Source organism: Luteolibacter arcticus (genome assembly GCF_025950235.1).
Taxonomy (GTDB): Bacteria; Verrucomicrobiota; Verrucomicrobiia; order Verrucomicrobiales; family Akkermansiaceae; genus Haloferula; species Haloferula arctica.
Map to the genome: position 1 here is coordinate 630,345 of NZ_JAPDDT010000002.1, position 55,467 is coordinate 685,811.

55 protein-coding genes (2 of these 55 running past the window's edge) are annotated in these 55,467 nt (G+C 62.9%); 26 read left to right on the forward strand and 29 right to left on the reverse strand.

The genetic code is table 11. The features are described 5' to 3' along the window. The 3 genes in view from OKA05_RS07340 to OKA05_RS07350 are tightly spaced (at most 50 nt apart) and all read right to left on the reverse strand, a layout consistent with a single transcriptional unit that may run on beyond the window. Positions 1 to 970, reverse strand: partial view of a tetratricopeptide repeat protein gene (locus OKA05_RS07340; RefSeq protein ID WP_264486471.1) — the 5' portion only. The gene continues 1,916 nt to the left of window position 1, outside the view; the window shows 970 of its 2,886 coding nt (coding positions 1-970); the start codon lies at positions 968 to 970; the stop codon falls past the left edge of the window. Positions 971 to 1,020: 50 nt separating this feature from the next. Next, entirely contained in the window at positions 1,021 to 1,659 is a 639-nt protein-coding gene (gene nth / locus OKA05_RS07345; RefSeq protein ID WP_264486472.1) for an endonuclease III, read from the reverse strand. 6 nt (positions 1,660 to 1,665) lie between these two features. Beyond that, positions 1,666 to 2,340 (reverse strand): 3D domain-containing protein, encoded by a 675-nt coding sequence (locus OKA05_RS07350; RefSeq protein WP_264486473.1) that lies wholly within the window; start codon positions 2,338 to 2,340, stop codon positions 1,666 to 1,668. 445 nt (positions 2,341 to 2,785) lie between these two features. Here OKA05_RS07350 and OKA05_RS07355 point away from each other — a divergent pair, with 445 nt between their 5' ends. Genes OKA05_RS07355 through OKA05_RS07380 form a run of 6 tightly spaced genes read left to right on the forward strand, consistent with a single transcriptional unit; the run spans position 2,786 to position 9,942 of the window. After that, entirely contained in the window at positions 2,786 to 5,548 is a 2,763-nt protein-coding gene (locus OKA05_RS07355; protein ID WP_264486474.1) for a tetratricopeptide repeat protein, read from the forward strand. 19 nt (positions 5,549 to 5,567) lie between these two features. Further along, positions 5,568 to 6,461 (forward strand): nitrogenase component 1 family protein, encoded by an 894-nt coding sequence (locus OKA05_RS07360; protein WP_264486475.1) that lies wholly within the window; start codon positions 5,568 to 5,570, stop codon positions 6,459 to 6,461. 22 nt (positions 6,462 to 6,483) lie between these two features. Continuing rightward, the gene (locus OKA05_RS07365) at positions 6,484 to 7,329 is read left to right on the forward strand and encodes a MotA/TolQ/ExbB proton channel family protein (RefSeq protein ID WP_264486476.1); all 846 of its coding nucleotides are present in this window, start codon (positions 6,484 to 6,486) and stop codon (positions 7,327 to 7,329) included. A gap of 31 nt (positions 7,330 to 7,360) precedes the next feature. Next, positions 7,361 to 7,798: an ExbD/TolR family protein gene (locus OKA05_RS07370; RefSeq protein ID WP_264486477.1), complete on the forward strand. Its 438-nt coding sequence runs from the start codon at positions 7,361 to 7,363 to the stop codon at positions 7,796 to 7,798. 10 nt (positions 7,799 to 7,808) lie between these two features. Next, a complete protein-coding gene (locus OKA05_RS07375) occupies positions 7,809 to 8,261 on the forward strand; it encodes an ExbD/TolR family protein (protein ID WP_264486478.1) in 453 nt (150 codons plus the stop codon). A gap of 19 nt (positions 8,262 to 8,280) precedes the next feature. After that, on the forward strand, positions 8,281 to 9,942 hold the full coding sequence (locus OKA05_RS07380; RefSeq protein WP_264486479.1) for a prenyltransferase/squalene oxidase repeat-containing protein: 1,662 nt from the start codon (positions 8,281 to 8,283) through the stop codon (positions 9,940 to 9,942). Between the two features lie 249 nt (positions 9,943 to 10,191). On the opposite strand, the gene OKA05_RS07385 is transcribed toward OKA05_RS07380, so the two are convergent. The 8 genes from OKA05_RS07385 to rdgB form a co-directional block, all read right to left on the reverse strand. Continuing rightward, a complete protein-coding gene (locus OKA05_RS07385) occupies positions 10,192 to 11,370 on the reverse strand; it encodes a hypothetical protein (protein WP_264486480.1) in 1,179 nt (392 codons plus the stop codon). A gap of 323 nt (positions 11,371 to 11,693) precedes the next feature. Beyond that, positions 11,694 to 12,212, reverse strand: a complete 519-nt coding sequence (locus OKA05_RS07390) for an RNA recognition motif domain-containing protein (protein WP_264486481.1) — start codon at positions 12,210 to 12,212, stop codon at positions 11,694 to 11,696. A 166-nt stretch (positions 12,213 to 12,378) separates the two neighbouring features. After that, complete coding sequence (locus tag OKA05_RS07395; protein ID WP_264486482.1) at positions 12,379 to 12,897, reverse strand: NlpC/P60 family protein; 519 nt, start codon at positions 12,895 to 12,897, stop codon at positions 12,379 to 12,381. A 29-nt stretch (positions 12,898 to 12,926) separates the two neighbouring features. Then, on the reverse strand, positions 12,927 to 13,499 hold the full coding sequence (locus OKA05_RS07400) for a hypothetical protein (protein WP_264486483.1): 573 nt from the start codon (positions 13,497 to 13,499) through the stop codon (positions 12,927 to 12,929). Continuing rightward, positions 13,496 to 13,912 carry a hypothetical protein gene (locus OKA05_RS07405; protein WP_264486484.1) on the reverse strand — a complete coding sequence of 139 codons (417 nt, stop codon included), beginning with the start codon at positions 13,910 to 13,912 and terminating at the stop codon, positions 13,496 to 13,498. The genes OKA05_RS07400 and OKA05_RS07405 overlap by 4 nt, the downstream gene beginning before the upstream one ends. Next, a complete protein-coding gene (locus OKA05_RS07410) occupies positions 13,909 to 15,642 on the reverse strand; it encodes a DUF3592 domain-containing protein (protein WP_264486485.1) in 1,734 nt (577 codons plus the stop codon). Before OKA05_RS07410 ends, OKA05_RS07405 begins: the two co-directional genes overlap by 4 nt. Before the next feature lie 74 nt (positions 15,643 to 15,716). Further along, entirely contained in the window at positions 15,717 to 16,706 is a 990-nt protein-coding gene (locus OKA05_RS07415; protein ID WP_264486486.1) for a DUF3592 domain-containing protein, read from the reverse strand. 27 nt (positions 16,707 to 16,733) lie between these two features. Beyond that, positions 16,734 to 17,330: an RdgB/HAM1 family non-canonical purine NTP pyrophosphatase gene (rdgB, locus tag OKA05_RS07420; RefSeq protein ID WP_264486487.1), complete on the reverse strand. Its 597-nt coding sequence runs from the start codon at positions 17,328 to 17,330 to the stop codon at positions 16,734 to 16,736. Between the two features lie 78 nt (positions 17,331 to 17,408). Here rdgB and OKA05_RS07425 point away from each other — a divergent pair, with 78 nt between their 5' ends. From OKA05_RS07425 to OKA05_RS07455, 7 genes are all read left to right on the forward strand, one after another. Then, the gene (locus tag OKA05_RS07425) at positions 17,409 to 17,864 is read left to right on the forward strand and encodes a thioredoxin family protein (RefSeq protein WP_264486488.1); all 456 of its coding nucleotides are present in this window, start codon (positions 17,409 to 17,411) and stop codon (positions 17,862 to 17,864) included. A 110-nt stretch (positions 17,865 to 17,974) separates the two neighbouring features. Continuing rightward, positions 17,975 to 18,427, forward strand: coding sequence for a thioredoxin family protein (locus OKA05_RS07430; protein WP_264486489.1), 453 nt, complete (start codon positions 17,975 to 17,977; stop codon positions 18,425 to 18,427). A 158-nt stretch (positions 18,428 to 18,585) separates the two neighbouring features. Beyond that, positions 18,586 to 19,074, forward strand: coding sequence for a PA2169 family four-helix-bundle protein (locus OKA05_RS07435; protein WP_264486490.1), 489 nt, complete (start codon positions 18,586 to 18,588; stop codon positions 19,072 to 19,074). 120 nt (positions 19,075 to 19,194) lie between these two features. Next, on the forward strand, positions 19,195 to 21,030 hold the full coding sequence (locus tag OKA05_RS07440) for an ankyrin repeat domain-containing protein (protein ID WP_264486491.1): 1,836 nt from the start codon (positions 19,195 to 19,197) through the stop codon (positions 21,028 to 21,030). A gap of 109 nt (positions 21,031 to 21,139) precedes the next feature. Next, positions 21,140 to 23,680, forward strand: coding sequence for a leucine--tRNA ligase (leuS, locus tag OKA05_RS07445; RefSeq protein ID WP_264486492.1), 2,541 nt, complete (start codon positions 21,140 to 21,142; stop codon positions 23,678 to 23,680). A 59-nt stretch (positions 23,681 to 23,739) separates the two neighbouring features. Next, entirely contained in the window at positions 23,740 to 27,144 is a 3,405-nt protein-coding gene (locus tag OKA05_RS07450; RefSeq protein WP_264486493.1) for a DEAD/DEAH box helicase, read from the forward strand. After that, positions 27,141 to 27,566 carry a hypothetical protein gene (locus OKA05_RS07455; protein ID WP_264486494.1) on the forward strand — a complete coding sequence of 142 codons (426 nt, stop codon included), beginning with the start codon at positions 27,141 to 27,143 and terminating at the stop codon, positions 27,564 to 27,566. The genes OKA05_RS07450 and OKA05_RS07455 overlap by 4 nt, the downstream gene beginning before the upstream one ends. A gap of 10 nt (positions 27,567 to 27,576) precedes the next feature. Here the strand turns inward: OKA05_RS07455 and OKA05_RS07460 are convergent, their stop codons facing one another. Both OKA05_RS07460 and OKA05_RS07465 read right to left on the reverse strand, forming a co-directional pair. Then, positions 27,577 to 27,963: a hypothetical protein gene (locus OKA05_RS07460; RefSeq protein ID WP_264486495.1), complete on the reverse strand. Its 387-nt coding sequence runs from the start codon at positions 27,961 to 27,963 to the stop codon at positions 27,577 to 27,579. A gap of 90 nt (positions 27,964 to 28,053) precedes the next feature. After that, positions 28,054 to 28,434 (reverse strand): hypothetical protein, encoded by a 381-nt coding sequence (locus OKA05_RS07465; RefSeq protein WP_264486496.1) that lies wholly within the window; start codon positions 28,432 to 28,434, stop codon positions 28,054 to 28,056. Between the two features lie 141 nt (positions 28,435 to 28,575). On the opposite strand from OKA05_RS07465, the gene OKA05_RS07470 reads away from it, so the two are divergent. Genes OKA05_RS07470 through OKA05_RS07490 form a run of 5 tightly spaced genes read left to right on the forward strand, consistent with a single transcriptional unit; the run spans position 28,576 to position 34,820 of the window. Then, positions 28,576 to 30,102, forward strand: coding sequence for a family 43 glycosylhydrolase (locus OKA05_RS07470; protein WP_264486497.1), 1,527 nt, complete (start codon positions 28,576 to 28,578; stop codon positions 30,100 to 30,102). 57 nt (positions 30,103 to 30,159) lie between these two features. Next, positions 30,160 to 31,557 carry a 3' terminal RNA ribose 2'-O-methyltransferase Hen1 gene (locus tag OKA05_RS07475; protein ID WP_264486498.1) on the forward strand — a complete coding sequence of 466 codons (1,398 nt, stop codon included), beginning with the start codon at positions 30,160 to 30,162 and terminating at the stop codon, positions 31,555 to 31,557. Between the two features lie 31 nt (positions 31,558 to 31,588). Next, positions 31,589 to 31,843: a hypothetical protein gene (locus OKA05_RS07480; protein ID WP_264486499.1), complete on the forward strand. Its 255-nt coding sequence runs from the start codon at positions 31,589 to 31,591 to the stop codon at positions 31,841 to 31,843. After that, positions 31,843 to 32,271, forward strand: coding sequence for a TA system VapC family ribonuclease toxin (locus OKA05_RS07485; protein WP_264486500.1), 429 nt, complete (start codon positions 31,843 to 31,845; stop codon positions 32,269 to 32,271). Before OKA05_RS07480 ends, OKA05_RS07485 begins: the two co-directional genes overlap by 1 nt. After that, positions 32,268 to 34,820, forward strand: a complete 2,553-nt coding sequence (locus tag OKA05_RS07490) for a polynucleotide kinase-phosphatase (RefSeq protein WP_264486501.1) — start codon at positions 32,268 to 32,270, stop codon at positions 34,818 to 34,820. The genes OKA05_RS07485 and OKA05_RS07490 overlap by 4 nt, the downstream gene beginning before the upstream one ends. A gap of 3 nt (positions 34,821 to 34,823) precedes the next feature. Here OKA05_RS07490 and OKA05_RS07495 read toward each other — a convergent pair whose 3' ends face one another. Then, the gene (locus OKA05_RS07495) at positions 34,824 to 35,921 is read right to left on the reverse strand and encodes a pyridoxal-phosphate-dependent aminotransferase family protein (RefSeq protein ID WP_264486502.1); all 1,098 of its coding nucleotides are present in this window, start codon (positions 35,919 to 35,921) and stop codon (positions 34,824 to 34,826) included. Positions 35,922 to 36,072: 151 nt separating this feature from the next. On the opposite strand from OKA05_RS07495, the gene OKA05_RS07500 reads away from it, so the two are divergent. After that, a complete protein-coding gene (locus OKA05_RS07500; protein WP_264486503.1) occupies positions 36,073 to 37,173 on the forward strand; it encodes a metal-dependent hydrolase in 1,101 nt (366 codons plus the stop codon). 73 nt (positions 37,174 to 37,246) lie between these two features. After that, positions 37,247 to 38,764 carry a bifunctional metallophosphatase/5'-nucleotidase gene (locus tag OKA05_RS07505; protein ID WP_264486504.1) on the forward strand — a complete coding sequence of 506 codons (1,518 nt, stop codon included), beginning with the start codon at positions 37,247 to 37,249 and terminating at the stop codon, positions 38,762 to 38,764. Between the two features lie 3 nt (positions 38,765 to 38,767). Here OKA05_RS07505 and OKA05_RS07510 read toward each other — a convergent pair whose 3' ends face one another. The 4 genes from OKA05_RS07510 to OKA05_RS07525 all read right to left on the reverse strand — a co-directional run bounded on the left by OKA05_RS07510 (position 38,768) and on the right by OKA05_RS07525 (position 42,460). Beyond that, positions 38,768 to 40,147: a sensor histidine kinase gene (locus OKA05_RS07510; RefSeq protein ID WP_264486505.1), complete on the reverse strand. Its 1,380-nt coding sequence runs from the start codon at positions 40,145 to 40,147 to the stop codon at positions 38,768 to 38,770. Beyond that, positions 40,144 to 40,812, reverse strand: coding sequence for a response regulator transcription factor (locus tag OKA05_RS07515; protein ID WP_264486506.1), 669 nt, complete (start codon positions 40,810 to 40,812; stop codon positions 40,144 to 40,146). The genes OKA05_RS07510 and OKA05_RS07515 overlap by 4 nt, the downstream gene beginning before the upstream one ends. 128 nt (positions 40,813 to 40,940) lie before the next feature. Continuing rightward, on the reverse strand, positions 40,941 to 41,399 hold the full coding sequence (locus OKA05_RS07520) for a hypothetical protein (protein ID WP_264486507.1): 459 nt from the start codon (positions 41,397 to 41,399) through the stop codon (positions 40,941 to 40,943). A gap of 41 nt (positions 41,400 to 41,440) precedes the next feature. Next, entirely contained in the window at positions 41,441 to 42,460 is a 1,020-nt protein-coding gene (locus tag OKA05_RS07525) for a DUF3616 domain-containing protein (RefSeq protein WP_264486508.1), read from the reverse strand. 145 nt (positions 42,461 to 42,605) lie between these two features. On the opposite strand from OKA05_RS07525, the gene OKA05_RS07530 reads away from it, so the two are divergent. Further along, entirely contained in the window at positions 42,606 to 42,794 is a 189-nt protein-coding gene (locus tag OKA05_RS07530) for a hypothetical protein (RefSeq protein ID WP_264486509.1), read from the forward strand. Between the two features lie 59 nt (positions 42,795 to 42,853). On the opposite strand, the gene OKA05_RS07535 is transcribed toward OKA05_RS07530, so the two are convergent. The 3 genes from OKA05_RS07535 to OKA05_RS07545 all read right to left on the reverse strand — a co-directional run bounded on the left by OKA05_RS07535 (position 42,854) and on the right by OKA05_RS07545 (position 45,483). Then, entirely contained in the window at positions 42,854 to 43,570 is a 717-nt protein-coding gene (locus OKA05_RS07535; RefSeq protein ID WP_264486510.1) for a hypothetical protein, read from the reverse strand. Positions 43,571 to 43,649: 79 nt separating this feature from the next. Then, the gene (locus OKA05_RS07540) at positions 43,650 to 44,579 is read right to left on the reverse strand and encodes a LysR family transcriptional regulator (RefSeq protein WP_264486511.1); all 930 of its coding nucleotides are present in this window, start codon (positions 44,577 to 44,579) and stop codon (positions 43,650 to 43,652) included. Then, entirely contained in the window at positions 44,569 to 45,483 is a 915-nt protein-coding gene (locus OKA05_RS07545) for a LysR family transcriptional regulator (protein WP_264486512.1), read from the reverse strand. Before OKA05_RS07545 ends, OKA05_RS07540 begins: the two co-directional genes overlap by 11 nt. A 151-nt stretch (positions 45,484 to 45,634) precedes the next feature. Here OKA05_RS07545 and OKA05_RS07550 point away from each other — a divergent pair, with 151 nt between their 5' ends. Beyond that, positions 45,635 to 47,323: a phosphate ABC transporter substrate-binding/OmpA family protein gene (locus OKA05_RS07550; protein ID WP_264486513.1), complete on the forward strand. Its 1,689-nt coding sequence runs from the start codon at positions 45,635 to 45,637 to the stop codon at positions 47,321 to 47,323. Positions 47,324 to 47,528: 205 nt separating this feature from the next. After that, positions 47,529 to 48,356: a hypothetical protein gene (locus OKA05_RS07555; RefSeq protein ID WP_264486514.1), complete on the forward strand. Its 828-nt coding sequence runs from the start codon at positions 47,529 to 47,531 to the stop codon at positions 48,354 to 48,356. A gap of 91 nt (positions 48,357 to 48,447) precedes the next feature. Here the strand turns inward: OKA05_RS07555 and OKA05_RS07560 are convergent, their stop codons facing one another. Beyond that, positions 48,448 to 48,753 carry a hypothetical protein gene (locus OKA05_RS07560; RefSeq protein WP_264486515.1) on the reverse strand — a complete coding sequence of 102 codons (306 nt, stop codon included), beginning with the start codon at positions 48,751 to 48,753 and terminating at the stop codon, positions 48,448 to 48,450. A 123-nt stretch (positions 48,754 to 48,876) separates the two neighbouring features. Then, positions 48,877 to 49,635 carry an HNH endonuclease gene (locus OKA05_RS07565; RefSeq protein WP_264486668.1) on the reverse strand — a complete coding sequence of 253 codons (759 nt, stop codon included), beginning with the start codon at positions 49,633 to 49,635 and terminating at the stop codon, positions 48,877 to 48,879. A 168-nt stretch (positions 49,636 to 49,803) separates the two neighbouring features. On the opposite strand from OKA05_RS07565, the gene OKA05_RS07570 reads away from it, so the two are divergent. Next, positions 49,804 to 50,706, forward strand: a complete 903-nt coding sequence (locus OKA05_RS07570) for an HNH endonuclease (RefSeq protein WP_264486516.1) — start codon at positions 49,804 to 49,806, stop codon at positions 50,704 to 50,706. A gap of 52 nt (positions 50,707 to 50,758) precedes the next feature. Continuing rightward, entirely contained in the window at positions 50,759 to 51,058 is a 300-nt protein-coding gene (locus OKA05_RS07575; RefSeq protein WP_264486517.1) for a hypothetical protein, read from the forward strand. 45 nt (positions 51,059 to 51,103) lie between these two features. Here OKA05_RS07575 and OKA05_RS07580 read toward each other — a convergent pair whose 3' ends face one another. Next, positions 51,104 to 51,532, reverse strand: a complete 429-nt coding sequence (locus OKA05_RS07580; protein ID WP_264486518.1) for a hypothetical protein — start codon at positions 51,530 to 51,532, stop codon at positions 51,104 to 51,106. Between the two features lie 215 nt (positions 51,533 to 51,747). Here OKA05_RS07580 and lepB point away from each other — a divergent pair, with 215 nt between their 5' ends. Beyond that, complete coding sequence (lepB, locus tag OKA05_RS07585) at positions 51,748 to 52,464, forward strand: signal peptidase I (RefSeq protein ID WP_264486519.1); 717 nt, start codon at positions 51,748 to 51,750, stop codon at positions 52,462 to 52,464. Positions 52,465 to 52,591: 127 nt separating this feature from the next. Here lepB and OKA05_RS07590 read toward each other — a convergent pair whose 3' ends face one another. From OKA05_RS07590 to OKA05_RS07610, 5 genes are all read right to left on the reverse strand, one after another. Continuing rightward, positions 52,592 to 53,065: a TspO/MBR family protein gene (locus tag OKA05_RS07590; protein WP_264486520.1), complete on the reverse strand. Its 474-nt coding sequence runs from the start codon at positions 53,063 to 53,065 to the stop codon at positions 52,592 to 52,594. Positions 53,066 to 53,148: 83 nt separating this feature from the next. Further along, positions 53,149 to 53,664, reverse strand: coding sequence for a hypothetical protein (locus OKA05_RS07595; RefSeq protein WP_264486521.1), 516 nt, complete (start codon positions 53,662 to 53,664; stop codon positions 53,149 to 53,151). Positions 53,665 to 53,811: 147 nt separating this feature from the next. Further along, complete coding sequence (locus OKA05_RS07600) at positions 53,812 to 54,363, reverse strand: hypothetical protein (RefSeq protein ID WP_264486522.1); 552 nt, start codon at positions 54,361 to 54,363, stop codon at positions 53,812 to 53,814. 211 nt (positions 54,364 to 54,574) lie between these two features. Continuing rightward, positions 54,575 to 55,180, reverse strand: a complete 606-nt coding sequence (locus OKA05_RS07605; protein WP_264486523.1) for a DUF4291 domain-containing protein — start codon at positions 55,178 to 55,180, stop codon at positions 54,575 to 54,577. A gap of 20 nt (positions 55,181 to 55,200) precedes the next feature. Further along, positions 55,201 to 55,467, reverse strand: partial view of an MDR family MFS transporter gene (locus OKA05_RS07610; protein WP_264486524.1) — the final stretch only. 945 nt of this gene lie beyond the right edge of the window; 267 of the gene's 1,212 nt are visible here — the last part of the coding sequence; its start codon lies off the right edge, out of view — the gene reads right to left on this strand; its stop codon occupies positions 55,201 to 55,203.

The following is a 55,467-nucleotide window of genomic DNA, read 5'->3' on the forward strand; positions in this document are numbered from 1 at the left end:
TCTCAAGCGCATCGATCGAGGCCTGGAGCTTGGCCTTGCTGACGGTGCGGGTAAGCTCCTTGACCTCGCCGCGGTTGCCCAGCCGGGCGAGCCGCGATTTCAGATCGGCGGTCATCACGTCGCCGGGCGGGACGAGCTGGCAAAGCACCAGCGCGGCGCCATCCATCCCGGCCGCCAGGGCGTCGGTGGCAAATTTCAGGAACAGGCCGGCATACGGCTCCATCTCGAAGGGCTCCAGGACGATCCCGGAGCGGTTCCTTTCGAGGAACGAGAGCAGCGCCTTTTCCTCGCGCTTGGCGATGGCCGCTTCGACGAAGGCTTGGAAGGCGGCGATGATCCCGCTGTCCGGCGCGCGGAAGCGCGGCTTGTTCTGGATGGCGGTTTCGAGCGGCTCGATGCCTTCCGGGATCTGCCCGAGGCGGAAGTGGCAAATGGCGAGATTGAGGTAATAGGAGCCGGGGTCGAATTCGTCGTCGCGAGCCTTGTCGCGCTCCTCCATGAACTTGGCGAACAGCCGGATCGCTTCCTCATACTTGCCGGCGCCTTGGGCGGCCTCGCCCCAGCGGAGCAGGGCGCGCTTGTGGTAGAGGTTGCCAGCGTTAACGTTTCCGTTGGTGCTGGGGTTCGGGTATTTCCGATAGCAGGTTTCGAAGGACTGCGCGGCGTCATCCCAGCGTTTGAGCCGCAATTCGCAGATGCCCTTGCGATACCAAGTGACGCCGAAGGAGCGGCCGTAGAGATCGAGCGCCTTGGCGTCGTGCTTTTCCACGCATTCGGCCAGCAGCTTGAGGGCTTCCTCCCAGCGGCCCGCCTCCATTTCCGCCAGCGCCTTCGTGGTCAGGTCGGTGACCTCGGCAGCCGCGGCCACCGGCGCTGGGGCGGGGGGCTCCTGGGCGGGCAATAGCGGGGCAGTCGCCAGCAGCAGGGCGACGGCATTCCGGGAGACTGGCAGGATGGAAATGATCGCCACGCTTATGACTGTGAAGTCTGGAAACGGGCTCCATTCCCGCAAGGACGATTTCAGCCCGGTTTCATCCGGGGCGGGAAGAGTTCCTGGCACATCAGGCAGCTCCGGCCGTCACAACCGCGGGCGGAGCAGTGCTCCCGGCCGCAGAAGATGATGCGGAGGTGGAGTGAGTTCCAGCGGTCGCGGGCGAAGAGCTTCTTCAGGTCGCGCTCGACCTGCTCGACATTGCGGCCCTCGCTGAGCTTCCAGCGCTTCGCCAGCCGGTGAATGTGGGTGTCGACCGGAAAGGCCGGCACGCCGAAGGCCTGCGCCATCACCACCGAGGCGGTCTTGTGGCCGACGCCGGGCAGCGCTTCGAGCGCCTCGAAGTCCGCCGGCACCTTGCCCCCATGCTTTTCGACGAGGATCCCCGACAGCTCGTGGATCGCCTGGGACTTGCGCGGGGACAGCCCGCAGGGGCGGATGATCTCCTTGATCTTCTCGACCGGCACCCGCGCCATTTTCTCCGGCGTGTCCGCCAAGGCAAACAGCGCCGGGGTGACCGTGTTGACCCGGGCGTCGGTGCATTGCGCCGACAGCAGCACCGCGATGAGCAGCGTGAACGGGTCCCGGTGATCGAGTGGGATCGGGGTTTCCGGATACAGCTCTTCCAGCCGCCGGTCCACGTGGGCGGCCCGTTCGGCGCGAGTCATGCCCGGTTAGCGCGACGCCGTGGATGCGGTGCGACCAGCGGACATCATCCGGTTGATCTGCGTGTACATCTGCGCGCAGTGCGGGTAGTGGGTGCGCTTGGCGAGGATCTCGGCGCTGCGGGAGTAGGAACCCCACTGGACCACGGTCAGCTCGACATTGCGGCGACCCCAGGCAGCCATGTGCTGCTTGGAAGGCGTGTAAATGTCCACCGTGTTGGTGCCGGTGAGGGCCGAGCCGTAGTCATCGACCACGAAGAGCTGCGACATGCCCTTGATGCGGAAAACGGTGCCGACCGGATAGACGGCCCAGTCCGCGGCGGCGCTGCGGACGCGCTCGGTGTAGCGGAGGGGGGTCCCGGTCGCATTCTGCGAGCCGTATTGAAGGTGGTCGTCCTCCGAGCAGGTGTAGGCCGTGGTGCGGACCAGACGGTTGCGCTCGGAGGGCTTGTAGAAGGCCATGCCATGCTTGTCCTTCGGCTTGCCGGATGCCTGCTGGGAGAGCGTGGCGGAGGGCTGGGCGGTGGTGTAAACATCAGCCCGTCCGACGTAGCCGCCATAGCCGCCCGAAGAAGCGGACGAGTAGGAGCGGGACTTGGAGAGCACCGTGAGGTTGGAATCCGAGGCGCAACTGGAAAACAGCAGGGCGACCAATGCGGCGGCGGAAGCAAGGCGGAAAGACATGCGTTTTGGTTTGGCGAGATTGATATTTAAGGAATCGCGCTATTCGAGACCCCACGTTCTACGGATCGAAGTTAGAGGCGGCAACCCCATTTTTTCGCTGTTAGTCGTGGCGGGGGAGCGGTTGGCGTGCCAGATTGATGGGTTCGGGCCGTTGGATTAGGGCCGAAGGTCATTGAACCGGAATGGTCCGAGGTTGTCGCGGTGAATTTTACCCGCAAATGTCCGGGAGGGGGGCGGGTGACGGGATTGTCCCGACATTGTGATGGCACTGGAGATGCTGATTAGGGCGAAAGTACCGGCAACTCCCCGCCCGTAAGGGATCACGAATCGACCCTTGGTGATACCCGGGGGATTTCGCGTTGACGCACGGAGATCGCGATGCCAATCGCTAGATGTGCGTGCGCAGTCTCTTTTCCCCGGAAATCGAGTTTCCAAATCGCTTCTAGTGGCCCTGTTTCCGCTACTGTCGCTGACGGTTTCGGCTCAGGTGGACTTGAACAAGGCGTTCAACGAGGGGATGAACGCCTACAAGGCGAAGAATTGGAACGTGGCGATCGAGCACCTTTCCTCGATCGTCAAGGCCAAGCCAAACGATGCCGGGGCCAACATTCTCTACACCCTCGGCTTCGCTTACTATTTCAACCTGAACTACGACAAGTCGGCGGAGACCTTCGCGGCCTACCTGAAGAAGTATCCCGACACCGAGAATACGGCGGAAGTCCACCTGATCCTCGGCCGCTCGCTGCTCCAGCTCGAGGGGAAGGCCGACGAGGCGCTCGCCCACCTTGCCAAGGCCGCCGAGAAGCCGGAATTCGCCGAAGAGGCCCGTTTCATGGCCGCCGACGCCTATATCAAGAAGGGCGACATCGACAAGGCGGCCCAGACGCTGAAAAACGCGATGGCCGGCAAGTCCTCCGGCCTGAGCCTGCTGCGCGCCGCCATCCAGCTGGTGGATCTCTACATCGAGAGCGGCAAATTGCCGGACGCCATCAAGATGTTGCAGGACCTCGAGCGCAACCCGGGCTATCCCGACGTGATCGTGGTGGTGAACAACCGCTTCGTGAAAATCGGCGACCTCCAATTGGAGGCCAAGGCCTATTCCGACGCGCTTGAAGCCTACTCGAACGCCCGCCCGCGCAACCAGGTGATCTCCATCCAGGTGGACCGTCTGGACGAGATGCGGAAGCGCAAGGAGGCTCTCGACAAGCAGATTGCCGCCGCCACCAAGGACAAGAAGCCGCTGGCCCGCAACACCGAGGAGCGCGCTGCCACGCTTACCGGGATGATCGAGAACACCGAAAAGGTGCTCGGCGAACTCCGCACGATGGACACCTACGACGCGACCATCCAGTACCGGATCGGCCGCTGTTACTTCAATATGGAGCGGTTCTGGCCCTCGTCCGTCGCGTTCGAAGTGGTGGCCGACGAGAATCCGAAGTCGGAGGATGCTTCCACCGCCCTCTTCGGCGCGATGATTTCCCAATGGCGCCTCGGTCGTCTGGATGCCTCCGGAGTGCTGGCCAAGCGCTACCTGGACAATCACCCGCAGGGCAGGCAGTTCGAAACCGTGGCCGAACTCAATGCCACGCTGCTGATGCAGTCCGGCAAGTTCGACGAGGCCATCAGCTTCCTTTCTTCCTTCATCGAGAAAAACCCGAATGCGCCGATCCGTCAGAAAATGATGACGCTGCTCGCGAATTCGCGCTTCCAGGCGGGCCAGTACGACCAGGCGGCGACGGACTACGACACGCTCATCAAGGAATTCGGCGGTGCGCCGGAGTTTGAGGAATACGTTTATCGCCGGACGCTCTGCGACTTCCTGCGGAACAAGTATAAGGAGACTGTCGCGGGTTTCGATTCCTATGAGAAGAACTTCCCGAGCGGCGACTTCCTTGCGGACATCCGCTACCGCCGCGGGATCATCCAGCTCGCGCTGAAGGACTATGACACCCTCATCCCGTCGATGAAGGCGTTGCTTGAGGATACAGCTGCCCAAGGATTCCTCGGCCAGATCCACACGCTGCTGGGAGACGCCTATCAGAACCGCGGCCAGGATAACGACCTCGAGGCTTCCGGCACCCACTTCAAGAAGGCCGTGGAACTGGCCGCCGGGGACCGGAGCGTCCTCGAGTATGCGCTCGAGCAGGCCACCAACATCCTGCGCGGCGCCCGCCGCTGGGACGATTTGGAAGCCCTCTGGAAGAAATTCCTCAAGGACAACCCCGACCACCCGATGGCCCTGCGCGGGGTCTCGGAGCTCTCGAAGCTGCTGACCCGGGCCAACAAGAAGGAGGAAGCCCGCAAGATGCTGGCGGAATACATCCTCAAGGATATCCAGAATCCGCGCTCCGAGTACGTCGAGATGCTGATCAGCCAGTTGGCCGGCATGCACGTCCCGCCGCGGAGCATCAAAAAGGACGCCCCGAAGCCTGACGTCGAGGCGATCGAGGCCGCGCTGGTCGCGGACCTGGAGACCGCCGATGAGAACAAGACCCCGGCCTACGTCGCCCGCGTGCTGTTCGCCAAGTCCGAGCTGGCTCGCATGATGCGCGATCCAGTCCGCTCCGAGCGCAGCCTCGGCGCGATCGCCAACACCGCCAATTCCGTCGATCTCGGCCCGATCCTGCTCTCGATGGTCGGCCAATATCTCTTCGACAAGGGCGAATACGACAAGGCTGTGCCGCTCTATGAGCGCCTGCGCGACGCCTTCCCAGAGTCGTCCTTTTCGGACGCTGCGCCGATCGGGCTCGGCAAGATCGCATTGGCCCGGAAGGAATACGACGAGGCGGTGAAGCAATTCGATGTCGCCATCGCCCGCGCCGCCTCCGACGACACCCTCAAGCAGGCGACCTTTGGCAAGGGCCAGGCGCTGCGCATGCAGAAGAAGCGCGAAGAGGCGAAGAAGCTCTTCGAGGAAGTGGTCGCCGCCAAGAACTGGCGCGGGCTGGAGAAAGCCGGCGCGCTTTACGAACTCGGCGAGATCGAGGCCGAAGGCACGGACAAGGGAGCCGCACACGCCTATTTCCAGCGCGTTTATCTCTCTCATGGTGCCTTTCCCCAGTTTGCCATCAAGTCCTACCTCCGCGCCGCCGACATGCTGCGCATGGTGGGCAAGCAGGATGAGGCGAAGGCCACTCTCCGCGAGCTGATCCGCAAGTATCCCGACTCTCCGGAAGCCAAGAAGGCGCGCACCATCGTCACGGACTAATCAAAAAAACACCCGCCCCATGCCGTTTTCAAAGCCCCGGCTTGCCCTCGCCGTTTCCCTGCTCGCCCTGCTTCCCGCTGCCGTTCACGCGCAAGCTGAAGAAGAATTCGTGCTCCGCACCGGTCGTCGGATTCCCGCCGACTCCGTCAAGCCGACCGCCACTGGATTCACCTCCACCGTGGTGACCGGAGCTTCGGCCCAGAAGTTCGACTTCAAGGCCTCCGAGATCGAGCGTGTCTCCTTGCGCGAGCCCGCGGAGCTGGCCGAGGCCCGCACCCAGATCGCCACCGACAAGTTTCTGGCGGCGATCGCGGCGCTGACGCGCATCGAGGAGGAGCTTCTGCCCTACCGCGAGGTCCCCGGTGCCTGGTGGCACCGCGCCCGGATGCTGCGGATGGATGCCATGGCTTCCAAAGGCGACAACAAGGCGGCCGCCGCGCTGGCCGACGCCAAGGAACTCGAAGGCCTTCCGGAGTCCACCGTCGCCATGCTGACCGACTTCAAGGCCATCGTGGCCCCCGGCGATAGCCCCGATGGCAAGATCAGCGCCCTCCGGGCTCTGGCGGGCCGCAGCACCGATCCTTGGGTCTCGGCCCGGGCGTGGCTCGAAGTCGGCAACACCAATTCCAGTCACGGCAAGATGGACGAGGCGATCAAGGCATGGCTCCGCGTCGCCGTTTTCAATCCCGCCGAGCGGGACCTGGCGGTTCGCGGCACGATTTATGCCGCCCGCGGCATGCAGCAGATCGGAAGGCCGCAAGATGGCGTGAAACTCCTCAAAGAATACCTCGACGACCACGTTGCCTCTCCCTACGCCCCAGCCATTCAGACCGAAACGTCCAAACTCGAACCGAAAAAGAAAGACGCTGCCACCCCAGCCCCGGAAAAAGCTTCCGAAGAAAACTCCAACTGAGCATCCGACCCGAAAAGATCCAATGAATATCCGTTCCCTCTTCAATCGCCTGTCCCGAGTTTTCCGGGTCGCCCTCCTCGCCGGGTTTGTCACGCTCCTCGCCGGATCCATGGTCGAGACCTCCATGGCCCAGGATGCTCCTGCCGGCGAAGCTGCCGCTCCTCCCAAGGCTGAGAAGCAGTCCATGATGGACACTCTCAAGCAAGGTGGCTGGGTCATGTGGCCGATCGGTGCCGCCTCGATTTTGACCATCTACCTCTTCATCGACGTGATGCTCCGCACGTCCAACAACCGCATGGCCCCGCCAGAGGAAGTTGAAAAGGCGCAGCAGCTCTTCATGGCCGGTGACTACGTGAATGCCTACCAGGTGATGAAGGCCACCCCGTGTCCCTTCAACAATTGCGTGAAGTACGGCCTCTCCTTCGTCGGCAAGGGCAAGGAGCAGACCGAAGAGGCCCTCCTGGTCGAGATCGGCCGCGAGAACGCCCGCATGCAGAACAAGATCAACTACCTGTCCGTTATCGGTGTTTGTACGCCCATGATCGGTCTGGTCGGAACGGTCGTCGGCATGATGGACGCGTTCTCCTCGCTCGGCAGCTCCGGTGCCGGTGACACCGCGGCACTTTCCAACGCCATCGGTCACGTGCTTGTGGCGACCGCTTCCGGTCTGATCGTCGCCATCCCGGCGTTCATGTTCTTCTACATCCTCCGCAACCGCCTGCTCGCCAAGATGCACGTGCTCGAGGACATCGTCCTGAGCCTGTTCCGGAACATGCCGTACGAGCATTTCCACGGCCTGGAAATCGGCGAAGAAGTGACCTATGCTGCCCTGCCGAACTGGCTCAGCGAAGGTCAACCAGCCGCCTAATCCCCTCGTCCACCTTCACTCATAAAACCCCATGGCTAGCGCTGGCGGAGGAGACGGAAGCGATCCGGAATTCCAGATCGCCCCGATGATCGACGTGCTCCTCGTGATGCTCATTTTCTTCATGAGCATCACCACGGATCAGGTCATGAAGATCGACAAGTCGATCTCGCTGCCGGTCGCCCCGGAGGCGAAGAAACGCGAGAACGACATGAAAAACCAGGCGGTGGTCAACATCGACTGGGACACTGCCCTCGGGCGGGCGCGGGTCAGCTATGGTGACATCGTGTGCGATCCGTTGGAACAGCTGAAAGATTACGTGGAGCCGGCCAAAGCGGCCAACTCCAAGCTGAAAATGATCATCCGGGGCGACGCGGCCACGCCCGCCCTGGAGGTCCAGAAGGTGATCGAGCAGCTTGCCGCCTCAGGCATCGATGACATTTCGCTCTCGGGCATGAACCGCACGAACTAACCCCCGAATCATGGCTCACAAAAAGAACAAGCGGAGGCCGGTGGAAGCGATCCACATCGGCTTCCAGATTGCGCCGATGATCGACGTGGTCTTCGTGATCATGCTCTTCTTCATGGTCATGGCCGGGCAGCAGGTGGTGGAGAACGAACTCAACCTGAAGCTGCCGGGCACGATCAATCCGGATACCCCGCTGGAAACCGTTGAAGAAACCCAGATTCGCGTTTTGGAAAGCGGGGAAGTGCTACTCAACGAGGATCCGGTGGGCGAACCCGACGACGCCGCCCTGAGAAATCTCGCCGCGACCATGGTCCGCCTTGCAGAATCCTCTAAGGTTGCAGGCAGCAAAGTCGTTGTTACCATCATGGCGGACGAGTTTGCCCCGTATCAGCGGATCATCGACGTGCTCAACGCGCTCGCCGTGGCCCGCATCGAGAACGTGACGTTCGAAGTCCCGCCCCAATAACCCCTCACCTCGAGCCGTCATGTACGACGAATATCAACCGGCACCAGAAGTCCACGACGAGAGCAAGGTCAAGAAGCTCATCCGCCGGATGGGCCTCGGAGCTTTCTCCATCTCGGTGCTCGTGCACCTCGTTTTCATCGCACTCGCGATCTTCTACTTCGTGAAGTGGGTCGAGCCCCCGGTGCCAGAAGTCGACTTCCTCCCCGGTGGCGGTGGCGGCGGCGGCAAGGGCGGCGAGGTCTCCCACAAGATCCAGCAGCAGAAGCGGATGATGACCAGTCCGGCTGCTTCCCGCCGGATCGCCTCCACTTCGACCAATGCGGCTTTCACGCTGCCAGATGCCTCGAATGAACTCATGGACCCCGGCTTGCCGATGGACATGGGCATGGCGGAAGCCGGCGAAGGCGGCGGCACCGGCGGCGGCCGCGGCACGGGCTCCGGCACCGGCATCGGTTCCGGCAGTGGTCCGGGCAAGGGCATGGGCGCCGGCGGCCTCGGCATTGGCGCGCTGATCCCGACCATCATGAAAGGCCGCTGCACCGACAGCGAGCGTCTCGCCATGCTGCGTGACGCAGGGGGTACCCCGGCTGTGGAAGAGGGCGTGAAAAAGTCGCTCGCCTGGCTCAAGGGCAAGCAGAACTCCGATGGCTCCTGGGGCAATGCCCACAAGGTGGCCATGACGGGTCTCTCCCTGCTCTGCTACCTCGGCCACTGCGAAAACACTCAGTCCAAGGAATACGGCGATAACGTCAACCGGGGCATCACTTACCTGATCGACTTGTCGATGCAGAACGAGGGCAAGATGGCTTCCCAGTTCAACGGCAACTCGTGGGTTTATGAGCACGCGATTGCCACCTACGCGCTGTCGGAAGCACTGACCTTCTCCCGCGGCCTGCAGTACCCGATCCCGAATCTGGAAGAATCCGTGAAAAAGGGGGCAACCCTGATCGTGGTGGGCCAGACCGAGGCTGGCAGTTGGGACTACCACTACAAGAGCGAGTCCGACCGCAATGACCTCTCGGTCGCCGGTTGGCAGATGCAGGCGCTCAAGGCGGCCAAGGCCTCCGGCATCAAGATCGAGGACCTCGACAAGGCGATGCGCAAGGCGATCGATTGGCTCGCCGATGACGCCCACGTCGCGGACGGGAAATTCGCCTACACCGGCAAGAATCCTAATCCCGGCATGACCGCCGTCGGCGTCCTCTGCCTCCAGCAGTGGGACAAGTCCAGCACCTCCGCGGCTCGCGCCGGGGTCAGTCTGATCAAGGATGGTCTCGAACTCCGGGACAAGCCGAATGCCCGCGTGAAGGTGCCCGAGTTCGCACCGCTCTACACGATGAAGTATGACGGCCCGAACTGCGACCTCTACGCATGGTACTACGCCGTGCAGGTCATGCGGAACGCCGGCGGCAAGGAGTGGGATGCGATGAACAAGGCCATCCTCGAGGACATCGTGCCGGCCCAGAATTCGGACGGTTCGTTCCGGAACGAGAACTCCAAGGTCGCCCGCAATGACGCGCTCGTGCACGTCCGTGGCACCGAGGCTGCGGGAACCTCGCGGGACATCTACCTGCAGTGCCTGAACACGCTGATTCTGGAGGTTTACTACCGCTTCCTGCCTGCCACCTCCGCTGGCAAGGGCCGCGCTTCCGGTCTGGATGCGCTGGACGACCTGCGCTGATCGAACCTCACCGACTCATCGATCTTTCCGAGAGGGGACCACCTGGTCCCCTCTTTTTTTGCGCGTGGGTCTCGTTGGATTGACGGCGTCGTAGCGGGGAAGGGCTGCGCCCTCCCGGCGGGGCGGAGCCACAAGACGGATCGCTACTCCGCTTCATTTGGCGGCCCGCTCCCCGCCGGAACGACGAAGTCGTCCCGCTACAAAGGCGGAAGACCAGTCCCACCCTGCGGTCTTCGCAGACGGTCGAAATCACGCGCTAGCTAGCTCGGCGAAGAGGATCTGCCCGCCGCTCGTTTGAAGCGTGCTGATGACCACCACGTCCTGAGTGGTGCCGATCTTCGGCGCGGCGTGGTTGACGACGATCATCGTGCCGTCCGGCAGGTAGCCGACGCCCTGGTGGTCGTCCTTGCCGCCACGCACCAGGGCGAGGCGGACTTTTTCGCCGACTGTTACGGAAGGCCGCAGGGCATCGAGAAGCTCGTCCAGATTGAGCACTTCCAGGCCGCGGAGCTTGGCGACCTTGCCGAGATTCTCATCGCTGGTCAGAAGGCGGGCACCGAGAAGCTGGGAAATCTGGATCAGGCGGCCGAGGATCGTTTCATCCCCGGTGACCGCGGCGTCCTCGATGGTGATCATGATATCCCTCGCGACGCGCATGTTTTCCAAGTTGGCAAGGCCGCGCTCGGCGCGCTGGCGCTTGGTGGGCGTGGGGGAGTTCGCCAGCACCTGAATCTCATCGAGGATGAAGCGCGGGACCACCAGCCGGCCACTGAGAAAGCCGGAGCGAACCACCCCGGGGATCCGGCCGTCCATGATCGCTTCGGCATCCAGCACCACCGGCTGGCCGGTGCTGCTGTCCTGGCGGAAGCGGACATAGGGAATGATGAAGGCAAAGTCATCCCGGCTACTCCGGAGGGCGACCACCGACCCCAGGAAGCCTAGGGTGGCGTAGAGAAGCAGATTCAGGCTCAGGGCCAGAGTGGCGGCGATATCGGCACCATTCTCGGATGTGCTCAGGCGGTCCCGGAAGGTGATATTGACCAAATCGAAGACCTGAAGGCGGGTCAGCAGCCAGGCGCAAAACACCCCGACGAGGAGGCCGAAAGTGGCCGTGGAAAACGCGCGAAGGCTGAATCGTTTGATGAGGAGTTCGAGCCAGACGAAGATCCCGCCCAGAAAGAGGCCACCGCAAAGGCCCTGGAACGTCGAAACCTCGATGGTGGTCCCTTTGGTGATCGAGGCGACGGCATACCCGGCACCGGCGCAAACGAGCAAATAGAGGACGCGCGCTATGTTGACGGAAGCGGGGGCCATGAGGTGCTTGAAGCATCCAGCATTCCGCTGGTAGCGGCAAGTCAAAGGCAGTGGGCAGTACGGAGCGGCCTTGGGAGCGACCTGATAGGCGAGATCGCCGGCTCCTCCTTTCACTGTTCGAACATTCTCCGAAATTTCGTAGCCGCTGATTCGCAAGCCAATGGCTCCGCCTTTTCGGGCGACTCGGAAGATGGAAGTGAACCGCGAAATAACGCGAAAAAGCGCGAAATCTGAAGGCAAAGGGAGATCTTTTCTCTAACAAATTTCGCGTCTTTTTCGCGTTGTTTCGCGGTTCAATTTCTTCGTCGGAACCGGGCTTGGACGGCTACGTTTCAGAGCAAAGTGCTCTGGCCCGGCACGTTCGCGAGAAAAAGCCCCGCTTCCCGTGAGGAAAGCGAGGCTTTGGAAAGTTTAGTTAGAGGCTCAGGCGAGAAGGGTTACCAGTCGTCGCCGCCACCACCGCCACCACCGCCGTAGCCGCCCTTGCCGCCACCACCGTAGCCGCCTTTGCCACCGCCACCGCCGTAGCCGCCCTTGCCGCCGCCACCACCGTAGCCGCCTTTGCCGCCGCCACCGCCGTAGCCGCTTTTCCCGCCGCCACCGCTTTTCCCGCCGCCGCCACCGTAGCCGCCCTTGCCGCCACCACCACCGCCGGGGCGGCGATCACCGCCGAAGCCGCCGCCGCCACCGCCGCCGAAGCCACCGGGCTTCTTCTCGCGGGGTTCGGCCGGGTTGACGCGCAGCGGACGTCCGCCGAATTCCTGGCCGTTCACGGCCTCCGCCGCTTCCGTTGCCTTGGAGGTATCTGCCAGGGTCACGAAGCAGAAGCCGCGCGGGCGGCCGGTTTCGCGGTCCATGACGATTTTCACTTTCTCCACCGGACCAAAGGCGGCGAAGATTCCGGCCACTTCTTCCTCAGTGGCGGTGAAGGGCAAGTTGCCCACGTAGATGTCCATTGTCTGTAGTCGCAACGCCAATTGATCCAAGACCACTTCATCAGCCAATGGCGCCACGACCGGGAGAAGCGTGTCCGGAATTCTGGCCGGACCCTGATCCCGCTACACGCTCGCCGATGCTACGGCAAGCCCATAAATCGCGGGACGGGAAGCCCCTGCGGGCGCTTCAAAGACCGCTCGGGTGACGCATCACATGGCCCTTGCCGGGACGAGTGCGGGTGTGCCAGCGCGGGCCGGAACGGTCGGCTCCCCAGCCGGTATCGAGGCGCAGGCCGGCGATGGTCATGAAGACGTGGCCGCTGCGCACGTAGACGGTGATCCAGTCGCCATCGCCCTTCTTGCCATAGCTGTAGAAGCCATTGCTCGGCATGGAGCCCTTCATCAGGCCGGCTTCGCGCAGGACGTAGGAGACGGTGCCGGAGCAGTCGTAGCCGCTGTCATTGTGACGGGCATGGCCGCCGCCCCACTTGTAGGGCTTGTGCTGCAAGCGGTTGCCGGCGGCGATCGCGCGCTTCACGGCCAGAGGGGCGCGCTTCGGCGCATAGGCGACCCCGTTCACCAGCTTCGCGGTCTGGCCGTTCTTGAACTGATACGACACCGGCCGCTTTGCCTTCACCTGGCTCGAGCACGAGCTGAGCCCGATGGCCAGAAGCGGGAGTGCGAGTAGGGAAAAAAGTCGTTTCACGCCGCGGACATTACGGATTTGCAGATCTTTTACAAAACCTTTCTGCCCGCAAGGTCGTCGTAGCATTCGAGCCACAGGTCGCGGAGGTTGCCGCTGCAGCGACGAAAGCGCTGCTCGAGATCTGCGCGGAAGCGGTCCGCGTGAGACGTCGCCACCCGCTCCAACAGGATCGCCGCGGTGGCCGGAGTGGCAGTCAACCGGATGAGTTCCGGCCACGAGCCAGCCCGGTAGCGGGTGACCACGATTCCCGCTGCCGCGTTCGCGGCGTGGCGGAGTTCCCGGCGGTCGCGGCCGTGGAGGTAGTCCTCGCCATCGATGAACCAGAGCCGTCCCCCTCCTTCCGCCAGCTCGCGGCGATCCGCCTCGTTCAGGCGGCGGCGTTGCTCATTGAAGTGCAGCACGACGGGTGAATCGCAGCGCTTCGCCCATGCGCGCAGCAGGGCGCTTTTGCCGGCTCCGCGGTGACCGGTCACGGCGGCCCGGCAGCCGAGGGCCCGCCATTTTTCCTCCAGCGCTTCCCAACTCGTTCCTGCCAGCGCGGGATCGAAGCCGAGCAAGCGCTCCAACCGGCCCGGGGCGAAGGGGTTTTCGCCGGCCTTCATCGCTTGGCCCGGCCGAAGCGCCGGACCCACTTCTCTGCCTTGCTGACGGTCCGGGCGCTCTCGATTTCGTGCAGCGTGATTTCGCTTCGCTGCGGGGCGACCACGAACTCCTCGACGCCCAGCGACCCGGTTTTCTTCGCGACCACTTCCAGTGCCCACACGATCTGCACCAACGTGCCATTCACGCTCCACGGCTCGGCGGGCAGGCGGAAGGAAAAGGCGCGCTCGCCGCGCAGGGTGTCGCCCAGCGGCAGCACTTCGATGGTGCGTGCTTCTTCCGTGCCGCGGCCCCGGGTGAACCAGCACAGCCGCAGTTCCAGCTCGCGTGGCTCTTTTTCCAAGGCCCACGCTACGCGCCCCGTCACGGTCTCGTGCGGTCGCAGGTCGCGGCGTTCGATCGTGATGGTGGTCATGGCAATTCGGTGGCGTCGAAGGGCAGCACGAGGATTTCCCGCTCGTCGCGGGCGTCAGGCAGCCACGGGACCTTGGCATGGAGGCAGGCCCGCCAGACGATGCGGTTGTGGGTGCCATTGAAGGTCGGCACTGCGTCGTCCGGGATTTTCAGCGAGACGCTGCCGGCCTCCATCGCCTGCGGGATCGTGGTCTCGAAAAGGACCTCTTCATGGAAGACTGAGCGCGCCGTGGAGTTGCTGGAGCCCTGCGAGTAGGTCGCTTCCTCGCGGCCAACCAGCAGCAACGCGAAGTCCTTCGGCTGGCCGCGGCCGCCGGCGCGCCGCCATTGGAGGCGGACGGAGCGGCCCGGCTTGAGGTCGCCGGCTGCGAGCTGGATTTCAAACCGCGGCGCAAACAGTGACGCGAAGGCATAGACCACCCCCACCGCCAGCCCGATCCCGATGAGGAAGAACGGGATCATGAACAGGGTGAACACCCCGCCGATCGCCTTGCCAAAGCCATCGCCGCTGCCGACATCGCCCCACAGCGAGCGCTGGAAGAAGAACAGGAAGCCATTCCAGAACAGCGCGAAGACCGTGAGGCCGATGAACCCGCCAATCCGCGAGCTGCCAGCGCGCGTCCACTTTCCAGGCTCCAATGATTTCGCCGCGATCCGGTGCGCACGGACCGCTGCGCCCTTCCCGCTGCTGCGGGGAAGGGAGACGCTGGCACCTTCGCGGCGTTTCTTGAAGATCGTCCACAGCCCTCCGGCACCGACTGCGATGAACGGCAGGGGGAACAGCGCGAACAAGCCCCACCAGCCGGCGCTCCGCTTCACCACCGCGCGCCATGGCTCATCCGGATCGACGAATACGGTGAGCTTCGATTCCGGTGGGTGGGCGCGCGTCACCTCGTGCTTGCCCTTCGAGCCGGAGGAGGAGCCGCCTAACAGGTCGTAGCGGTTCGAGCGGTATTCACGGCCATCCACTTGGTAGCGGTAGAAGAGATCGACCGCGTAGGTGGTGCCGTCGCTGTCGCTTTTGCTGCGGACGCGGCTCCAGATGACCTCGGCTTCGGTTTCCTGCCAACCGCGCATGGCGACCCATTCCGCGGCCTTCGGGATGATCAGGCCGAATAACAGGCCCAGCCCGGCACAGCCGAAGAACAGGAAGGCCATCACCGCCGCGAAGAAGTTCTCGGTGCCTCCCTTCTTTGACACCGTCTTCGCCGACTTGCCCGTCCCACCGAAGATGAGGCCGATGCCGATCAACACGAAGAAGCCGCCGAAGGCCGCGAAGATGAGTCCGCCCCAGATCTGCCCGCTGCCAGATGGCATCAGCGCGGAGGTTTCCGGTTCGCCGGGCTTCACCCGGCACTCGGTTTGGACGTTGGTCAGATTCGCCAGCGATCCCTCGGGGCCTTGCGCCAACTGCTCGCGGACCTTCGCCAGCTCCTCGTATTTGTCGCTGCCCTTGTCTTCCTTCCACAGGCGGGTGCCGGTGTATTCGCGACCATCGACCTTGTAGCGGTAAGCGAGGTCCGCGCGAAACGCCGGATCCTTCTTCTGGTCCGCGACGATCTCGAAGCGATCAATCACGCAGGGCACGGACTCCCATTTCCACGCCTCCAGCGCACCCCACGTCATCCACAGGCCGAAGCAGAGGAAGATCGAGCTGAAGGCGGTCCAGCAGATCCCGAAAAACCGGCCCGCACATCCGATGCTCGATTCGCTGCTGTGACCGGCTTCCACGCGCTTTTTCTAGCAGATCGGCGAAAGCCGCGCGGCAGGAAAATCAGCGGCGGGTTTCCACTTGGGAGGCCGGATCAACGACGGCCCCGGGTCCGCTCCGGCCACGAGAATCTGGCGACTCCGAACCCGCCGAGTGCCAGGAACGGCAGGGGGAAGAGCAGGAAGAAGCCGCTCGAGCCAAGGTTCCGGTCCACGACTGCACGCCACGGCTTGTCGGGATCGATGAACACCGTGATCGCCGTGCCGGGAGGATGACTACGGACCCGTTCTCCGGAACGCTTGCTGCCGGAATAGGCTCCCAGCACCGTCGTGCGGTTGGAGAGATACTCCCTGCCGTCGATTTCGTAGCGGTAGAGAATGCTTGCCCGCACGCCGGGATCCCTGCCGCGTTTACGGTTCTGGCTCTGTTGGAGCTGACTGTTGACGACCGTTGCGGGGACTTCGATCCAGCACCTCATTCGCCATCGCTCCATCAGACCCCATCCCGTGAACACCGACGCGGCAACGCCGCTCACGGCAAAGAACAGGAAGAGCGCCAAGAGGATGGGATCGCGTTTTAGCCGCGCTTTCCGGCTCACCCGCTGGCGGCGGTAGAAGAAGAGGAATGCGCCTATCCAGAGCAGAACCGCTGCGGTGAGTCCGAAGCCGAAGGCGACTGCCTCGCGGTTCGCGATCAAGACGGCCCGCGTGGGATCCTCCGGATCGACCAGGCACTCGGTCTCGAAGTTCCGAAGATCGGACGGAGGGCGGGGAGACTTCTCGGTCAATGCCGCGACACAATTAGAGATGTCCTCATAGTCGTCGGTCGCGGGTTGGCCGGGCCACGCTTGGCGGCCGGATTGGACCGCGCCGCCCGCGTGGTAGTCGTAGGCTGTCTTTACCCGGAAAGACTTGCGGTGGTTGAAGTTGGTTTCGACTTCAAATTCGCGGATCACGCAGGGGACCTTGGTCCATCCCACGGCGGAGTCGTGCCACAGGTTGGCGAGCGCGACGGCGGTTTTGATTGCCGCAATGATGCCTCCGCCCACCAGCAGGATGCAAAAGAGGTGGCCGGCTTTTTTCATTGAGCGGGAAATGCTGACCGGTCGCGATCAGCGGCGGGCGTCGAGCCACGCGATGACCTTCGCCAAGGCGCGTCCACGGTGGCTGAGGGCATTTTTCACCTCCGCGCCGAGTTCGGCGAAGGTCTGGTCGTAGCCCTCCGGCGCGAACAGCGGGTCGTAGCCAAAGCCGCCTGCTCCGTAGGGTTCATCGAGGATGCGTCCCTCCACCGTGCCGCTGAAATCCGCCAGCACCTCCCCGTTTTCCGCGAGCACCATGGTGCAGCGGAATCGTGCGGAGCGTCCGGTCATGCCGGCCATTTCAGTCATCAGGCGGGCGTTGTTTTTCGGGTGATTTCCCTCCTCGCCGCCATAGCTGCTGGACCACACGCCCGGTGCACCGCCGAGCGAATCGACCTCCAGCCCCGAATCATCCGAAAGTACCAGTCCCGTCACCTGGCGGCTGATCGCGACTGCTTTAAGCGTGGCGTTTTCGAGGAAGGTGGTGCCGGTTTCCTCGACCGTGGGCAGGCCCAAGAAGTCATTGACATCCAGCACCCGGTAGCGGGCGCCGAGGATTTCCCGGATCTCCTGGGTCTTGTGCGCGTTGCGGGTGGCGATGACCAGGATCGGCGGCTCGGAGGGCATGTCCGTGGGTAGCCGGATGACCCGCACGGGCCAAGAATTTTGAAATAATCGTCCCCCGTGCTACGCCTATAGGACGTAATGAAATCCATCACCCACCTCGCGCTCTTCGCGGTCGGACCGGCGCTCATCAGCTCCGCTTTTGCCAATGCACCGGAAGGCTGGAGCACCGACCTCGAGAAGGCCTTCGCCCAAGCCAAGAAGGAGAAGAAGGCCGTGCTGGTCGAGTTCACTGGCTCCGACTGGTGCCCGCCGTGCATAGCGGTGCGCAAGGCGGTGCTGACCAAGAAGGAATTCATCGAGAAGGCGTCGAAGGACTTCGTGCTGGTCGAACTGGATTTCCCCAAGGGCGACAAGGCGGTGGCCGAAAAGAACGAGCCGGCGCGCGAGAAATACGGCGTCGAGGGCTTCCCGACCGTCATTTTGTTCAATGCCGAGGGGAAGCAATTCTCCACCTTCAATCCCGCGCAGTTCATGAAGGTCGATGCCTTCCTCGGCCACCTGAAGGGTGAGCTGGAGAAGAAGGAACTCGACTGATCCCTTTTCATAGGAGAGCTGTTCATGGCAGCCCGACCCCGCCCGGCTTCGACGCCGCGGCGGGGTTTTTTCGTGGAATAGCGGAGCGGATGGCCGCGTCTTAGTCCCCGATGAAAACGCTGCTCCGCTCGCTCGCCGTCCTCGCCGCCACCGCTTCGTTTGCCTTCGGCAGCGAGGGCTGGATGACCAACTGGGAAGAGGCCAAGGCCAAGGCGAAGGCCGAGAACAAGCCGATCTTGATCAACCTCACCGGCTCGGACTGGTGCGGCTGGTGCATCAAGATCGAGAAGGAGGTCTTTTCGTCGAAAGACTTCAAGGAATATGCCGCCGCGAACGTGATCCTGATGGAGGCGGACTTCCCGCGGAAGAAGGAGCTGCCAGCGGACCTCAAGAAGCAGAATGAGGAGCTGAAGAAGCAATACTTGGCCGGCGGCTACCCGACCGTTTGGCTGCTGGATGCAGAGGGCAAGAAGCTCTCCGAGGATCTCGGCGAGTTGAAGGGCGGCACCAAGGGCTACATCGCAAAGCTCACCGAACTGATCGCAAAGTCGAAGGCCAAGTGAGAAGGAGCGCCCGCGAAATGGCAGAGCGCAATCGAAGGGTTGCACGGTGCGCCATGGGTCAAAGCGAGTCTTGTCGCGATTTTTCCACCGGTCATTGATTATCAGTGAGATGGCATTGAATTCGGGTCCGGCACGTCACCTGCGAAAAGGGTGTCACGATGAAAACCACCACCCGACCCAACCCCGAGGCCTCCCCCCTGCAAGAGATTCTCACCCGCTTGAACGATTCCATCGATGGATTCCGTTTGGCCGCCGACTTCTCGACCGATTCCGCCTTCATCCGGCTCTGCGAACGTTCCGCCGAAGCTCGCGAAGCGATGGTGGAAGAACTCGCCGCAGTGATTGCCGCATGCGGTGGCAAGCCGTCGTTGGAAGGCAGCCGGGAAGCCACGGTCCACCGCGCGTGGATCCGCTTCGTCTGCCAAGTCCACCCGCAGTTCCGCAAGCGCCTCCGCGCCGAATGCGAACGCGGTGAAAAGGAATTCCAGCGCACGCTCGATACCCGAAATGGTTTGGCGGTGCGCAATGAACGCACCGGCACGATGCTTGCCGACCTGCGCGCCCATGTGGCCACGACGTTCTCGGCCCTGCGCCACGTTGAAAGCACGTCCCGCGGCAATACGCGGCCGCACTATGCTGCTGCCTGAACCCTTCGCGCTTGGTCAAACCGACCAATTGCGAAAGCCCCGCCCGGCTATGACCGCGGCGGGGTTTTTCGTTTTGGCCTTCCTGCGAGTTCTCCGCCCGTCCAAACAAAGAGTGCTGGCATGAACGATCTGCACTTGGCCGCGCGGCGCGGCGACATCAGGGAGATGGAGCGCTTGCTCAACCAAGGCACACCGGTCGATCTCCCGGACGAGGTGAGCGGCCACACGCCTCTTATGGAGGCCTGCCTGAGCTCTTTGGCAGATGTGGAAGTGCTCGATTTTCTGATCGACCACGGGGCCGATGTGAACGCCCTCGTCCAGCCGCCGCCTGTCGCTCAGCCGGCATTTGAATCGATCGAGGAAATCGGCGGCATCGGGGAGATCGAGGGCCTCGATCCCGAAATGAGTGCTATGCTGGAGCAAAGCCGCGAGCTGATTCGCCAAAGCCAGGCGATCCTTGAAAACCAAGGCGAAGAGCGAGGTTCCGTGCTTTCGGTGGCGGTGAAATGTGCCAGCGTGGAGAAGCTTCAGCGACTCATTGAGCGTGGTGCCGACCCGGCTTTCACCTCGGCCCATGGTTATACGCCGGTGATCCTCGCCGCTTGCGCTAGCCGGATGAATGTCATCGAACTCCTGATGGCCGCCGGAGCGACGGCCGACGGTGCCTCGAAGCACGGCGAATCGGCGGTGCGGTTGTTTTCCCGGACCGGCGATTTCCCAGAGGTGCGGAGATTGCTGGAACTCGGTGCCGATCCCGAACCGCTTGGTTGGACGCCGCTTCTCCGCGCCGTCGCGCTCGGGACGCTCAATGAAGTTGCCGCGCTCCTGGATCAGGGAGCGGACTTGGAGGCAAAGGATTGGTGGGAGCGCACGGCCTTCCTGCTGGCTGTCGATGCAGGCGACATTGCCAAAGCCGGCCTGCTGCTCTCCCGCGGCGCGAACCGTGACGCGACCGGTCGCTGTGGCAAGACGGCGCTGCACTACCCCATCGATGACAATATCGAAATGCTGCGATGGTTGCTCGCGCAGGGCTTCGATCCGAAGGCGGAAGACGGCTTCGGACACACTCCGATCATGGAAGCGGTGGATGAAAGTGCGCTCGCCTGCTTCGAGTCGCTCTTGGAAGCAGGAGCGAATTGGAAGACCGGCAAATACAGCGATCCGCTTATCGCGGCTGCCACCCATCCGGCGATCATCCAGCGTCTGATTGATCTCGGCGAGAATCCCGGAAGGATCGGCGAGGAAGCGCTGCGGAACTGGATTGGCTTGGGCACTCGCGACGAACTTCCGGTAAGCGAGGCTGAATACCAGGAGGGCCGCTCGCGGCGTTTTGGGAATGCCAATCCCGAGCGGATGGACTTGCCATTCTGGAACGCCATGGTTCGCAATGGCTGGACTGGCTATCAGGCTGCGAAGCAGTTCGGCGATAACTCTTACGACCGAGATGATCCCGTCTGGTGTCACCACCGTTTCGGTATGTCCCTGACACCTTTGCCGGACGGTCGTTTCATCCAGATCGCCGGCGAGCACGAGGACCACTACGACCCCGACTTCTGCATCTACAACGACGTCATTGTCCACGATGGGAAAGGCGGCTTTGAGATTCTCGGCTACCCGGAGGAAATCTTCTCGCCCACCGATTTTCACTCCGCGACACTGGTCGGCGAGTGGATCTACCTTATCGGCAATCTCGGGTATCCTCACACCCGCGAGGCTTTCGGGCGTGAAACGCCGGTCTTTCGCTTCCACATCGCCACCGGGAAGATAGAGCGCATCGCCACGAGTGGCACTTCACCCGGTTGGATTCACTCGCACGAGGCGAAGCTGGATAATGGCTGCATCCGCGTCTTCCAAGGGAAAGTCCTGGCCCTTGACGAAGACGGCGAATCAAAGTTTTCCGGCCTGCTGGGGTCCTACTCGATGGATCTGGCCACGGGAGTCTGGACCAAGCGCTGAGGCCGGGCGCAGGTGAGTTCCCATTCCCGCGGCTTTTCTTGGCACTTCCCGCCGCGCCGGGGTTTTCCTTTTCAAGGTAAGCCGCTTCCGCCAATTTCCGCGCCCCGCCATGTCCGACCGCCGCAAACCGTTCCCCTTCGACCAGTTCGAGCCTGCCTGGCAGGCCCGCTGGGACGCGGAGAAAACCTTCCGCACGCCGAATCCGGGCGATGCGGATTTCGACGCCTCGAAGCCGAAGTTCTACGTGCTAGACATGTTCCCGTATCCCTCCGGCAGCGGCCTTCATGTGGGGCATCCCGAGGGCTACACGGCCACCGACATCATCGGCCGCGCGCGGCGCCGGCAGGGTTTCAACGTCCTTCACCCGATGGGTTGGGACTCGTTCGGCCTGCCTGCCGAGCAGTATGCGATCAAAACCGGCCAGCATCCGGCGATCACCACCGTCGCGAACATCGCGACCTTCAAGCGCCAGTTGAAGTCGCTCGGCTTCGGCTACGACTGGGACCGCGAGATCGCCACCACCGACCCGGAATACGTCCGCTGGACCCAGTGGATCTTCCTGCAACTGTACTCATCGTACTTCGATGAGGAAGCCGGCAAGGCCAAGCCCGTGTCCGAGCTCGAAGCGAAAGGCTGGACCCGCGAGCAGATCGATAACGTCCGGCTGGCCTTCGTCCACGAAGCCCCGGTGAACTGGTCGCCCGACCTCGGCACCGTGCTGGCCAACGAGGAAGTCGAGGAGTGGCGCGGCAAGGGCCACATCGTCGAACGCCGCCCGCTGCGCCAGTGGATGCTGCGCATCACGAAGTATGCCCAGCGTTTGATCGATGAGCTGGACCCGCTCGACTGGCCCGAGGGCATCAAGCTGTTGCAGAAAAACTGGATCGGCCGCAGCGAAGGCGCGGAGGTCGATTTCCAGCTCGATGGACACACAGTCACCGTCTTCACGACTCGTCCCGACACCTTGTTCGGCGCCACCTACATGGTGCTCGCGCCGGAGCATCCCTATGTCACGGAGATCACCACTGCGGAGCAGAAGGAAGCCGTCGAAGCCTATGTGAAAGCCTGCGCATCCAAGTCCGACTTGGAGCGCGGCGACATGAACAAGGACAAGTCCGGCGTCTTCACTGGTGCCTACGCGACCAATCCCGTGAACGGCGAGCAAAACCCGGTGTGGATCGCTGACTACGTGATGATGGGCTACGGCACCGGCGCGATCATGGCCGTGCCAGCGCATGACGAGCGGGACTTCGAGTTCGCGAAGAAGTTCGAGCTGCCGATCATTCAAGTCGTACAGCCCAACGGCGATGCCGACTGGCAGGGATACACGGATCCCGGCACTTCCGTGAACTCCGGCTTCATCGATGGCCTGCCAACAGCTGAAGCGAAGGCCAAGATCATCGCTTGGTTAGAAGAGCGCGGCAAAGGCAAGCGTCGCGTGCAATTCAAGCTGCGCGACTGGCTGTTCTCCCGGCAGCGCTACTGGGGCGAGCCTTTCCCGCTGACGTGGAAGGACGGCAACCATTACGCCGTGCCGGATGCTGAGCTGCCCTTGCTCGCGCCACCGCTGGACGACTACAAGCCCTCAGGCACGCCCGAGCCGCTGCTGAGCAAGGCCCGCGACTGGGTCGAGCTGCCCGACGGCTCCATCCGCGAAACGAACACCATGCCGCAGTGGGCCGGCTCATGCTGGTACTACCTGCGCTACTGCGATCCTCGTAGAAGCGACCGCTTCATTTCCAAGGAAGCAGAGAGCTATTGGAGCGGAGGTGATAAGCCGGGCATGGTCGATCTTTATGTCGGAGGTACGGAGCACGCCGTACTTCACCTGCTGTACGCGCGTTTCTGGCACAAGGTCCTGCACGATCTCGGCCACGTCTCGACCAACGAGCCGTTTCAGAGGCTGGTGAACCAAGGACTGATCTTGGGAGAGGACGGTCGCAAGATGTCGAAGTCTTTCGGCAACGTCGTGAATCCGGACGACGTCGTGAAGGAATATGGTGCCGATGCGCTGCGCCTCTACGAGATGTTCATGGGCCCGCTGGAACAGGTGAAGCCATGGCAGATGAAAGGCGTCGAAGGCGTTTCGCGCTTTCTCGCTCGCGTCTGGCGCGTTGCCTTTGAGGAAAACCAGGCCGGCGAGTGGGTCACGTCTTCGAAGATTCAAGACGTGCCGTGCACCGACAAGGCGCTGCTCAAGGTGGTTCACGAAACCATCAGGAAGGTCACCGATGACATCACCAAGCTGTCCTTCAACACCGCGATCTCGCAGATGATGGTCTGCACCAATGCCTTCACGGCAGCCGAAGTGGTGCCACTGAATGAGTTCCGCCTGTTGCTGCACGTGCTGAACCCTTTCGCACCGCACCTGACCGAGGAAATCCATTCGCGCCTCGGTGGCAGCGGCATGCTCGCCGATGCCGCTTGGCCGGAGCACGATGAAGCCGCGCTGGTCACCGATGAGATCGAGTTGGTCGTCCAAGTAAACGGCAAGCTGCGCGACCGCATCACCGTGCCGAAGGATGCACCGCAAGCCGATGTCGAAGCCGCCGCCCTGGCGTCGCCGAAGGTCAAGGAGCAGACCGATGGCAAGACCGTCCGCAAGGTGATAGTGGTTCCCGGCCGCCTCGTGAACATCGTTGCAAGTTAGGTACATCCCGTCCTTCGTCGCCTGAGAGGGAGCAACCCCTCGTGGCGAATTGAAAGCCCATGAAAGAAGCCCTCGCCGGCATAGCTACCCGCGCCAATCTGCTCGAGTGGCTGCTGGCGGAGGGCTGGGCGACGGAATTCGACCGGGCCACGTTGTCCCGCGCGGCAGCCTATGCCGAGGATCGTACAGTCAAGGGCGTCGAGTGGATCGAGCTGGTCAGCAGCGGTGAGCTGATCGTTACCGCCTCCGTCCAGGGCACGCGCCGCAAGCCTTACGAGACCTCCGTCGTTTTCCGCGAGTCAAAAGGGCGCTGGTCGTTGGAGACCGATTGCACCTGCCCGGTGGGGACTGGCTGCAAGCATGCCGCCGCGCTGCTCCGGCTGCTGCGCAAGCGTTCGATCCCGGTGACTGCCGAGGAACCCGACCTGCTCCGCGTCGATCCCGTGACTCCGGTCGGCCCGGTCGATCCAGCGGTGTCGTCCTGGCTGCGCGAGATCGAAACCGCCGCCCGCTCCGCCGGCGCGATCGAGGAGGGAAAGGTGAAGGAGTCCAGCGAGTCGCGTTTCCTGGCCTACTGCATCGAGGAGCCGCTCGGAGCACATCGCCGGACGCTGCATTTCACGCTGCGCGTTGGCATGCGGCTGAAGGACGGCACCATCCGCATCCAGGCTGGAGCGGCGAACGCCGACCCCACGAAGCCGGCGAAGTACATGTCCCGCGAGGACGTCATGCTCGCCACGCTTTTCCACCAGCGCAAGCGCCGGCACGCGTCCTGGGGGGCGATGTCCCTGGAGGGGCCGGATTGGGATGAGCTGTTAGAAGGCGCTCTTGCCACCGGCCGCCTGTTCTTCGGCCGGGAGAGCCAGGACTATCGCGGCAGTTCCGGCTACCGCCCGGTGACGGTCGGCGAGTCACGGCCGGTCGAGGCGGTTTGGGAGATCATGCCGGACGGCAGCGCGAGGCCGGTGCTGAAAGGCGCGGATGCCGATACGATGCTGCTGCCGACCATTCCGCCACGTTACTTCGATGCGAAGCAGGCGGTCATTGGCCCGGTGGAGAGCGGATTGCCCGCCGCGGTGCTGTCCGCGTGGACTCGCGGACCGGTGGTGAAGCCCGAACAGGTCAGTGGAGTCATTGAGCGTTTTTCCCGCCTGCCCGGTCCGGCGTTGCCTGCTCCGGTCACGATTGAAAGCGAGACCCGCCCGGCGGTTGCGCCCCGGCCGTTCTTGCGCGTGACGAAGCGGAACCTCGGCCGCGAGTGGGACCCGCTCGAAGTGGTTCTCGGCGAGCTGACCTTCCAGTATGGCGATAGCCCGCGGCTATTCCCGCTTACCTCCCACGCGCCGCATCGCCACGCCGAAGTGAAGGATGGCAAGCGGATCGTCTGGCCTCGCGATTTCAAGAAAGAGCGGCTTGCGGAAACACGGCTCACCCGCGCCGGGCTGATCCCGCTGACAAGGCTGATCGCGGAGCGTTACCTGGATGCCTCCAGCCGCCACTCGGTCGTTCCGGCCCGGCCGGGACCGATACCAGAGATGGTCTGGGCAGAACTACTAGAGGGACCGGAGATCGCGAGTCTGCGCGAGGAAGGCTGGACCATCGAGGTGGAACGCGAGGCCGGTCTAACCGCTCACGACGTCTCGAAATTCGTTCCCGCCATCGAGGTCGATACCGACCACGGCATCGACTGGTTCCGCTTCGACATTTCCTACGAGATCGATGGCAAGCGCTTTAGCCTGATCCCGATCATCGCGCAGGCCATCGCGAAAGATTTTCCACCGGCGGAATCACCCGAGCTGCCGGAGTTCGTCTTCCTGCCCTGCGAGAATGCCGAGGACGGCTTCATTCGCTTCCCGGCGAAGCAGCTCATGGAGATCGTCGACCGAGTCCGCCATCTTTTCGGCGGCGGGCGGGGCGATGGAGCACTGCGAATTGACCGGCTTTCTGCCGCGGGAGTGGCCGATTCGCTAGCCATCGATGCTTCGGAAACCACGCGAGCTTTGGCGAAGCTCGGTCGCGGCCTGCGCGACATCCGCGAGCTGCCTGCGGTGGAACTCCCGGCCACGGTGAAGGCGGACCTTCGCCCGTATCAGCTCGAAGGTTTCCGATGGCTCCAGTTCCTCGCCACGCACGGGCTGCACGGGATTTTGGCCGACGACATGGGGCTCGGCAAGACCTTGCAGACCCTCGCCCACCTCGCCGCGGAGAGTGCCAAGCAACCGGGCAAGCCATCGTTGGTCGTGGCTCCTACCTCCGTAGTACCAAATTGGGCGGCAGAGGCGGAGAAGTTCGTCCCCACGCTGAAAGTTCTAACCCTTCACGGCCCGGCGCGTGCGGCCGGTTTCAGCCAGATTCCGGACGCGGATGTCGTCATCACTTCCTATCCGCTGCTGGCCCGCGATATCGACACGCTCGTGAAGCAAGACTGGCACGTCGTGGTGCTCGATGAAGCGCAGCACATCAAGAACCCGAAGGCGATCACCGCACAGAGCGCTTGCAAGCTCAAGGCTGCCCATCGCCTGTGCCTGTCCGGCACGCCGATGGAAAACCATCTCGGCGAGCTGTGGAGCCTGATGCGTTTCCTGATGCCCGGCCTTCTCGGTGATGAGAAGTCCTTCAATACCCGCCTGCGCAAGCCGATCGAACGCGACCACTCCAGCGATGCCCAGATCGCGCTCAACCGTCGAGTCTCCCCGCTGCTGCTGCGCCGCACCAAGGACCAGGTCGCCACCGAACTGCCGGAGAAGACGGTGCTCATCCACCACGTCGATCTCACGAAGAAGCAGACCGATCTCTACGAGTCCGTCCGCGCCGCGATGGACAAGCGGGTGCGCGACGCGATCGCCGACAAGGGCTTGGCGAAGTCGCACATCATCGTGCTGGATGCCCTGCTCAAGCTCCGGCAGATCTGCTGCCATCCGAAACTGCTGAAGCACGATGCGGAATCGGCGAAGCTCGATTACCTGACGAACGAGTTGTTGCCAACTTTGTTAGAGGAAGGCCGGCGCATCTTGCTGTTCTCGCAGTTCACCTCGATGCTCGCCTTGATCGAGGCGCATTTGGAGAAGGAGAAGATTCCGTTCCTGAAGCTCACCGGCGAAACGAAGGATCGTGCGAAGTTGGTGAAGACCTTCCAGTCCGGTGAGGTGGCGGTATTCCTCATCTCCCTGAAAGCGGGCGGCACCGGCCTCAATCTCACCGCGGCCGACACCGTGATCCACTACGATCCGTGGTGGAATCCCGCGGGAGAGAACCAGGCGACCGACCGCGCGCACCGGATTGGGCAGACCAAGCCGGTGTTTGTCCATAAGCTGGTCTGCCGTGGTTCCATCGAAGATCGCATCCTCGAGCTCCAGAAGCACAAGTCGGCCTTGGTCGCGGCGCTGCTTTCCGAGGACACGACCAAGCTGAAGATCGACGCCGAGACGCTGTCGAATCTGCTCTCTCCATTGGAGTCGCCATGACACGAGACGAAATCATCGAGAAGATTCGCAAGGTCGAGGCCCTGTTCATGGGGACCGACTCGCCCGGCGAGATGCAGGCAGCGCTCGGCGCGCTCGATCGCCTCAATGCGCAACTCGCCGCCGCACCGCAGCCGGTCGAGGAGTGGCAGTTCAGCATGCACGATCCATGGAAGCGGCAGCTTTTCATCGCGCTCATCCGCCGCCACGGGCTCCACCCCTACCGCCATCCGCGCCAGCGATCTTCCACGGTGATGGTGCGAACCACCCGCGCCATGGTCGATCAAATCCTATGGCCGCAGTACTTGGAGTTATCCAAAATCCTGCACGACTATCTGGACGAGGTGACGCGGGACATCATCGGGCGCTCGGTGCACGCCGACGTTTCCGAAGCGCCGGAGCAGGCGAATCTACCGCTGTCGTGACGCGACGGGTTCAAATCAACCCGCGTGCCTCCGGGATGAACTCGGCGAGGTAATCGAGGTAGCCGCGCGGATGGCCGGCCATTTCGCGGCGGGTGTCCAGCGACTGCTGCGCGGCCTTGAAGCAGATCCCGACGTGCGACGCCGGTACGTCGGTGGCCTGTATTTGGCGGGAGAGGGCAACCAGCTCCGCCGCTAGGGCGGCGATCCATTCCTCGTCCCGACCCTTCGGCTTCTTCGCCGGGGGCTTCCCGCCGATAGCCAGCTCCGCCTTGCGGAGCGCCGACTTCACAAAGGAGTCCTTCGGCGCAAAGCCCTCGCCAGCAACGGTTTCCCGATCCCGGTCGTGAATGAGGCCCTCGATTTCCATCAGAATGCCGGCAAAGTAGGGGTCCCTCATCAAATCTCCAGCGCTCATGCGGGACAGCCTGCTGCTTCCGATACGGGGATCAAGCCGTTCTACGCGAGGAGTTGCTGGATACTGCATCCATCAGCCCCCGAACATCGCTTGGTGCCATTCCTCGTCTGGCGTGGCATCGTGGACGATTCCGTCGGCGGTCATGACTTGCACGGTTCCGGCGAGGTCTTCCAGCAGCACCATCACCTCGGTCACGGTGCCAAAGACAAACTCGGCGCGCCGCTCCGGCACGGGCAGGCGGATGAACCAATGGAAGGCGAGCCATGAGCCGGAACGGCCGAGCAGATAGTCTGCGGCATTCATGGTCAGGTCTCCCGGCACGTAGCCGGTCTGCATGATGACGTAGGGCCCGTGCGTGTCGCGCGGGTCGACTTCGGCGGCCATCGCCAGTTTGGCCAGACTGATCAATCGGGCAGCCGAGGGATCATTCCGAAGCGGGTGGGAAAAGGACATGGGGTGTATGGAAACTTCCCCATATCCTGAGGCGAGCAAATGAAAAGCCGATTCTGAAGAGGGTCTTCCCGGTCTCGCCGTGCGGAGCTGCATACGCCACCTCGTCTTGCGCCCGGTTCAAATATGAAACAGGTTTGCTCCATGCTTGTCCGTTTTGCCGTTTCGCTTGTCGCCATCTCCGGCCTCCTCAGGGCCGCGCCGGCACTGCCCTTCAAGGCTGACTTCTCCAGCTTTCCCGCCACCCCCTGGCAGACCCATGGCGGCGAATGGACTGCTGCCAATGGCGAGCTTCACGTCAAGGGAGGCGCCGGGCCGAAAGTGGCGATCGACGGGCTGGTGGCGGGCGACTTTCAACTCGATGTCGAACTTCGCCCGGAAGTCGATGGTGCCCAAGCGGGCGTGGTGTTCCGTGCGTCCGATGTTGCCGAAGGGGTCGATGCCTTCCGTGGTTACTACGCGGGAATCCGGGCCGGTCAGAATCTGGTGATGTGGGGCGCCACCGATCCGAAGTGGCGCTCGATCGCGGCGCGTCCGTTCGAAGTGAAAGCGAAGCAATGGTATCACCTGCGTCTGAGGGTTGCAGGGAACAACACGAAGATCTTTGTCGATGCCGAGCCGATTACCGATGTGACTTGGCCGGTCTTCGATGGCATCGATGCTGCGTTTACGAAGGGAAGCATCGCCTTGCGCGCCCTCGATGGAGACGCGTCGTTCCGCAATCTCAAGATTGCGGCCTATCGTCCTGCTCCGATCACTAACGGCTACACCAATCCGGTCCAGGCCGGTTGTGCCGATCCGGTGGTGCTGCGCCACGGCGGCAAGTACTACGCTTATACGACTTACACCCCGGACTTCCCACGCATGCCCCGTGGCATCCGGCTTTACACCTCTGAAAACCTGGTCAATTGGAAAGACGAGGGCTTCGCGCTGAAGAATGAAGACAGCTGGGGAGATTCGCGCTTCTGGGCACCGGACATCGTCGAGAAGGACGGCACGTTCTTCCTCTACTACGCCGCGGACGAGCGGATGTGCGTGGCCACTGCGAAGTCGCCGACGGGTCCCTTCCGCCAGGAGAAGCAGCAGCCGATCGATCCGGTCAGCATCAAGATCGATGGCCACGTCTTCACCGACGACGATGGGCTGCGCTACTTCTACTACGTCTCCTTCGGCGACGGGAACGAGATCTGGGGCGGCAAGCTCAACAACGACATGACGAGCGTCGATCCGACCACGCTGAAGCTCATGGTGAAACCCGACCAAGCGTGGGAAAGGCACCAGTGGCCGGTCACCGAAGGCCCGGAGATCCTGAAGCATAAGGGCACCTACTACCTCACCTACTCCGGCAGCCATTTCGAGAACCCAGAGTATGCTGTAGGCTACGCGACCTCCGACAACCCGCTCGGCCCGTGGAAGAAGTTTGGCTCCAACCCGGTGATGAAATCGACTGCCTACGCCCACGGCACGGCGCACCACTGCTTCGTCAAGTCACCGGACGGGAAGGAAACCTTCATCGTCTATCACCGGCACAACACGCTGGAGAAAACCGAACCGCGCGCGCTTTCGATCGATCGCGTGCGCTTTGTCTCTGATCCAGCCGGTGGCCCGGACATCCTGCAGATCCACGGCCCGACCTCGTCGCCGCAGCCGCTGCCTTCGGGCGCGCGTTGATGAGTTGAAACGGGGAACTTGCCATCAGGGCCTGCTCGCCGGATAGATCGTGGACACGTGCAGCTCCACCTGACCAATCGAACTCCCGCCGCCACCGAGCTCGGCCACTTGCTGCACAAGCATCCGGCGCGCTGCCACGGGGTCGAGCTGGCGTTCGGGCAGGCCACGGTCTTTTATCCGGAGGCCTCGGCGGAGGCTTGCACCGCCGTGCTCGCGGTGGAGGTGGACCCAGTCGGCTTGGTTCGTTCGGAGGGCGCGCGTCAGGGTGGCTGGGCGCTAGGACAGTATGTGAACGACCGGCCTTACGCTGCGTCGTCGTTCCTTTCCGTGGCGATCTCGCGGGTCTTCGGCACGGCGCTCAATGGCCGCTGCACCAAGCGGCCGGAGCTGGTGGAAAAGCCGCTCGATCTCGAAGCCCGGCTGCCGGTCGTGCAAGCGCCGGAAGGAATGTTAGAGAAGCTGTTCGCGCCGCTCGGCTATGCGGTGGAAAGCCGGCGCTTGCCGCTGGAGCTCGCATTTCCGGAATGGGGCGAGAGTCGTTATCACGAGCTGACTTTGAGAGCCACGATGCCGTTGCACGTGTTGCTGAAGCACCTCTTCGTGCTCATTCCAGCGCTGGATCGCGACAAGCACTACTGGGTCGGCCGTGAGGAGATCGACAAGCTGCTCGAGAAGGGCGAGGGATGGCTCGCCGGCCATCCCGAGCGCGAGTGGATCGTCCGCCGCTACCTGAAATACCAGAATCGCCTGACGCGCGAGGCGCTCGAACGGCTCGCGCCGGAGCCCGAGGAGGAGGACGACGAGAACGAGGAAGCGGCGGACACCGGCACCGAGCCGGCCGTCGAGCGGAAGATCTCGCTACACGACATTCGCCTCGACCGTGTCGCAGAGGCGATCACCGCGCTCGATCCGAAATCGGTCATCGACTTGGGATGTGGCGAAGGCCGGCTGTTAGGCCGGCTGCTGAAAGGCACCGGGATTCCGAAAGTCCTTGGCATGGACGTTTCCAGCCGCGCGCTGGAGATTGCCCTTGAGCGCCTCGATCGCATGCCGCCATCGCGACGGGAAGGCCGGCTGGAACTTTTCCTCGGCTCGCTGATCTATCGGGATTCGCGGCTGCGCGGTCACGATGTGGCGGCTTTGGTGGAAGTGATCGAACACCTCGACCCAGATCGGTTGGAATCGCTTGAGGAAGTCGTGTTCGCGGATGCCGCGCCGCGCACCGTTTTCGTCACGACTCCGAATCGCGAGTACAACGTGCTCTTTGAAGGCATGAAGCCGGGAGCGTTGCGCCACGGCGACCACCGCTTCGAGTGGACGCGTGCGGAGTTCCGCGAATGGGCGGAACGTGTCGCTGCAGAGCATGGCTACGCGGTGAGCTTCGAGCCGTTGGGCGAGGAACATGTGGAACATGGGCCTCCGAGCCAGATGGCGGTGTTCGTTCAGGGAAATTGACTTTGGCCCATAAAACCATATGGTCACCCATATGAAGACCACCCTGGAACTTCCCGACGAACTGCTGACCGAGGCGAAAGCCACCGCAGCAAGGCGCCGGATTACGCTCAAGGAACTCTTTACACGAGCCCTTGAGAAGGAGCTGCGACCGGTAGCGGCTCCGAAACAAGAAGACCACTTCACCATCGATCAGGATGGCTGGCCGGTGTTGAAGCGTCGGCCAGATTCCGGGGTGGTCGTCACTGAAGATTTCATACGTCAGCTCCGCGAACAGGAAGGAGTTTGATGATCGCCTTGCTGGACATCAGCGTGCTGATCGCGCGGGCGGACCCGGGGCACCAGTTTCATGCACGCGCAGGCGCATGGCTGCGGAGACAAAAACAGCTTGAAATTGCCTCCTGCCCGCTCACCGAAAATGGCTTCCTCCGCATCTACGGGCATCCATCGTATCCGGGCGGTCCGGGGTCGCCTGAGGGGGCGGCGAAGGATCTGGCCATTCTCAGGAACCGGAGCGACCACCGGTTTCTTCCCGACTCCGTTTCCCTGCTGGATCGTTCCATTTCATTGTCCGGCAGCGGTGTCTCACAACTGACCGACCTTTACCTGCTGGCCCTCGCGGTCCACCACTCGGCTCAGTTCGTGACCTTGGATCACCGGATTCCGGCGCAGCTCGTGCAAGGCGGCAAGTCCTCGCTGATCGTGATTCCTCGATGACACTCCGCATTCCCGAGCTTTCCCTTGTCCTCCTCGTCGGTCCATCCGGGTCGGGGAAGTCCACGTTTGCGCGGAAGCATTTCAAGCCGACCGAGGTGGTGTCGTCGGACGTCTGCCGCGGGATGGTTTCGGATGACGACAATGACCAGTCCGTCACTCCGCAGGCTTTCGAGCTGCTCTATTTCATCCTGCGCCAGCGGCTGGCGCTTGGAAGGCTCACGGTGGTGGATGCCACCAATCTTAATCCTGAGGACCGGGCTCGGCTGGTGGCCATTGCCCGCGAATATCACGCGCTGCCGGCGGCCATTGTCTTCCGCATCGACGAGAAAATCTGCCACGAGCGGAATGCGCAGCGGCCGGATCGCGATTTCGGTCCGCAGGTGATCAAGCGCCAGTTCGGCCAACTCCGGCGCGGCTTGCGCGGGCTGAAGACCGAAGGATTCCGAAACGTGGTCAACTTCCGCAGTCCGGAGGAAGTCGATGCCGTGGAAGCGATCGTGCGCGAACCGCTGTGGAACAACCGCAAGCACGATCACGGTCCCTTCGACATCGTGGGTGACGTGCATGGCTGCTACGATGAGCTTCGTACTTTGCTCGAGCAGCTCGGCTATACCGTGGAGCATCATGTCGCCCGTCATCCGGAAGGACGGCGGCTGGTGTTCGTGGGCGACCTGGTGGACCGCGGGCCGGACTCGCCGAATGTCCTGCGGCTGGTGATGGCCTCGGTGAATGCCGGCACGGCGATCTGTGTGCCGGGGAACCACGACATGAAGTTCCTGCGCTGGCTGAATGGAAAGAAGGTTCAGCCGACTCACGGCTTGGCCGAGACCATTGCCCAGCTCGAAGCCGATCCCATCGATCGCCGCGACCTGATCGCGTTCCTCGACAGCCTGGTGAGCCACTTCGTCTTCGACGATGGCAAGCTGGTGGTCGCCCATGCGGGCTTGAAGGAAAGCATGCAGGGCCGCGGCTCCGGCAAGGTGCGCGAGTTCTGCCTCTATGGCGACACGACCGGCGAGCGCGATGAATACGGCCTGCCCGAGCGGCTTGACTGGGCGCGCGACTATCGGGGCAAGGCGCTGGTTGTTTATGGCCACACGCCTTTTGCCGAGCCGCGCTGGCTGAACCACACCGTGAATATCGATACCGGTTGCTGTTTTGGTGGTGCGCTCACGGCATTGCGTTACCCCGCGATGGAAACGGTCTCGGTGCCTGCCCTCAGGACTTACGCGGAATCGGTGCGACCGCTGTTTTCCGATACGGCCGATGCCCAACTCGCGCACGACCAGGTGCTCGATCTGGATGACTTGCGCGGCAAGCGCCAGCTCCATACCACCCTGCGACCGAACGTGACGGTGCGGGAAGAGAACGTGCTCGCCGCGCTGGAAGTGATGAGCCGCTTCGCCGTGGATCCGCGCTGGCTGATCTATCTGCCGCCGACGATGTCGCCGTGCGGCACCAGTGATCGCGAAGGTTGGCTGGAGCGTCCGGAGGAAGCCTTTCACTACTACATCCAGCAAGGTGTCACCTCCGTGGTCTGTGAGGAAAAGCACATGGGCTCCCGCGCCGTGGCGGTGGTCTGCCGTGATCCCTCGGTCGCCATCTCACGCTTCGGCCTGCGGCAGGAGAAACGCGGCGTGATCTACACCCGGACCGGACGACCGTTCTTCAACGACGCGGCTCTGGAGCGAGCGTTGCTCGATCGATTGGCGGGTGCGCTGGAGAACGCCGGCTTGTGGGATGAATTGACGACCGACTGGCTGTGCCTCGACTGCGAGCTGATGCCGTGGTCGGTGAAGGCGCGCGAACTCATCCAATCGCAGTATGCTGCTGTCGCCGCTGCGGGAGAGGCCCACGCCGCCATGCTTTCGTCCGTGCTGGAGAAGGCGATCGCTGGCGATCACCTCGAAGCGGAAGCGAAGTCGATGCTCACCCCGATGTTCGAGCGGAGCCAAGCCCGTGCAGGGATGCTCGATCGCTATCGTCGCGCTTACCGGCACTATTGCTGGGACGTCGTGAGCTTGGAAGATCTCAAGCTGGCGCCGTTCCATTTCCTCGCTGCCGAAAGTGGCGCATTCCACCACCGCGATCACCTGTGGCACATGGCCATGGCGGAGCGACTCCAAGCCGCCGATCCGGCGCTCTTTCCGTCCACCCGCTGGCGCGAACTGGATCTGGCGGACGACGCGGCGGTTGCAGAGGCCATCCTATGGTGGGAGACGCTCACAGAAAGCGGCGGCGAGGGGATGGTGGTAAAGCCGCGCGACTTCGTGACTAGGGGTTCGCGCGGGCTCGTGCAGCCGGCGGTGAAATGCCGCGGCCGTGAGTATCTGAGAATCATCTACGGTCCGGAATATGATGCCCCGGAACACTTGAGCCGTCTCAGGCAGCGGGGTCTCGGGCACAAGCGGTCAATGGCTGAACGCGAGTTCGTGCTAGGCCTCGAAGCCCTAGATCGTTTCACGGCGCGCCGTCCACTGCGCGAGGTGCACGAGTGTGTCCTTGCGGTGCTGGCAATGGAGAGCGAGCCGGTGGATCCGCGGCTCTGATCGTCATTCCAGGCAATCCACCAGCGCTGCGAGCACAAGATCGACATTCGCCTGGGTCGCGGAGTGGCCCATCAGGCCGATCCGCCAGGCTTTCCCGGCGAAAGGCCCGAGACCTGCGCCGATTTCGATCGAGTACTCGTCCAGCAGCTTGGCGCGCACTGCCGCATCGTCCGCGCCTTCGGGAATGTGGATGCAGTTCAGCGTGTGCAGCGAGCGCGCCGGCACATACTGGATGCCCATGGACTCCAGCCCGGCGCGCAACCGCCGGTGAAGGCGTGCGTGCCGCGCCTGGCGGGCTTCCAGCCCTTCCTCCAGCACGATCGTCAGCGCCTCGTGGAGGGCGTAGATCATGTTCACCGGAGCGGTGTGATGGTAGGCGCGCTTGCCACTACCCTTGTAGTAGTCCTTGAGCATGGAGACGTCGAAGTACCAGCTCTGCACCTTGGTCTTGCGGGCTTCGGTCACCTCGACCGCGCGCGGCGAGAAAGACACCGGCGATAGTCCCGGCGGACAAGACAGGCATTTCTGCGTGCCGGAGTAAACCGCATCGATACCCAAATCATCGACCTTGAGCGGATGACCGGCGAGCGAAGTGACGGCGTCGACGATGAGCAGCATGCCGGCCTCGTGAAGGAGTTCCGCGAGTCCTTCCAGCGGCTGGTGGGCGCCGGTGGAGGTCTCGGCGTGAACAATGCCGAGCGCCTTCGCCTTCGGATGCCGTTCGATGGCATCGGCCAGTATTTCGAGCGAAAAGGTTTCACCCCACGGCGCATCGAGCCGGTGCACGGTGACGCCGGCGCGCTCCATCACATCGACCATGCGGCTGCCGAAGACTCCATTGACGCACACGATCGCCTCGTCGCCCGGCTCCATCAGGTTCGTGACCACGCATTCCATGCCGGCCATGCCGGTGGCGGAGACGGGGAAGGTGAGCGCGTTCTCGGTTTCGAAGACCTTGCGCAGCTTTACGCAAACCGAGTCCATGATCTCGATGTAGCGTGGGTCGAGGTGGCCCAGGGTCGGCGAGGCCATGGCGCGGAGGATGCGGGACGGCACGGTGCTCGGGCCGGGGCCCATCAGGATGCGTTCGGGGATGTGCATGGGAGAGAGGGGTTGAGGGAAAGCTGTCCGGCAGAGGTGCTCGCCTGCCATCCCCTCCGATCTAGCAGATACCCGCCCGCCGTGCGCGGAAAATTTCGGTCGCGAAAGTTCCCGCTTGGCAAGTGGCCCGCCGTCCCGATTGCTCCCGCCCGTGGATTCGCTCACCCAGGCAGCACTCGGCGCGGTGGTTGGCGAGCTGGTGCTTGGCCGCCAGCTCGGCCGGCGTGCGATTGCGTGGGGCGCGCTGTTCGGCACGCTGCCGGATCTGGATGTCGTGTTCGACTGGATCCTCCCCACCGCATGGGGTTTGGTCATGCATCGCGGCATATCGCATTCGCTGATCCTCATCGGGCTGCTGACCTGGCTGCTTGCCAAGCCGTTGGCGAAGCGCTGGAAAAAGGACAAGGTCACGTCGAAGCGCGCCGCGTGGTTCGTCTTCCTGACGTGGGGAACGCATGTGCTGATCGACGTGTTCACGGTCTACGGCACCGGCGTGCTCGATCCGCTTCCGGTGCCACGGCTTTCGACCGACAATATTTCCATCATCGATCCGCTGTTCACCATCCCGCTGGTGGTGGCGGTCATCATCGGCCTGTTCGTGAAGCCGAAGGAGTGGAAGAAGGGCAAGGGCATCCGTTCGGCCGCGTGGTGCCTGGGGATCAGCTCGTTCTACGTCATCCTTAGTATTTGGGCGAAGTTCTCGGTGAGCCAGGCGGTCGAGGCCGATCTGGCGAAGCGCGGCGTCACCTATCAGCGGAAGATGGAAGCTCCCACGATCTTCAACATCCTCCTCTGGCGCGCGCTGGTCGATCGACCGGGTGAGATTTGGATCGGCTACCGCTCGATCTTCGATGCCAGTGGCGAGCCGATCCGCTGGACGGTGGTGCCGAAGGGCGAGGACATCGCCGCGAGGCACGCCGACGCCCGCGAGGTGAAAATCGTGAAATGGTTTTCCAAAGGGTGGTGGATCGCCCGTGAATCAGCCGACGGCGTTTGGCTGGCCGACCTGCGCTTCGCGGAGATGCGGACTTGGGACGAGCGCGGTGTAGCGTTTCGCTTTCCCTTCACCTGGACGTATCAGCCGGACGGCACCAAAGACCGCTTGCGCACTCATCAGCGGGAGGCTCGCGATCCCGGCGAAATGCTGCGCCGCATGGGCCGCCGGATCAGCGGGGAGAATGCCGCGTGGGAGGGCAATCCGCGGTTGATCGGCCAGTATCTGGCATTGCAGGAGTACTTGAGTAGCCACTGAAGCCGAGCGCGGAGTGAACTCCTCGTCACCAGTCCGCGTTTGAATCGCGGCCCGTTTTGTGAACCCTCAGGGCATGCAGGATCACGTGTTCACCGCGCTCAGCCGCCGCCGCTTTTTGGCGACCGGCGGGGCTTTACTCGGTTCGAGCCTGCTGGGAGCCGCTGAGACGTCGCGGCGCGGCAAGACCATCTCGATCTTCCACACTACCGATCTCCACGGACGTATCCTGCCCACGGAGAATTACGATGGCCTCGGCGACCTCGGCGGCTTCGCCCGTTGCGCGACCCAGATCCGCCGCTGGCGGAAAGAGCTTCCGGACTCGCTGCTCGTCGATATCGGCGACCTCTATCAGGGCACGCCGGTCAGCTTGCAGAACGATGGTAAGCTCATGATCGGGCTCTTCGATGCCCTTGGCTATGACGCGTGGGTTTTGGGCAACCACGACCTCGACTGGGGCCGCGGTATCGTGGAAGGCGCGCTCGATCTTTCCAAAGCGCCGGTCCTCACCGCCAATCTCACGGTCGATGGCAAGGTTCCCGCTGAAGCCGGCGGCGCATGGAAGAAGGTCCGCCCGTGGATGGTTCGCGAAGTCGGCGGCTTTCGCATCGGGCTCATCGGGCTGATCACGCCTGGCCTGCCGAACTGGCTCACGCCGGGCACGCTGGGCGGGGTTGCGGCAGTGGACCCTATCGAGTCGTTGAAGAAATGCCTCACGGAGATCCAGGCGGAGAAACCGGATGCCATCGTCGTGCTCGGGCACATGGGCTGGCGCCTTCAGGACGACTTCGCCAATCCGGTGCGTGAGATCTTGGCCGAAACGCAAGGCGTGGACGTCTACCTCGCCGGCCACAGCCATCAGGACCAGCCATCGTGGATGAATGGCCGCGTGCTGTGCAGCCAGGCGAGCTACTACGGCATTCACTGCGGACGCATCGATCTCACCTTCGACATGGAAAGCCGACGCTTGTTAGAGAAGCGGGCATTCACCGTGCTGATGGACTCGCGCTTCGAACTCGACCCCGAGGTGATGGAACTTTCCAAGGCCGAATTCGCAAAGGCCGAGGCTGAAATGAAGCGCAAGGTGTGCACCGTGGCGACGCCCGTTGAAGGCGGTGCCCGGGGGAGCAGGACTTCACAACTTTTCTGCGAGGCCTTCGCCGATGCGCTGAGGAAGGCCGGCGCGCCGGTCGATGGTGTCTTCCATGGCGTCTTCGTGAAGGACGGCATTCCCGCCGGTGAGTTGACCGTGGAGGATTGCTGGAAGCTATTGCCTTACGAGAACGGCCTTCTTGTCGCCGATCTGACCGCCGCGGATCTTTGGGACATCCTATCGGAGGACGACAAGCAGCGGACGCTTTGGCCTTTCGAGACTGCGGCCGATGGCACCGGCTTGCTTTTCCAAGGGAAGCCACTCGAGCCCGACAAACGCTACCGGATTGCCTTCAATACCTACGACGGGCAGTCTGGCGGCGGGCGGCTTCTCAAGCTTCGCGAAATCCTCAATCGTCCGGAGAGCAAGCGCACCGAGACCAAGGTCGCGACCCGTGCGGCGCTGATCGATTTTCTTTCGGAGCGGAAGGTGCTGGAGTAGGCGTCAATGCCACGTCAATGCCACGCGGAAGTAGCCATTGGGCGAGAGCGTCGCGCGGCATTCACCGCCGAGGAGTGCAACGCAGGCCTTCACGATTGAGAGTCCGAGTCCCGAGTGCCCGTAGCCGCTGCGCGCGTCATCCTTCCTCCAGAAGCGCTCGAAGAGCCGCTCCAGATCCTCCTCGTTGAGGCCGGGCGCGGGATTGGAGACGGCGAGGCGGTTGGGGGATGCCTCGATCATGACTTCAGAACCCTCCGGAGCGTGTGCCACGGCATTGCCTAACAGATTCTGGAGAATCGCTCCCCAAAGCACCGGATCACTGCTGAAGGGTCCTTCGGAAACGCGGGAGTCCAGGCGCAGTCCTCGTTGTGCAGCCCTTGGTTCGACACGCGAAATCGCGGTCGCGACAGTGGCGGCGAGGTCGATGGGCTCGCGCTGGACCGGTTGGCGACCGGCATCGGCGCGGGCGAGCAGCGAGAGCTTGTCTAACAGAGCCTCGAGTTCGTTGGCGACGACTACCATCTCGGCACAGCGCTCTGAGGTCGCCTCCTCCGGCCACATGGCACCGAGCTCGGCCATGCTCTTCAGCTCCGCCAAGGGTGTGCGCAGCTCGTGGGCGGCGTGACTGCTGAAGCGTCGCTCACGATCGAAGGAGGCTTCCAGACGGCCAATCCAGTCGTTGAGCCTTTCGGCCACGGGGACGAGTTCGGCGGGGAGCTTTTGCACGTCCATGCGCTGATGTAGTTTTTCCGGGTGAATGTGGCCGACGTCGGCGGCAAGCTTGTCGAGTGGCTTCAGGCCGCGGCCCAGACCGAGGCGGATGACCGGCACCATCAGGAGCAACGCCGCAGCACCCGCGACCCCGAGCACGGTGGCGAGCAGGGCAAGCGGCAGGTTCATGCTCCCCGTCGGGCTGGCAACGATGAGATAGAGGTCCCGGTGGCGCGCCTTCTTGTCGTCCTTCGGATAAAAGCGCTGCACATAGAAGTGCGCGGGGCGGCCGTTGGCGAACTTGCCTTTTCGGATGCGGGGCTCGTCATCCTCAGGCTTCCTGATGCCCGAGAAATCACCGGTGTCCTGCTGGTCCGAAAGGATCGAGGGCGAGCTCATGAAGAGCTTCCCATTCATCCGGCGGATCTCGAAGTAGTCGTTGCCGTCCTTTCCAAAGCCGGCGAAGTCCTGCACGGTCAGGTCGATCTCGAACTCGCCGCCATCGATCTCCGAGGCGGTGATCAGGGCACGCGCCTTCGCCGTCAGCGTCTCGTCAAACTGTGAACGTAGTAGTTCCCTCATCGCCACGAAGACACCGATCCCAGTGGCGATAAAGAGCGTGCCGATCGCCAGGCACAAGAGGATCGTGAGACGCCAGCGGATCGAGATCATGCTTCGAGCACGTAGCCGAGGCCGCGGCGGGTGTGGATGAGGGGGGGGGTGCCCGGCGGGCAGACCTTCCGGCGCAGCGAGCAAATGGCGGAGTCGACGGCATTGCTCAGTGGCCCGTCGAGCTCGGAGTAAAGGTGGGACTCGATCTGCTCGCGGTTGAGCACCTGACCCGGGCGGCGCGCGAGGATCTCGAGCAGGGAAAACTCGCGGGCGGTAAGGGGGATCATCTCACCGTCGCGGCTAACCGCCTTCGCCGCGGTGTCGATTTCGAGCGGACCGATCTTCAGCTTGGGGTCTGGCTGGGAATAGCGGCGGCGGGCGAGTGCTTCGAGGCGCGCGACCAGTTCCGCCAAGGCGAAGGGCTTCGTGAGATAGTCGTCGGCACCCTCGCTCAGGCCGCGGACTTTCTCCTCCACGCCATCGAGCGCGGTGAGCAGCAGCACCGGTGTGTCGATGCCATCGCGCCGCCAGCCGCGCAGGACTACCAGGCCGTCCTTGCCGGGCATCATGCGGTCGAGCACCACCGCGTCGTATTTCGCAGCGCGGCCCATCATGTCTCCCTCCTCGCCATCCACGGCGAGGTCCACGGCGTGGCCCATACGGGACAGCGCCTTGCCCAGCGTGTCGCGCAGTCGGGCGGCATCTTCGATGACGAGCAGTCTCATGGGCGGGTAAAGCATGATGCCGGAAGTGGAACTCGTCCACCTCCGGCATCTCTACCGGGAACCTCGCCGCCGATCCTGCCCCTCCCCGAGCGGGATGGCGGCGTGAGGTTCACCGGGAAAGGGGTTCTTCAGTCGTCGTGGTCCTCGATTTCGCTGATGACGCCGCCTTCGGCATTCAGCACCACGTCCATGTCGGGGATTCCCTTGCGGTCGATCTCGACATGCCAGGTGACCTTGCCGCCGGCGGTCTCCTTCTCCACGTCATCGATGGTGCCACCGTGTCCGCGGACGGCATCGCGGATGAAGGTGGGCATGGAGCGCAGCGGCACGTCCTCGCGGGTCTTGAGCAGGGTGCCATTGCCGGAGACGTAGACCTTGAGGTCCAGATCACGGGGCAACTCGACTTCCGCGATGTAGATTTCGCTGCCCTCGATCGAGATGAGATCGACCTCTTCGATCACGCCGCCGCGGGCATTCGATTCGATGGTGCCCTGCACGGCGGCGGGGCACTGGTGAAGGTGAAGGTCACGGCCATGCGCGGTGGCGGCCAAGGCCAGGGACGCGAGGGTCAGGATGGTGGTTTTCATGATTCGATGGGGTTGTGATGTTCTGTTAGGATAAGGAAAACTCAGCGGTGGATGCGGACACCCAGTGGCTCGCCACCCGGCAGGCCGTCGAAGATGACGAGCAGGTCCACGTGGCCGGCGGCGTCATCGAGCACGAGCAGTGCTTCGCCCTTGCCGCCGTTTTCCGGCAAGCGCCCGAGGTTTGTGGCCTTGGTATCGCGGCCATCCCAGTAGAGGAGCTCGAAGCGGGTGTCCGGTCCCGGTGCGGCGGTGATGGGGATCTTCTTGGAGGCTTCGGCACTGGCATTGCCGGTGAGCAGGATGAAGCCATCTTGCACGGCGGCGATTTCTCGAATGCCGCGGCCCTTCGCGATGGTGATCTCGTGGACACGCATCGGGCCCGGCTTGCCGCCGCCGAAGAGTTGGTCGGGAGCGAGTTCGAGCACCAGTCCGCGGCCATCTTGATTCGGCGCGCGGAGCCCGAACCACAGCTTGCCACCCGACCATGTGAGGCCCTCGATGTTCAGGCCATTCTGCTGGAGCGGCTGCTTGAGGTGGGGCTTCACCTGCGGCGTCTTTTCAAGCCACGGCAGCAGGCTCGTGCGGCGGATGCCATCCTTTTTCACTTGGCCGGTGGCCGGATCGACGGGCACCTGATAGATCGAGTGGCGGTCGGCTTGAAAGTCTCCCTTCTTCTTTCCGAGGCCGTGCGATCCCACCACGTAGTAGGCGTGATCGGCGGACGAGTAGGCGACGCCTTCGATGTCGACTTCCTGCTTCTTGCCTGCCGATTTCACGGGCAAGGCGATCGGGCGCTTCGATTCGATCCGGTGCTTCGAGGCCTCGATCACTCCAGGCTGGACGTGAAACATCTCGTCACTTCCGACCAGCACCTGCGTCTTGTTCGCGGCGGCGATGCCGCTCAGATCGAGCGAGTTTTCAAAGCCGGCGAGCTGCCACTCGTCGGTGAGGATCTCGAGCCGCTGGGTGCCGGCGTCCTGTTGGGCGCAGGCAGCGGGCAATAGCGCGGCGAGGGCCAAGGCCGCCAAGGCGCGGGGATGTCTGGGTCGGTTCGCTTTCACGCTGACAGTCCTAGCCCCCGAACATGATCCGAAGATGACGGTGCGGAAAAAATCTGCCGACCCGATGCCCCCATTCCGAATTCGTGCGCCGGGAGGATCGCGGCCGGGGTGCCCCCGCCTAGTCTTCCATCAACCCCTTGGAGTCATGTTGATGCGGAACTTTTGCACGGCCGGCATTTCCTTTGCGATCCTCGCGATCTTCACGGAAGGCGCGTTGATCCAACGCAGCCTTGAGAAGGCGCTCGCATCTTTCCAGGCCGGCGCGCCGTCGTGGCTGGCCTTGGGTGCCGTGGCGGGCCTCGCGCTCGCGATACGGTTGCCGCGCCGAAATTGATCTCTCCCCGGAGATGCCGCAAGGCAGGGGAGCCCTCAGCCATCATGGGGCGGGGCTCCCTAACCGGCGCTGCCGCTGCCGCTCATTCCATCCGGAAAGAAGCCTCCGCGGTGGCCGCGCAGGCCGCCGCAGAGCAGGCGTGAAATCGCCATGCGCAGCAGGTCGAAGCTCCACAGCCGCTGGCCGCACGCAGTGGGGCACGCGGCGGGGCCGGAGGTCAGCGCGCGCAGCTCGGCGGCACGCTCGGCGACTTCTGTGCCGGAAGCCGCGAGCGCGCCGTCCAACCAGCCCTCGAAGCGAGCATCGTCCGCGAGCATCGGCAGCAGTGCCGGCCGCCAGGCGGAAGCATCGCCTTCGCAAAGGAAGGCCTGGATTACCGCGAGGCTCAGGGAATTCAGGACCAGCGCACCGGTCAGCAAGTCGCCCCCGCTGGCGAAGGGATCGAAGCCACTCACCTCCGCCTGCGCCGCCAGTGCGGCAAAGCCCTGGGCGAGATCCATGCGGGGTGCCGGGGCCAGCGGGATCCCCGTGCTGGCGGCCAGCTTGCGCAGGGCCGCGATGTCCTTTTCCACCGCATCCGCGCGCCGGGCGAGTTCCGCGTGGCCGGTGTCGCGGCGCAAGTAGGCCAGCGAGATCGACTTCAAATCAACCAGTAGATCGAAGCGATCGTCGCGGGCCGCCTTGGGCTCGCCGCCATCGAGGTCGTCGAAGACGTCCTGACGTTTGGGGAGAGGGGGGCGGGAGGTATTGCCGGGATCAATGACCCTGATGTTCATCCAGGCGGCGTTCTACCAGCCGCGGGTCTCGCGCGACAGCAGGCGGCACTTCGAAAATCGAATGACCCCATATGGCGGCTCAGGGGAACAACTTCCGCCCGAGCTTTGCGACCGCCGCCGCCACGCCCAGGACTTCCTTCGACTCCTCATCGCTCCGGCAATACACCGAGACGGTGAAGGCCTGCGGCAGCAGGAACTCGAAGGTCCGCACGTGGATCAGCCCGTCCGCGCCATCGCCGAGGCGCGGCATCGCATTCCCCGGCGCGAGCATGACCCCCAGTCCGGCCCGGCACGCGGCGGCTGCCTCATCCTCGGAGGAGAAAGCGATCGAGTTCGCCGGCTGGATCCCGTAGGCTTCATCGCACCAGCGCAGCAGGAAGGAGCCGAAGCCGGTCACGACCCGGCGGTCGGGCACCAGCACGGTGGTGCGCAGCACTTCGGGGAAGCTGAAATTGTCAGGGTCGAAGGGATAGAAATCCGGATTCCATGCCACCGTGATGCCGCGCTCGTGGCGGATCACCGCCTCCTGCACCCCGGCCGAAAGACCGGCCCGCAGGAAGCGCCCGGCGACCACCACGTCGCAGCGCGTGGCCTCCAGCGCCGCGCGCCAATTCTCGCCGGCATCGCCGCATTTCACCGCCGGGCCGTTCACTCCGGGCAGCACGCCCATGGCGATCTCTGCTCGCAGCGTGCGGCCGAAATAGGACGCATCCAGTGCCAGCAGCACCTGGCGATCCATCCGCCGGTCGAGCCGGCGCATGCCATCGATGAAATCCAGATACGCCGCGCCGGTTTCGTTCGCGTGGGCGAGGAAGGCGACGCCGGCCGGGGTCAATTTCGTGCCGGTCGGCGAGCGCTCTAACAAAATCAGCCCGATTGCCGACTCCAGCTTCGAGATCATCAGGCTCACGGCCGGCTGGGACATGCCCCAGCGCTTGCCAGTCTCGGTGAAGCTCCCGGTGTCCGCGAGGTGGCGGAAGATGAGCAGGCAGTTCAGGTCAATGTCCATGGCCGTTGACTGCCGCCATCAGGCGAGGCTTGAGTTCCGCATAGGGGTGATTGCGCCGCAGGCAGGCGGTGAGCCGGTAGGATGGCCATGGACCCGGATCGCGATCCGCCAGGCCGGCGGTCGTTTCCGGGACGAAGAGGCATCCCGCCGTCGGGAGTGAGGACGGGTCGGCCAGCAGTCGCGCCGTCTCCGCCTCGGCGAGCACCGCGCCGCCGGGGGCACCGGCTTTGCGGAAGTCTTCCAGGACGGATGCGGCGACCTCCGGCTCACCGGCGTCCGCGATCCACCAGCCGTCTTTCTCGAGTTCGCCGGGTGTGGCGGGCGGCTCGCCTTTCGCCTTCGGGTGGCGCACGATCTTCCACGGTACCGGGCCGAGATCGACGGAATCGAGCCGGTCCGCGCAGCCGAGGCCGATGCCGAAATACACGTCGCACTCCGCATTCAGCAGCGCGGTGCGGAAGCGCTTCACCTCGATGCGCACGAAGCAGGAGCGGAATATGTCCGCGATCTTCAGTGTCGCGAGGAAGTCGGTGAAGAGGCCGCCGCGGAAAAACTCGCCCCCCGCCGCGAAGCGCAGGATGCGGCCCGCCTGGTGCAGGGTGCGCACGCCCTCGCCGAGCTTGCGCAGCGAGCGCGACAGCGGCCCGACCTGGACGAGCAGCCCCTGCGCGAAAGGCGTCGGCACCAGCGTGCGATCCGCCATTTCCTCGAACAGCGGGCGGCCCACCGCCGCCTCGAATTCCTGGCAGACCCGCTTGATATTCGCCCGGGTGCTGTGCAGCTCCAGCGCCGCATTCGCATACGAGCGCTCCTTGCAGGTCACGCTGAAGACCTCGAGCTGCCGGTAGGTGATTTCCGGCAGCGCTTCCACGGGGCCGGGGTTCTCGGAGTTCTTCGTGGGCATGGGAGGGCTGCTGGGGAGCGGCGCTAACAAAGCACTCCGCGCGGCCGCCGCAAATCTTTTGCGGTCCGGACCGAACGACCCCAGCCCTCCACACCCCAGCTGATTTTCCCATCGCCGGGGAGTGGCGGACCGGTTCATTCTCCCCCGCATCATGACCAAACTCGGAAAGATCGTCTTCACCCTCGTGGTCCTGCTTCTCGCCGGATTCGCCGTGATGCGGATGCTGGGGAAGAAGGATGGGGATACCGGCGCGCCCGGCTCGCCCGCGCATGCGGACACCCGGGAGATGGTCGTACCCGAGGGGGATAGCAATATCGCCGCGTCCTTCGATTTCATCGCTCCGGGCAAGGCACAGCCGCTGCCATCGCCGCGGCCGTACACGCCGGTGGACAGCACCATCGCCATCAATCTCTCCGAGTACGCGGGCTACGCCGGCCTGATCGCCGCCAATGGCGGGCTCGAGCCGAATGACGCCTCGTGGTTCGCGAAGAACGGCGGCTTCAAGCTGAAGATCACCCTCAGCGAGGAGGATTCGTGGGCGGACCTGCAGGACGGCAAGTTCGCCGCCACCGCTACCACCGTGGACGTGCTCTCGAACTACGGCCGCCAGTGGCAGTGCGTGGTGCCCGCCCAGGTCTCGTGGTCGCGCGGTGCCGACGGCATCATCGTGAAGAAGGACATCAAGCGGGTGAACGACCTCAAGGGCAAGACCATCGCCACCGCGCCCTTCAGCGAGGCCGAGTTCTTCATCCGCTACCTCGCCCAGGAGGCCGGCCTCGCCGTCGTCCGCCTCGATGGCCCCGAGCAGACGCGCAATCCGGAAGCGGTGAATCTCGTCTTCCTCGAAGACGCCTTCGAAGCCGGCGATGCCTTCCTGGCGGACCTGAAGGCCGGTGGCCACGAGCTCGATGGCTGCGTGACCTGGGCGCCGAAGACCACCGAGGTGGTGGAGGGCTCGGAAGGTGCCGCTCGCCAGCTCATCGACAATCGCAACCTGCTCGTCATCGCGGACATCCTCGTTTTCAACAAGGGCTTCGCCCAGGCCAAGCCGGAGGTGGTGCAGAAGATCGTGGAAGGCATGCTGCTTCACAACGATCGCATCCGCGCCAATCCCGAGTCGCACCTGAAGGCCATCGCCGATGCCTTCAAGGCGTACGAGTGGACGGTGGACGACGCCCGCGAGGAACTCTCCAAGGTCCACCTCTCGAATCTACCCGAGAACCTCGCCTTCTTCCGCGGCGCGATCGATGAAGCCGGCTCCTTCGCTTCCGTTTTCCAGACTGCGAACCTTGCCTACGGCTCGGAGCTCCAGCCCTCGCCGGTTGCCGCGTCGTTCTTCGCGGATATCAAGCCGCTTGAAGCCATCGCCGCTGCGGGCACGCTGTCGGCGCAGGTCGCCTCGATCCAACCGATCAAGACCAACGACCAGGCTCCCATCGAGCAGGACCCGCTGCTGACCCGCGACATCCGCTTCTACTTCCTGCCGAATAGCGCCCAGCTCGACATGGGCAACAAGGAGAACCACGACTTCCTCGCCAATGTGAACCACCTGCTCGGCGTCTCGCCCGGCTCGATGATCCTCCTGCGCGGCCACGTGGATGACGCCCAGAAGGAGAACTTCCGCAAGCAGGGTGGTGAAGCGCTCGTCCGCAAGATGTTTCTCAAGGCCATGGAGCTATCCCAACAGCGCGCCGACGAAGTGAAGAAGCGCCTGCTGGAAAAGTATCCCGCCATCAAGCCCGACCGCCTCGAAGTCGTCGGCCGCGGCTGGGAAGAACCGGCCGGCAAGGACTCGGACCTGAATCGCCGGGTGGAGGTGCAGTGGTTCACGGTGGAATAAGCGGAGAATCACCAATCATCAATCCTCCAATCACCAATCAGAGTGCCTGAAGAAACAGGACCGCTGGCGCCAATTGCGGAGCTCGCCAGGAGGACTTGCTGGCCTCCGGTGCCCGCCTACCTAGAGGGAACCACTTTCATTCTTCCAAACACTTCGATTGGTGATTGGAGGATTGGTGATTGATGATTTCTTCTCCCCATCTCACATGACCGGCCTCGAAAAGCTGAAAGTCTTCGCCAAAAGCCCGCACCATTTGTGGCTCGGGTTGCTGACGCTTGGCGTGGGCTTGGCCACGGTCAACGGCATCGGTATGATCGCCGGGTTGGCGGCCTATGCGCTTGGCTGGATCTACTTGCCGGACTCGCGGCTGTTCAAGAACTGGCTGGCCACTCGCAAGCAGGGCGACGAGGGCGCGAAGCTGCGGCAGTTCCTGTTCCAGCGCCGCCAGATCTACGATGCCCTTCGTAGTTCCACCCGCGCGCGCTACGACAACCTCGCCGCGGAGATCGAGGACCTTCAGGAAGAATTCCACCGCGACCCGCGGCTGAATGCCGAGATCGTCCGCCAGCGCAGCGAGCGCCTGTCGAATCTCGCCTGGACCTACCTGCGCCTGCTGCACACCGGCGAGATGCTCGACCGCTTCATCGAGTCCGAGCACCCGCAGGAGCTGGAGCGCAAGATCGCCGCGATGGAGAAGGAGCTGTCCGCCATCGGCACCGGCAGCAAGGCCAGCCTCGCCGAGTCGCTGCAATCGCGCCTCTCCTCGCTCAAGGCCCGCCTCGAAAAGCGCCGCGGTGCCGAGGAAAGCCGCGAGCTCACCGCCTCCGAACAGGAACGCATCGCCGAGCTGGTGAAGCTCTTCCGCGCCGACCACCTCGCCAGCCGCGACGCCGCCGCGCTCTCGCACGAGATCGACGGCGCCGCCGTCCAACTCGACCGTACCCGCGAATGGCTCAGCGGCCTCGAATTCGACACCTCCCCCGACATCCCCGAAGCCCTCGCCGCCGCGGCTCCGCTGAAGGTGGGGCAGTGACATCACTTCGATATTACTGTGATCCCACTTCGGCTTTGGCTGGGGACAAAGCCACCGAGCCTAGACAGTGACAAATCGCTCAATGGGCTCGCTATTCCGCGATACCGGACGCATTGAAACGATTTCCATCCGCGTCCAGAATTGAGCCATCGATCAGAACATCTACTTCGACGATATACTCCTCGATGGAGATCGCATCATAAAAATCCCTTTCGCCGTCCAGAAACTCCCGTAGGCGAATGACCGCGTTATCCACAATCTCGCGTTGAGCTTCTTCTTCCGTGGCAAAGATGCAGACTTTGTCGTTCTCATCAAACAGGGTCGGAACTGGTCCTTGAAATAACGTGTTCAGGTAAACGCAGAAACCCGAAGTGCGCTTGGGAGGTTCATCATTCATCGCCCATCAACTACGTGCGACCGCGATCATTTCCTGGAGGGGTTGGAAGTAAAAAATCGCACGAGTTCAATCCAGGCCCTGCATAAGGAAGTATCCTACATGCGGCTTCGGACGGCATCCCGGTCATTTGCCGCGGGCAAAGATGGATCGCCGATGCTCCGCAAGAAAAGCCTCGTTTGGAAACGCGACATCATTCGGAAGAATCAGGGACTCGCCTGCATAGACTCCAAAATTCTCCGCAAGGCCCCGCTGCGAGAGCTCGCGCTTAAGCTTGGGCGACAGCATCAGCCGATAGTCTGCGTCGAAAGAGATCAGTCCGACGTCGAATGCTGCGTCGTGAAGGCGGGATAGCGAAATGCCGTTGAGCACATTCAGCCGTTCTTCCGGATGGGTGCTCCATGGGAGAATGTGAGAGGCGACTAACAGCTCACGCATTGCCATGCCGGTCACTGCGCAGCGACCGCCGAAGTGATTGAGCACCGCATTCCGGAAATACTGCTGACCGCGTCGCACTTTCACATTTGCCAACACGACCGTCGGACCTTTGGGCGATTTCCGCACCCGGATGCCGATCTTCGGGAGCACCTCCAGTTCAGCACCCGCGCTAGCGCCAAACAGGTTTCGCAGCATCTCTTCGCTGGCCGGAACTGTTTCGTTGAGGTCATCGTGGAACTCCTTCCACATCGACCGGTCAAGAGCACTCGCACCGCGCAGGCCTTTGATGCCCCGCAATTTGAGTGCCGGGTCGAGAGATGCAAGGTTGCACAACTTCATCGCCACACTGTTCGCTCCGCGTCCGAGCTTCTCCGCCAGCTCGATCACGACCGGCTGTTTCCTGTCCAATTGGCCGAAGGTCAGCTTGTGATAGACGTTCAGCAGCACCAGCAACTCGTCGCGGTTCCATCTTTTTCCGGTAGCCACACCAACAGGCTAGAGAAAGCCTCCTCAGGCGGAAAGCGACGAATGATCCATTTTGGGAATCTGCCCCGAGACTGAAAAATCTCGCTGGCGTCCTTGCCACCGCGCTTTCGGCAAGAGAAATTCTTCGAGATGGATGACGCTTCAATAAGGTTGATGGCCTTCTCCGAGGTCGGCCGCCGACTGAAGGCGTTTGACTCGCCTTTGAGTTGGGAAAGCATCATTCCGACGTTCCAGTTAGAGAATGAGCAAATCTACCTAGCGAATCGTGCGCGGGGGATTTTCAAGCCTCGGCAAATGAAGCGTGGGATTCTGAGCGTCAAAACCACCGTTCCGCGAGCAGGCAGGAATCGACGCTACAAGGTCGACGATCGTCGAAATGACGCTCTGACCTACGCCTTCCAAGGCGAGGATGCCCAGGCATCCGACAATTTACGGTTGAAGGAAGCCTTTGAGGACCGCTCACCGTTCATTTACTTTTTTGGTGTGGCGGAAGGAAAATATGAGCCGCTCTGGCCATGCTTCATCACTGCTTACCGACCCACGAATCTCGAAATTGAGGTGCAGGTGGGAACAGTCGGCGGCCGTCCAGAAGCTGTGTCTTCGATTCGTGAGGAGGAGCGCGAATACAGAACCACATTGGCTAAGCAAAGAATCCATCAGTCCGCGTTCCGAGAAATGATACTTTCAGCGTACGGAGAACGCTGTGCCTTAAGTGGCCTCCCGATTCGTTCTTTGCTGACGGCAGCCCACATTTTCCCTGATGGGCATCTGCTGGGCATTGCAGCGGTGACCAACGGAATTGCACTTTCCACACTCCATCACGCGGCCTACGACGCGAATCTGATCGGGATCAGTCCCGAAGGAATCATTCACGTTTCTGATCGCCTGCTTTCCGAGACGGACGGACCGCTACTTGAGTCGGGGCTCAAGGCCCTCCGCGGAGAGAAAATGAGATTTCCCACTGACCAGATAGCGAGGCCGGATCGGCATGCCCTCGCCTATCGCTTCGAGGAATTTCGCGCAGCCTCCTAGCGCGGAAGCGAGGGGGCTTCAGGTCCTGTCTGACAAAGGGCTTGAACCCCGAATGATTCCTGGCCAGGTGATTCTGGCGATGAGTGCCTCGAAAGTTCAGATCCTTCTCGATGAGTCAATGGTCGGCCAAATCCTCGATGCCCTTGAAGTGCGGCGAGAGGCTTGGGAGAAAACCTCTGCCTATTTCCGCGGCGAGTTGAACGATCCGTTCTTTTCCATCGAGGAGTGCACCGACGCTGACGAAGCCGATCAAATTGCCGCTTACTACCTAGAGATCGAATGCGAACTCAGGAAGCAATGGGACCGGCACCGAGCGCAATCTCTCGGAGAACAGTCCGGAAACCTCACCTAGGTCCCATTCATGCCTCCCATTGGTGGAAATCGTGTACGGATTCGTTCACTTTATCGGTTGGTCATCCCTGGCCTCGTTATACTCCGCGGATTGAATCGTGATCATTTCCGGTGAAGTGGTGGCAATGAATTTTTGGTCGCTCGATTTGCGCACCTTAGCCCTCAGTTTATCAAACTTTGGATCTGCCGGGAGATACGTGGAGTGAGCCGGATTTCTGGAGAGTATGGCCTCCGTTTCTTCCGAGGTAAATTTACGCTGGGGAGGGGCGTCGCCTTCCCCGATCAGCCAGAACATGATCATGCTGCATTTCCCTTTCCAAAGGGTTGCCACGACCCGGAGGCCGTCCTTTTCAAAGGAGAGCGTGTCACCACTACCCTTGGCATCGCCGTAGCGCTTAATCAATTCCTCCTTGGATTCCCCAATGTTGGCGGAGACAACGGTAGAGAAAAGGAGAAGCACGAGCATCGATTTCATGGCAATAAGGTCTCCGGTTGAGGTGGATCTTACCTGCTAAGCTTCCCGCAGCGCCACCAGGAAGTTGCCGGGTCGAGGTGGCGGAAGCGGAACACGGCGAGGGCGATGGCAATGATTCGCGATGGTAATATCGCCGCCGGATTCCATTCCGCCCTTTGCACAAGCGCCGGCGACGGAGCCGCTTTCACCGGCGAACTCCGACACCAGCCATTCCCATGCGACTCCGTCCCATTCCTGCCCCAGTCCGTTCATTCCTGAAGCGCCAATGGACCGAATGGCGGTCCACGATTCTCTTTGCCGTCTTCGTCCTCACGCCGGTGAAGTCCAGTTTCGCGGACATGAACTGGGTGCCCACGGGGTCGATGAATCCCACGATCCTCGAGGGCGATCTGGTGTATGTGGACAAGCTTGCGTATGACCTGCGGGTGCCGCTGACCTACCAGCGGATCGCGAAGTGGCAGGATCCGGCGAAGGGCGATATCGTCGTCTTCTTCTCGCCGAAAGATGAGATGCGGATCGTCAAGCGTGTGGTCGGCACTCCGGGCGACGTGATCGAGTTGCGGAACCGCACGCTGTTCCTCAATGGCAAGCCGCTAGACTACGGCCCCTTGCCCGCGACGGAATCGGCTGGCCTCAACCCGGCCCTCGCTTCCCGCTCCGTGATGGCCGAGGAGGATCTCGCCGGCGCGGAGCATGCGGTGATGGCGATCCCCGGCTTTCCCGGTGCGCCCACCAGCTTTCCTCCGGTCACCGTGCCGGCCGGCCACTACTTCATCATGGGCGACAATCGCGACAACAGCGCGGACTCGCGCGATTATGGCATGGTCGAGCGAAAGCGCATCGTCGGCAAGGCAACCTCGGTGCTCGCGTCCTTCGACATTCTCGACAAGTATCAGCCGCGCACCGGGAGGTTCCTGAAGTCGTTGCGGTAAGGAGTCGCGTCGTGCCTGGCTTCGATAAGGGGTGTCGAAGTTCCGTCGACTCGGTGTGGATGGATCGTCCACACTCCTTATGGGGCTGCGCCAGATAAGCCCAAGAACCCGGGATGATCGCTGCTCCTTACCGATTCAACACGAAGAACCCCGCATTGAGGTAGGTCGCGTAGCACACCCACAGGAGGTAGGGCACGAGCAGCGCGGCGGCGAGACGGTCGAGGGGGCGGAAGCGAACGATGGTGACGATGATGGCGACGATCAGCAGGGCAATGACGACGAGTGCGGCGGCGAGTTGATGGGCGCCGAAGAAGATGGGCGTCCAGACGAGATTGAGGAGGAGCTGGATGAAGAAGGCCGTGAGCGCGGTGCGCTTGGCGGGGCCGGCGGGAGCGCGGTGCCAGACGAGGGCGAAGGCGATGCCCATGAAGGCGTAGAGGACGGTCCACACCGGGCCGAAGACCGCATTCGGCGGGGTGCCGGGTGGTCGTTCGAGGGCGGCATACCAAGAGCCGATGGATGAGGCGGTGACGAAGCCGCCGACTCCGCCGAGGATTTCCATCACAACAATGCTCAGGACGATTTTGACCCAGAGAGGCATGGTCGAAGTTGGCCGGGGTTGCGTGTCTATGCAATAGAGAGATTCTTCAGCCGCTCCGGGCTCCTTGTCGGGAAAGTGCAGGGCTACCAGCGTGGGCCATCCGATAGCTCACGGATGGCCCGGTGAATGAGGTGAAGGATGAGGCACAGCACCACAATCATCCCGATCACGAGCGCGAGCGCAATCTCACCGGGATACGGTCCCGTCAAGCCAAGCAAAGTCGAGAGGCCTGCGAGCGCCACGTAAGCGATGCGCCGGCTGGACGCCCGCTGCGAAAAATCCGGGCGCTGGCGGAAGTTGGCCAACTCGATCACTCCTCCCAGCAAGAACCACATCATGGCGCAGTCGATGACATTGTACAGGATGCCCAAAGGAATGATGTCTCCTCGGATCGCAATGCTGACCGCCGCCATGATCACCAGCACCCAAGCGAGGATGGCTGCGGTCGAGAAGCGCGGCGAGGCATCGCTCAATCCCCGGCATCCCAAAGCGACGAGAATGTAGCCGAGGAGGTCCGGCAGGACGTCGATCTGGTTGACCTGGAAGTCGAGGACCACCAGCAGCAGACCCCAGAAGATTTGGATGAAGCGAGTCGCCATGGGTTCGCGGTCACGGACATTCTAACAATCCCGACAGTGGCAGTGCGGGCGGTTACCGCTAGTCCAATCACGGAGTCGAAATACACTTGTCGCGTTGGCAGGTCCGGTGCCGGACGGGCATTCACCGCGGCAGAGAATTTCCCCGCCTCACCGCTGCCGCCGCTCGATGCCGGGTGGGAGCTGCGGTTGCTTCGGGGCTGGGGCGGGTGCCGTTGTGCGTGGTGCTGGAGCGGGGTTGGTCGCTCCGCCGTCCTCGGCGGGAATCATCGGCATCTCTCCGCTGGCGGATGTTGTTCGATTGCCAGGCACTACCGGCACATTGAGGGCGAGATAGACCTTCTCCGGCACCGGGCTCCGCTGCCATTCCAGGGTGGTGGCGATCTGTGACCGCAGGTCCGCCATTTGCTTCTTCACCGGTCCCGATCTCAGAGCAACCATCATCAGGGCGGGCTTCGGGCCTGATTCTTCGAACTTCAGGATCGTGTCACTGGCTGCGTCCAGTCCCTTGTCGATCGCCTCGACCGCCGAGGCATTCTCGCCCTTCTCGATCCTGGCGCGGGCGATGGTCAGGAAGACCATCGTCGACGTGAGTTCCGCCCGTGCTCCCAAGGAGTGACCTTTCGCATGTCCGACGAGATATCCCAGCAGCGAGCACCCCGGGCACAACACGCACAATACTATCACCAAGAAAGCCTTCATCGATATTGATAATCTGGAAAGATGCTACGATTCGCGTGAGAAACGATCCAAGCGAATTATTCCGCGCCCATCCTCGCGGCTCAGGCGCGGCGCTCGCGACCACGGGAAATGCCGCCGCCAGTAGCAAGGGAAGCCAAAGTCGGGGATGCCGGGTGGGTTTTCATGGCGATGATGAGTCGCCATGAAGAGCGGGTGGAGAAGGTGCGGACCATCATCCATGACACGGGCCCATGAGGAATCTCCGGCCAATGGAAGCCGGAAGAGGATAGACCCGTTCGGTGGGAACATGGCGTTTGGCTTCATCCGCCCTGCCACGTCGCAGAAGGTCATGCACCTTGGTCACGGCAGGCGTGAGATCTTCGATCTTGAGAATCCATTCGTCGACAAACGTGCGAATGAGGTGGCGACTGATCCCTATCTGGATGCTGAAATGATCCGATGCTGCGCCTCGCAGCGTGCGCTCGGGATCCCATTGTACATGAACCTCGGCATCCTCGAATTGGCGATGCCAGTCCTCCCGTGACCGATGGGCCTTCGGCTCGTAGGAAGTAAGGACCGCCTTGCTGAGTGCTTCCTCCCAACCTTTCCGGGAGATGGTCACCGCCAGCGTCCTCTCCTGGCCGCTCTTGCTGCCCCAATTGCTCCGGTGCATGAGCCACAGGAACGACGGCTTGATCCACGTCATCCGCCCGAAGGAAAACGGCTCGACGAATCGTTGGGCCGCCACCGCCGGGCCGGCGATGGCGGACGAGTAAGCCTGATAGACCACGATGCCTTCTCGATCGAAGGCGGCGCGGATTTCATGTTTGGATGGCATCGGATGATTGGAGCGATGTTTCAGCCCTCCTCCGCCAACCGGCGGGTGGCGAGCATCAGGATGGCGGCGGTCGCGGAGGCGACGAGGGTCGCGATCCACAGGGTGGCGGGGTTGAATTGCCACATGGCGATGCCCAGCGAGGGACCGATCATGGTGGCGGTGCTCCAACTGATGGAGGAGACCCCTTGATAGCGGCCGCGCATTTCATCCGGGGCCAGGCCGGCGATGTAGCTGTTCGCCACGGGCAGGGCGACCATTTCACCGGCGGTGAAGACGACCATGCTGAT

What these genes read in the sequence shown, in the direction of transcription:
- OKA05_RS07550 (WP_264486513.1), top strand. Translation starts at nt 45,635, where the DNA reads ATGACCAAACTCGGAAAGATCGTCTTCACCCTCGTGGTCCTGCTTCTC.
- OKA05_RS07390 (WP_264486481.1), bottom strand. Translation starts at nt 12,212, where the DNA reads ATGGACATCTACGTGGGCAACTTGCCCTTCACCGCCACTGAGGAAGAA.
- leuS (WP_264486492.1), top strand. Translation starts at nt 21,140, where the DNA reads ATGTCCGACCGCCGCAAACCGTTCCCCTTCGACCAGTTCGAGCCTGCC.
- OKA05_RS07375 (WP_264486478.1), top strand. Translation starts at nt 7,809, where the DNA reads ATGGCTCACAAAAAGAACAAGCGGAGGCCGGTGGAAGCGATCCACATC.
- OKA05_RS07380 (WP_264486479.1), top strand. Translation starts at nt 8,281, where the DNA reads ATGTACGACGAATATCAACCGGCACCAGAAGTCCACGACGAGAGCAAG.
- OKA05_RS07515 (WP_264486506.1), bottom strand. Translation starts at nt 40,812, where the DNA reads ATGAGACTGCTCGTCATCGAAGATGCCGCCCGACTGCGCGACACGCTG.
- OKA05_RS07485 (WP_264486500.1), top strand. Translation starts at nt 31,843, where the DNA reads ATGATCGCCTTGCTGGACATCAGCGTGCTGATCGCGCGGGCGGACCCG.
- OKA05_RS07460 (WP_264486495.1), bottom strand. Translation starts at nt 27,963, where the DNA reads ATGAGGGACCCCTACTTTGCCGGCATTCTGATGGAAATCGAGGGCCTC.
- OKA05_RS07555 (WP_264486514.1), top strand. Translation starts at nt 47,529, where the DNA reads ATGACCGGCCTCGAAAAGCTGAAAGTCTTCGCCAAAAGCCCGCACCAT.
- OKA05_RS07600 (WP_264486522.1), bottom strand. Translation starts at nt 54,363, where the DNA reads ATGAAGGCTTTCTTGGTGATAGTATTGTGCGTGTTGTGCCCGGGGTGC.
- OKA05_RS07540 (WP_264486511.1), bottom strand. Translation starts at nt 44,579, where the DNA reads ATGGACATTGACCTGAACTGCCTGCTCATCTTCCGCCACCTCGCGGAC.
- OKA05_RS07510 (WP_264486505.1), bottom strand. Translation starts at nt 40,147, where the DNA reads ATGATCTCGATCCGCTGGCGTCTCACGATCCTCTTGTGCCTGGCGATC.
- OKA05_RS07570 (WP_264486516.1), top strand. Translation starts at nt 49,804, where the DNA reads ATGGATGACGCTTCAATAAGGTTGATGGCCTTCTCCGAGGTCGGCCGC.
- OKA05_RS07535 (WP_264486510.1), bottom strand. Translation starts at nt 43,570, where the DNA reads ATGAACATCAGGGTCATTGATCCCGGCAATACCTCCCGCCCCCCTCTC.
- OKA05_RS07530 (WP_264486509.1), top strand. Translation starts at nt 42,606, where the DNA reads ATGTTGATGCGGAACTTTTGCACGGCCGGCATTTCCTTTGCGATCCTC.
- OKA05_RS07575 (WP_264486517.1), top strand. Translation starts at nt 50,759, where the DNA reads ATGATTCCTGGCCAGGTGATTCTGGCGATGAGTGCCTCGAAAGTTCAG.
- nth (WP_264486472.1), bottom strand. Translation starts at nt 1,659, where the DNA reads ATGACTCGCGCCGAACGGGCCGCCCACGTGGACCGGCGGCTGGAAGAG.
- OKA05_RS07400 (WP_264486483.1), bottom strand. Translation starts at nt 13,499, where the DNA reads ATGAAGGCCGGCGAAAACCCCTTCGCCCCGGGCCGGTTGGAGCGCTTG.
- OKA05_RS07350 (WP_264486473.1), bottom strand. Translation starts at nt 2,340, where the DNA reads ATGTCTTTCCGCCTTGCTTCCGCCGCCGCATTGGTCGCCCTGCTGTTT.
- OKA05_RS07370 (WP_264486477.1), top strand. Translation starts at nt 7,361, where the DNA reads ATGGCTAGCGCTGGCGGAGGAGACGGAAGCGATCCGGAATTCCAGATC.
- OKA05_RS07605 (WP_264486523.1), bottom strand. Translation starts at nt 55,180, where the DNA reads ATGCCATCCAAACATGAAATCCGCGCCGCCTTCGATCGAGAAGGCATC.
- OKA05_RS07480 (WP_264486499.1), top strand. Translation starts at nt 31,589, where the DNA reads ATGAAGACCACCCTGGAACTTCCCGACGAACTGCTGACCGAGGCGAAA.
- OKA05_RS07470 (WP_264486497.1), top strand. Translation starts at nt 28,576, where the DNA reads ATGCTTGTCCGTTTTGCCGTTTCGCTTGTCGCCATCTCCGGCCTCCTC.
- OKA05_RS07435 (WP_264486490.1), top strand. Translation starts at nt 18,586, where the DNA reads ATGAAAACCACCACCCGACCCAACCCCGAGGCCTCCCCCCTGCAAGAG.
- OKA05_RS07505 (WP_264486504.1), top strand. Translation starts at nt 37,247, where the DNA reads ATGCAGGATCACGTGTTCACCGCGCTCAGCCGCCGCCGCTTTTTGGCG.
- OKA05_RS07405 (WP_264486484.1), bottom strand. Translation starts at nt 13,912, where the DNA reads ATGACCACCATCACGATCGAACGCCGCGACCTGCGACCGCACGAGACC.
- OKA05_RS07425 (WP_264486488.1), top strand. Translation starts at nt 17,409, where the DNA reads ATGAAATCCATCACCCACCTCGCGCTCTTCGCGGTCGGACCGGCGCTC.
- OKA05_RS07595 (WP_264486521.1), bottom strand. Translation starts at nt 53,664, where the DNA reads ATGGCGACTCGCTTCATCCAAATCTTCTGGGGTCTGCTGCTGGTGGTC.
- OKA05_RS07465 (WP_264486496.1), bottom strand. Translation starts at nt 28,434, where the DNA reads ATGTCCTTTTCCCACCCGCTTCGGAATGATCCCTCGGCTGCCCGATTG.
- OKA05_RS07545 (WP_264486512.1), bottom strand. Translation starts at nt 45,483, where the DNA reads ATGCCCACGAAGAACTCCGAGAACCCCGGCCCCGTGGAAGCGCTGCCG.
- OKA05_RS07580 (WP_264486518.1), bottom strand. Translation starts at nt 51,532, where the DNA reads ATGAAATCGATGCTCGTGCTTCTCCTTTTCTCTACCGTTGTCTCCGCC.
- OKA05_RS07360 (WP_264486475.1), top strand. Translation starts at nt 5,568, where the DNA reads ATGCCGTTTTCAAAGCCCCGGCTTGCCCTCGCCGTTTCCCTGCTCGCC.
- OKA05_RS07490 (WP_264486501.1), top strand. Translation starts at nt 32,268, where the DNA reads ATGACACTCCGCATTCCCGAGCTTTCCCTTGTCCTCCTCGTCGGTCCA.
- OKA05_RS07365 (WP_264486476.1), top strand. Translation starts at nt 6,484, where the DNA reads ATGAATATCCGTTCCCTCTTCAATCGCCTGTCCCGAGTTTTCCGGGTC.
- OKA05_RS07455 (WP_264486494.1), top strand. Translation starts at nt 27,141, where the DNA reads ATGACACGAGACGAAATCATCGAGAAGATTCGCAAGGTCGAGGCCCTG.
- OKA05_RS07450 (WP_264486493.1), top strand. Translation starts at nt 23,740, where the DNA reads ATGAAAGAAGCCCTCGCCGGCATAGCTACCCGCGCCAATCTGCTCGAG.
- OKA05_RS07495 (WP_264486502.1), bottom strand. Translation starts at nt 35,921, where the DNA reads ATGCACATCCCCGAACGCATCCTGATGGGCCCCGGCCCGAGCACCGTG.
- OKA05_RS07520 (WP_264486507.1), bottom strand. Translation starts at nt 41,399, where the DNA reads ATGAAAACCACCATCCTGACCCTCGCGTCCCTGGCCTTGGCCGCCACC.
- OKA05_RS07440 (WP_264486491.1), top strand. Translation starts at nt 19,195, where the DNA reads ATGAACGATCTGCACTTGGCCGCGCGGCGCGGCGACATCAGGGAGATG.
- lepB (WP_264486519.1), top strand. Translation starts at nt 51,748, where the DNA reads ATGCGACTCCGTCCCATTCCTGCCCCAGTCCGTTCATTCCTGAAGCGC.
- OKA05_RS07415 (WP_264486486.1), bottom strand. Translation starts at nt 16,706, where the DNA reads ATGAAAAAAGCCGGCCACCTCTTTTGCATCCTGCTGGTGGGCGGAGGC.
- OKA05_RS07590 (WP_264486520.1), bottom strand. Translation starts at nt 53,065, where the DNA reads ATGCCTCTCTGGGTCAAAATCGTCCTGAGCATTGTTGTGATGGAAATC.
- OKA05_RS07560 (WP_264486515.1), bottom strand. Translation starts at nt 48,753, where the DNA reads ATGAATGATGAACCTCCCAAGCGCACTTCGGGTTTCTGCGTTTACCTG.
- rdgB (WP_264486487.1), bottom strand. Translation starts at nt 17,330, where the DNA reads ATGCCCTCCGAGCCGCCGATCCTGGTCATCGCCACCCGCAACGCGCAC.
- OKA05_RS07430 (WP_264486489.1), top strand. Translation starts at nt 17,975, where the DNA reads ATGAAAACGCTGCTCCGCTCGCTCGCCGTCCTCGCCGCCACCGCTTCG.